The 55,816-nt window shown below is 64.2% G+C and carries 54 protein-coding genes, 3 tRNA genes, 1 pseudogene and 1 riboswitch (1 of these 59 cut by a window edge); of the genes and pseudogenes, 38 read left to right on the top strand and 20 right to left on the bottom strand.

Annotation, left to right across the window (positions count from 1 at the left end):
• The 9 genes from NDI56_RS19340 to NDI56_RS19300 form a co-directional block, all read left to right on the top strand.
• Positions 1-175: the 3' portion of a Fic family protein gene (locus NDI56_RS19340; protein ID WP_310921409.1), read on the top strand. It extends 1,091 nt beyond the left edge of the window; 175 of the gene's 1,266 nt are visible here — the last part of the coding sequence; its start codon lies off the left edge, out of view; the stop codon is at positions 173-175.
• Positions 176-629: 454 nt separating this feature from the next.
• On the top strand, positions 630-1,823 hold the full coding sequence (locus tag NDI56_RS19335) for a metal ABC transporter substrate-binding protein (protein WP_310921408.1): 1,194 nt from the start codon (positions 630-632) through the stop codon (positions 1,821-1,823).
• Complete coding sequence (locus NDI56_RS19330) at positions 1,820-2,557, top strand: metal ABC transporter ATP-binding protein (RefSeq protein WP_310921407.1); 738 nt, start codon at positions 1,820-1,822, stop codon at positions 2,555-2,557. The genes NDI56_RS19335 and NDI56_RS19330 overlap by 4 nt, the downstream gene beginning before the upstream one ends.
• Before the next feature lie 2 nt (positions 2,558-2,559).
• A complete protein-coding gene (locus NDI56_RS19325) occupies positions 2,560-3,480 on the top strand; it encodes a metal ABC transporter permease (protein ID WP_310921406.1) in 921 nt (306 codons plus the stop codon).
• A 171-nt stretch (positions 3,481-3,651) separates the two neighbouring features.
• Positions 3,652-4,722, top strand: coding sequence for a substrate-binding domain-containing protein (locus NDI56_RS19320; protein WP_310921405.1), 1,071 nt, complete (start codon positions 3,652-3,654; stop codon positions 4,720-4,722).
• Between the two features lie 48 nt (positions 4,723-4,770).
• A complete protein-coding gene (gene pstC, locus NDI56_RS19315; RefSeq protein ID WP_310921403.1) occupies positions 4,771-5,892 on the top strand; it encodes a phosphate ABC transporter permease subunit PstC in 1,122 nt (373 codons plus the stop codon).
• Positions 5,889-8,588: a phosphate ABC transporter permease PstA gene (gene pstA, locus NDI56_RS19310; RefSeq protein WP_310921401.1), complete on the top strand. Its 2,700-nt coding sequence runs from the start codon at positions 5,889-5,891 to the stop codon at positions 8,586-8,588. The genes pstC and pstA overlap by 4 nt, the downstream gene beginning before the upstream one ends.
• The gene (gene pstB / locus NDI56_RS19305) at positions 8,581-9,513 is read left to right on the top strand and encodes a phosphate ABC transporter ATP-binding protein PstB (RefSeq protein ID WP_310921399.1); all 933 of its coding nucleotides are present in this window, start codon (positions 8,581-8,583) and stop codon (positions 9,511-9,513) included. Before pstA ends, pstB begins: the two co-directional genes overlap by 8 nt.
• A complete protein-coding gene (locus tag NDI56_RS19300; RefSeq protein WP_310921397.1) occupies positions 9,510-10,544 on the top strand; it encodes an AbrB/MazE/SpoVT family DNA-binding domain-containing protein in 1,035 nt (344 codons plus the stop codon). Before pstB ends, NDI56_RS19300 begins: the two co-directional genes overlap by 4 nt.
• Before the next feature lie 38 nt (positions 10,545-10,582).
• On the opposite strand, the gene otsB is transcribed toward NDI56_RS19300, so the two are convergent.
• Together otsB and NDI56_RS19290 are read right to left on the bottom strand one after the other, a co-directional pair.
• Entirely contained in the window at positions 10,583-11,377 is a 795-nt protein-coding gene (gene otsB / locus NDI56_RS19295; protein WP_310921395.1) for a trehalose-phosphatase, read from the bottom strand.
• Entirely contained in the window at positions 11,374-12,918 is a 1,545-nt protein-coding gene (locus NDI56_RS19290; RefSeq protein ID WP_310921393.1) for an alpha,alpha-trehalose-phosphate synthase (UDP-forming), read from the bottom strand. The genes otsB and NDI56_RS19290 overlap by 4 nt, the downstream gene beginning before the upstream one ends.
• Before the next feature lie 186 nt (positions 12,919-13,104).
• On the opposite strand from NDI56_RS19290, the gene NDI56_RS19285 reads away from it, so the two are divergent.
• The gene (locus NDI56_RS19285; RefSeq protein WP_310921392.1) at positions 13,105-13,851 is read left to right on the top strand and encodes an MBL fold metallo-hydrolase; all 747 of its coding nucleotides are present in this window, start codon (positions 13,105-13,107) and stop codon (positions 13,849-13,851) included.
• 40 nt (positions 13,852-13,891) lie between these two features.
• The gene (locus NDI56_RS19280; RefSeq protein ID WP_310921390.1) at positions 13,892-14,521 is read left to right on the top strand and encodes a cyclase family protein; all 630 of its coding nucleotides are present in this window, start codon (positions 13,892-13,894) and stop codon (positions 14,519-14,521) included.
• A 70-nt stretch (positions 14,522-14,591) separates the two neighbouring features.
• Here NDI56_RS19280 and NDI56_RS19275 read toward each other — a convergent pair whose 3' ends face one another.
• Together NDI56_RS19275 and NDI56_RS19270 are read right to left on the bottom strand one after the other, a co-directional pair.
• Positions 14,592-15,881, bottom strand: coding sequence for an eIF2B alpha/beta/delta subunit family protein (locus tag NDI56_RS19275; protein ID WP_310921388.1), 1,290 nt, complete (start codon positions 15,879-15,881; stop codon positions 14,592-14,594).
• 30 nt (positions 15,882-15,911) lie between these two features.
• Positions 15,912-17,021, bottom strand: coding sequence for an aminotransferase class V-fold PLP-dependent enzyme (locus tag NDI56_RS19270; RefSeq protein WP_310921386.1), 1,110 nt, complete (start codon positions 17,019-17,021; stop codon positions 15,912-15,914).
• Positions 17,022-17,157: 136 nt separating this feature from the next.
• Here NDI56_RS19270 and NDI56_RS19265 point away from each other — a divergent pair, with 136 nt between their 5' ends.
• From NDI56_RS19265 to NDI56_RS19240, 6 genes are all read left to right on the top strand, one after another.
• Positions 17,158-18,207 (top strand): metal ABC transporter substrate-binding protein, encoded by a 1,050-nt coding sequence (locus NDI56_RS19265; protein WP_310921385.1) that lies wholly within the window; start codon positions 17,158-17,160, stop codon positions 18,205-18,207.
• Positions 18,204-18,956 (top strand): metal ABC transporter ATP-binding protein, encoded by a 753-nt coding sequence (locus NDI56_RS19260; protein ID WP_310921384.1) that lies wholly within the window; start codon positions 18,204-18,206, stop codon positions 18,954-18,956. Before NDI56_RS19265 ends, NDI56_RS19260 begins: the two co-directional genes overlap by 4 nt.
• The gene (locus NDI56_RS19255; protein WP_310921382.1) at positions 18,953-19,948 is read left to right on the top strand and encodes a metal ABC transporter permease; all 996 of its coding nucleotides are present in this window, start codon (positions 18,953-18,955) and stop codon (positions 19,946-19,948) included. Before NDI56_RS19260 ends, NDI56_RS19255 begins: the two co-directional genes overlap by 4 nt.
• A gap of 50 nt (positions 19,949-19,998) precedes the next feature.
• A riboswitch (Fluoride riboswitch) is annotated at positions 19,999-20,083 on the top strand.
• A gap of 4 nt (positions 20,084-20,087) precedes the next feature.
• Complete coding sequence (locus NDI56_RS19250; RefSeq protein WP_310921381.1) at positions 20,088-20,477, top strand: CrcB family protein; 390 nt, start codon at positions 20,088-20,090, stop codon at positions 20,475-20,477.
• A complete protein-coding gene (gene crcB, locus NDI56_RS19245) occupies positions 20,471-20,839 on the top strand; it encodes a fluoride efflux transporter CrcB (RefSeq protein WP_310921380.1) in 369 nt (122 codons plus the stop codon). Before NDI56_RS19250 ends, crcB begins: the two co-directional genes overlap by 7 nt.
• Before the next feature lie 110 nt (positions 20,840-20,949).
• On the top strand, positions 20,950-21,396 hold the full coding sequence (locus NDI56_RS19240; RefSeq protein WP_310921379.1) for a DUF7382 domain-containing protein: 447 nt from the start codon (positions 20,950-20,952) through the stop codon (positions 21,394-21,396).
• A 22-nt stretch (positions 21,397-21,418) separates the two neighbouring features.
• On the opposite strand, the gene NDI56_RS19235 is transcribed toward NDI56_RS19240, so the two are convergent.
• The 3 genes from NDI56_RS19235 to NDI56_RS19225 all read right to left on the bottom strand — a co-directional run bounded on the left by NDI56_RS19235 (position 21,419) and on the right by NDI56_RS19225 (position 23,816).
• On the bottom strand, positions 21,419-22,147 hold the full coding sequence (locus tag NDI56_RS19235) for a protein-L-isoaspartate O-methyltransferase family protein (RefSeq protein WP_310921378.1): 729 nt from the start codon (positions 22,145-22,147) through the stop codon (positions 21,419-21,421).
• A 67-nt stretch (positions 22,148-22,214) separates the two neighbouring features.
• Positions 22,215-22,868, bottom strand: a complete 654-nt coding sequence (locus NDI56_RS19230; RefSeq protein ID WP_310921377.1) for an HVO_0476 family zinc finger protein — start codon at positions 22,866-22,868, stop codon at positions 22,215-22,217.
• Between the two features lie 78 nt (positions 22,869-22,946).
• Entirely contained in the window at positions 22,947-23,816 is an 870-nt protein-coding gene (locus tag NDI56_RS19225) for a hypothetical protein (RefSeq protein ID WP_310921376.1), read from the bottom strand.
• A 508-nt stretch (positions 23,817-24,324) separates the two neighbouring features.
• On the opposite strand from NDI56_RS19225, the gene NDI56_RS19220 reads away from it, so the two are divergent.
• Complete coding sequence (locus NDI56_RS19220) at positions 24,325-24,738, top strand: DUF1648 domain-containing protein (RefSeq protein ID WP_310921375.1); 414 nt, start codon at positions 24,325-24,327, stop codon at positions 24,736-24,738.
• 88 nt (positions 24,739-24,826) lie between these two features.
• Here the strand turns inward: NDI56_RS19220 and NDI56_RS19215 are convergent, their stop codons facing one another.
• Complete coding sequence (locus NDI56_RS19215) at positions 24,827-25,780, bottom strand: aminopeptidase (protein ID WP_310921373.1); 954 nt, start codon at positions 25,778-25,780, stop codon at positions 24,827-24,829.
• A 156-nt stretch (positions 25,781-25,936) separates the two neighbouring features.
• Between NDI56_RS19215 and NDI56_RS19210 the strand changes: the two genes are divergently transcribed.
• Positions 25,937-27,007: a type II glyceraldehyde-3-phosphate dehydrogenase gene (locus tag NDI56_RS19210; protein ID WP_310921371.1), complete on the top strand. Its 1,071-nt coding sequence runs from the start codon at positions 25,937-25,939 to the stop codon at positions 27,005-27,007.
• Between the two features lie 158 nt (positions 27,008-27,165).
• Here the strand turns inward: NDI56_RS19210 and NDI56_RS19205 are convergent, their stop codons facing one another.
• Positions 27,166-27,777, bottom strand: a complete 612-nt coding sequence (locus NDI56_RS19205) for a DUF309 domain-containing protein (RefSeq protein ID WP_310921370.1) — start codon at positions 27,775-27,777, stop codon at positions 27,166-27,168.
• Positions 27,778-27,939: 162 nt separating this feature from the next.
• Entirely contained in the window at positions 27,940-29,478 is a 1,539-nt protein-coding gene (locus tag NDI56_RS19200; RefSeq protein WP_310921369.1) for an alkaline phosphatase family protein, read from the bottom strand.
• 96 nt (positions 29,479-29,574) lie between these two features.
• Here NDI56_RS19200 and NDI56_RS19195 point away from each other — a divergent pair, with 96 nt between their 5' ends.
• From NDI56_RS19195 to NDI56_RS19170, 6 genes are read left to right on the top strand one after another with little or no spacing between them, the layout of a single operon-like run.
• Positions 29,575-30,249: a glycosyltransferase family 2 protein gene (locus NDI56_RS19195; RefSeq protein WP_310921368.1), complete on the top strand. Its 675-nt coding sequence runs from the start codon at positions 29,575-29,577 to the stop codon at positions 30,247-30,249.
• A 2-nt stretch (positions 30,250-30,251) separates the two neighbouring features.
• Positions 30,252-30,608 carry a DUF2304 domain-containing protein gene (locus NDI56_RS19190; RefSeq protein WP_310921366.1) on the top strand — a complete coding sequence of 119 codons (357 nt, stop codon included), beginning with the start codon at positions 30,252-30,254 and terminating at the stop codon, positions 30,606-30,608.
• Positions 30,601-31,479 carry a polysaccharide deacetylase family protein gene (locus NDI56_RS19185; protein WP_310921364.1) on the top strand — a complete coding sequence of 293 codons (879 nt, stop codon included), beginning with the start codon at positions 30,601-30,603 and terminating at the stop codon, positions 31,477-31,479. The genes NDI56_RS19190 and NDI56_RS19185 overlap by 8 nt, the downstream gene beginning before the upstream one ends.
• 1 nt (position 31,480) lies before the next feature.
• Positions 31,481-32,494, top strand: coding sequence for a lysylphosphatidylglycerol synthase transmembrane domain-containing protein (locus NDI56_RS19180; RefSeq protein ID WP_310921362.1), 1,014 nt, complete (start codon positions 31,481-31,483; stop codon positions 32,492-32,494).
• Positions 32,495-32,537: 43 nt separating this feature from the next.
• Positions 32,538-32,747 carry a hypothetical protein gene (locus tag NDI56_RS19175; protein WP_310921360.1) on the top strand — a complete coding sequence of 70 codons (210 nt, stop codon included), beginning with the start codon at positions 32,538-32,540 and terminating at the stop codon, positions 32,745-32,747.
• Positions 32,748-32,799: 52 nt separating this feature from the next.
• Positions 32,800-33,183, top strand: coding sequence for an SHOCT domain-containing protein (locus NDI56_RS19170; RefSeq protein WP_310921358.1), 384 nt, complete (start codon positions 32,800-32,802; stop codon positions 33,181-33,183).
• Here the strand turns inward: NDI56_RS19170 and NDI56_RS19165 are convergent.
• Both NDI56_RS19165 and NDI56_RS19160 read right to left on the bottom strand, forming a co-directional pair.
• Positions 33,180-34,961, bottom strand: coding sequence for an ArnT family glycosyltransferase (locus NDI56_RS19165; protein WP_310921357.1), 1,782 nt, complete (start codon positions 34,959-34,961; stop codon positions 33,180-33,182). The two genes, NDI56_RS19170 and NDI56_RS19165, sit on opposite strands and share 4 nt — an antisense overlap.
• Positions 34,962-35,288: 327 nt before the next feature.
• Positions 35,289-35,361, bottom strand: a tRNA-Arg gene (locus tag NDI56_RS19160).
• Positions 35,362-35,496: 135 nt separating this feature from the next.
• Between NDI56_RS19160 and NDI56_RS19155 the strand changes: the two genes are divergently transcribed.
• The 4 genes from NDI56_RS19155 to NDI56_RS19140 all read left to right on the top strand — a co-directional run bounded on the left by NDI56_RS19155 (position 35,497) and on the right by NDI56_RS19140 (position 39,064).
• Positions 35,497-35,988 (top strand): hypothetical protein, encoded by a 492-nt coding sequence (locus tag NDI56_RS19155; protein WP_310921356.1) that lies wholly within the window; start codon positions 35,497-35,499, stop codon positions 35,986-35,988.
• A 133-nt stretch (positions 35,989-36,121) separates the two neighbouring features.
• Positions 36,122-37,564 (top strand): single-stranded DNA binding protein, encoded by a 1,443-nt coding sequence (locus NDI56_RS19150; RefSeq protein WP_310921355.1) that lies wholly within the window; start codon positions 36,122-36,124, stop codon positions 37,562-37,564.
• Positions 37,565-37,618: 54 nt separating this feature from the next.
• Positions 37,619-38,056, top strand: a complete 438-nt coding sequence (locus tag NDI56_RS19145; RefSeq protein ID WP_310921354.1) for a histone — start codon at positions 37,619-37,621, stop codon at positions 38,054-38,056.
• Entirely contained in the window at positions 38,057-39,064 is a 1,008-nt protein-coding gene (locus tag NDI56_RS19140; protein ID WP_310921353.1) for a histone deacetylase family protein, read from the top strand.
• On the opposite strand, the gene cca is transcribed toward NDI56_RS19140, so the two are convergent.
• Positions 39,043-40,449, bottom strand: a complete 1,407-nt coding sequence (cca, locus tag NDI56_RS19135) for a CCA tRNA nucleotidyltransferase (RefSeq protein WP_310921352.1) — start codon at positions 40,447-40,449, stop codon at positions 39,043-39,045. The genes NDI56_RS19140 and cca overlap by 22 nt on opposite strands.
• Before the next feature lie 93 nt (positions 40,450-40,542).
• Here cca and NDI56_RS19130 point away from each other — a divergent pair.
• From NDI56_RS19130 to NDI56_RS19120, 3 genes are all read left to right on the top strand, one after another.
• Positions 40,543-40,615 (top strand) — tRNA-Asn (locus NDI56_RS19130).
• Between the two features lie 150 nt (positions 40,616-40,765).
• Positions 40,766-40,871: transfer RNA gene (locus tag NDI56_RS19125), tRNA-Ile, on the top strand.
• 265 nt (positions 40,872-41,136) lie between these two features.
• Positions 41,137-42,981 (top strand): DUF262 domain-containing protein, encoded by a 1,845-nt coding sequence (locus NDI56_RS19120; RefSeq protein WP_310921351.1) that lies wholly within the window; start codon positions 41,137-41,139, stop codon positions 42,979-42,981.
• A gap of 672 nt (positions 42,982-43,653) precedes the next feature.
• Here the strand turns inward: NDI56_RS19120 and NDI56_RS19115 are convergent.
• The 4 genes from NDI56_RS19115 to NDI56_RS19100 all read right to left on the bottom strand — a co-directional run bounded on the left by NDI56_RS19115 (position 43,654) and on the right by NDI56_RS19100 (position 48,102).
• Positions 43,654-44,322, bottom strand: coding sequence for a tyrosine-type recombinase/integrase (locus NDI56_RS19115; RefSeq protein WP_310921350.1), 669 nt, complete (start codon positions 44,320-44,322; stop codon positions 43,654-43,656).
• A 689-nt stretch (positions 44,323-45,011) separates the two neighbouring features.
• Positions 45,012-46,169 carry a BREX system ATP-binding domain-containing protein gene (locus NDI56_RS19110; protein WP_310921349.1) on the bottom strand — a complete coding sequence of 386 codons (1,158 nt, stop codon included), beginning with the start codon at positions 46,167-46,169 and terminating at the stop codon, positions 45,012-45,014.
• Complete coding sequence (locus tag NDI56_RS19105; protein ID WP_310921348.1) at positions 46,166-47,071, bottom strand: hypothetical protein; 906 nt, start codon at positions 47,069-47,071, stop codon at positions 46,166-46,168. The genes NDI56_RS19110 and NDI56_RS19105 overlap by 4 nt, the downstream gene beginning before the upstream one ends.
• A complete protein-coding gene (locus NDI56_RS19100; protein ID WP_310921347.1) occupies positions 47,068-48,102 on the bottom strand; it encodes a tRNA-guanine transglycosylase in 1,035 nt (344 codons plus the stop codon). The genes NDI56_RS19105 and NDI56_RS19100 overlap by 4 nt, the downstream gene beginning before the upstream one ends.
• 107 nt (positions 48,103-48,209) lie before the next feature.
• On the opposite strand from NDI56_RS19100, the gene NDI56_RS19095 reads away from it, so the two are divergent.
• On the top strand, positions 48,210-48,485 hold the full coding sequence (locus NDI56_RS19095; RefSeq protein ID WP_310921346.1) for a winged helix-turn-helix transcriptional regulator: 276 nt from the start codon (positions 48,210-48,212) through the stop codon (positions 48,483-48,485).
• 9 nt (positions 48,486-48,494) lie between these two features.
• Here NDI56_RS19095 and NDI56_RS19090 read toward each other — a convergent pair whose 3' ends face one another.
• A complete protein-coding gene (locus NDI56_RS19090; RefSeq protein ID WP_310921345.1) occupies positions 48,495-51,404 on the bottom strand; it encodes a queuine tRNA-ribosyltransferase tRNA-guanine transglycosylase in 2,910 nt (969 codons plus the stop codon).
• A 143-nt stretch (positions 51,405-51,547) separates the two neighbouring features.
• Here NDI56_RS19090 and NDI56_RS19085 point away from each other — a divergent pair, with 143 nt between their 5' ends.
• The 5 genes from NDI56_RS19085 (at position 51,548) to NDI56_RS19065 (ending at position 54,821) form a co-directional block, all read left to right on the top strand.
• Complete coding sequence (locus NDI56_RS19085; protein WP_310921344.1) at positions 51,548-52,009, top strand: 6-pyruvoyl trahydropterin synthase family protein; 462 nt, start codon at positions 51,548-51,550, stop codon at positions 52,007-52,009.
• Between the two features lie 3 nt (positions 52,010-52,012).
• The gene (locus tag NDI56_RS19080; RefSeq protein ID WP_310921343.1) at positions 52,013-52,780 is read left to right on the top strand and encodes a 7-carboxy-7-deazaguanine synthase QueE; all 768 of its coding nucleotides are present in this window, start codon (positions 52,013-52,015) and stop codon (positions 52,778-52,780) included.
• A gap of 2 nt (positions 52,781-52,782) precedes the next feature.
• A complete protein-coding gene (gene folE, locus NDI56_RS19075) occupies positions 52,783-53,391 on the top strand; it encodes a GTP cyclohydrolase I (RefSeq protein WP_310921342.1) in 609 nt (202 codons plus the stop codon).
• A 1-nt stretch (position 53,392) separates the two neighbouring features.
• Positions 53,393-54,088, top strand: a complete 696-nt coding sequence (gene queC, locus NDI56_RS19070; protein WP_310921341.1) for a 7-cyano-7-deazaguanine synthase QueC — start codon at positions 53,393-53,395, stop codon at positions 54,086-54,088.
• Positions 54,089-54,230: 142 nt separating this feature from the next.
• Positions 54,231-54,821: a hypothetical protein gene (locus NDI56_RS19065; RefSeq protein ID WP_310921340.1), complete on the top strand. Its 591-nt coding sequence runs from the start codon at positions 54,231-54,233 to the stop codon at positions 54,819-54,821.
• A 70-nt stretch (positions 54,822-54,891) separates the two neighbouring features.
• On the opposite strand, the gene NDI56_RS19060 is transcribed toward NDI56_RS19065, so the two are convergent.
• Together NDI56_RS19060 and NDI56_RS19055 are read right to left on the bottom strand one after the other, a co-directional pair.
• Positions 54,892-55,098, bottom strand: coding sequence for a hypothetical protein (locus NDI56_RS19060; protein WP_310921338.1), 207 nt, complete (start codon positions 55,096-55,098; stop codon positions 54,892-54,894).
• Between the two features lie 623 nt (positions 55,099-55,721).
• Positions 55,722-55,816 (bottom strand): annotated as a pseudogene (locus NDI56_RS19055) (IS5/IS1182 family transposase); the annotation flags it as partial.

The raw sequence follows: 55,816 nt of genomic DNA, 5'->3' as shown, positions 1-55,816 counted from the left end.
CGCTATCGAAACACTCGAAACAGACGGTGTTGTGGAAGAAATAACCGGAAACGATCAGAACCGCGTCTTCAGAGCTGCTGAAATCATGGATATCGTCGAACGGCCTGCGAACCAACTTCCCGAGTCCGGCGTACTTGTCGATGTCGAGCAAGCGTGGAAGCTACCCGAGCGATAAGAGCATCTATTAATAGAAACTGGGTCTCAGCGGGGGAGCCACGGTTTCTGCTACTAGATGTCTCTGGTCGTCTGTGAGAGTGGTGGCTCAGTTTACGTTATCTTCACAAGGGGCTCTGCGGGGGTAACATTTCGTCATTGCCACCACGCCGGTGTAGACGACTCTCGGTGAAAAACTCGTTTATTGCCGGACGGGCGAGGAGACCGGATAGCTATCCCGGCGAGCGGCCCGGACGGTCGCCAGCTGCCAACGCCACAGTCTGATTTATACGTCGTTGCGTATACTCGGACAGTGTCCGAGCTGACGAGACGGCACACGGCGGCCCGACGGCCCGTCCATTCAGTCGGTTGCTCGGGAGACTGCCTGTATGCGGGGCCTGCGCGCCCGCTCAGAAATTAATAAAGAAGAGAGTAGAATAAGAGGATTTAATAGAAATAGATTTAGAGTTAATAATATGGAGTACACCAGACGCCGAATGCTGGCCGCCACCGCAGGTCTCGCCGGTCTCGGAGCCGTCGCTGGCTGTTCCGGCGGCTCCGGGCAATCGAACGCCGCCGCCGTCCAGTCCTCGTTTTTCGTCTTCGGCGACATCGCCGACAACGTCGCCGGGGACAGCGCGACCACCGACCTGCTCGTGCCTCTCGGACAGCACGGCCACGGCTGGGAGCCCGGGCCGCGCGTCCGCGAGAACATCTACGACGCGTCGCTGTTCGTCCACGGGATGGCGGGGTTCCAGCCGTGGGCCGACGATATCCTCGCCGACCTGTCGGCCGACGGGGCCGAGGTGACGCCCGTCGACGCGAGCGCCGACGTCTCGCTGCTCGAATTCGGGGCGGGCGGCCACGACGAGCACGAGGGGGAACACCACGACGAGCACGGGACCGACAGCCACGACGACCACGGGACCGACAGCCACGACGAGCACGGGACCGACAGCCACGACGACCACGGGACCGACAGCCACGACGACCACGGGACCGACAGCCACGACGACCACGGGACCGACAGCCACGACGACCACGGGACCGACAGCCACGACGACCACGGGACCGAGACACACGATGGCCACGAAGAGACTCACGAAGGCGAGGACGGCGATCACGACCACGGGTCGATGGACCCCCACTTCTGGATGGACCCGCGCCGCGTCGCGACCGCCGTCGGCACCGTCGAACAGGCGATGGCGGACCTCGACGGCGACAACGCGGACAGCTACGCCGCCAACGCCGAGGCGTTTCGGAACCGGCTGACCGACCTCGACGAGCGCATCGAGTCGCGTCTCGCCGACGCGTCGAAGGACGTCCTCCTGGTCGCCGGCCACGACGCCTTCGGCTATCTCGCCGAGCGCTACGGCGTCCGCGTCGAGGCGCTGACCGACGCCTCGCCCGACGACCGGCCGACCCCGAGCGACATCGAACGGGCCCAGATGGCCATCGACGAGCACGGGCTCTCCTACATCTGTGCCGACCCGCTGGAGTCCCAGACGGCGGCCGACCAGCTCGTCGCGGAGACCGACGCCGAGGCCGTGCTCCCGCTGACGGCGATGCCCGGGCTGCGGGAGTCGTGGGCCGAGTCGGACTGGGGGTACGTCGACGTGATGGAGCAGGTGAACCTGCCGACGTTGACGGAGGCACTCGGGGCCCGATGACCGTCGCCGAACTCGACGCGGTCACGTTCGCCTACGGCGACCGGCCCGTCGTCGAGGACGTCTCGATGAGCGTTCCCGCGGGTGCCTTCCTCGGCCTCGTCGGGCCGAACGGCTCGGGAAAGACGACGCTGCTGGAGCTGCTGGTCGGGCTCCGGCGGCCGGACAGCGGTTCGGTGACGCTGTTTGGCGAGCCGGCCCACCGCTTTGCGGACGGCGAGCGCCTCGGTTACGTCGCACAGGACGCGACGGCGGCGGCCGGCGACATGCCCGTCACGGTGCGAGAAGCGGTGCGGATGGGCCGGTATCCGCGTCGGGCGTTCCGCCCCTTCCGCGACGAGGACCGGGACGCGATAGCGGCCGCGCTCGACCGCGTGGACATCCGGGACCTCGCCGACCGCCGGGTCGGGCGGCTCTCGGGCGGCCAGCGCCAGCGGGTGTTCATCGCCCGCGCGCTGGCGGCCGAGGCGGACCTGCTCGCGCTCGACGAACCGACCGTCGGCGTCGACGCCGACTCCCGCGAGGCGTTCTACGACCTGCTCCACGAGCTCAACGACGAGGGGCTCACCGTCGTCCTCATCGAGCACGACATCGGTGTCGTCACCACGCACGCGACCGAAATCGCCTGTCTCAACCGGGAGCTGTTCTTCCACGGCGACCCCGAGACGTTCGTCGAGACCGACGCGCTGGCCGACGCCTACGGCCCCGACCAGGGCGTCCTCCACCACGGGCACTGACGATGGCGGCACTCACGCTCCTGTGGTTGTTCGCCCCGCTCGACTGGGTTCTGGACGACGTGTGGGGTACCCTGCTGGACGCGCTGGCCGGCGCGACCGGCGTCCGGATGCTCGGCTACCCGTTCATGCAGCGGGCCTACCTGGCGGCCGTCTGCATCGCCATCATCGGCCCGCTCGTGGGAAGCTTCCTCGTCCACCGTGAGATGGCGATGATCGGCGACACGCTGGCCCACGCGGCCTTCGCCGGCGTCGCCGTCGGCCTGTTCGCCAACGCGACGCTGTCGCTGTCGGTGCCCCCGCTGGCGACGGCGCTGGTCGTCGCCGTCCTCGCGGCGCTGCTCGTTCAGGCGCTCGTCGACTACGCCGGCGCGTACACGGACACGTCGCTGGCCATCGTGCTGACGGGCGGGTTCGCCCTCGGGAGCGTGCTCGTCACCGCCACAGACGGGGGCATCGCCGTGGGTATCGGCGCCTATCTGTTCGGCTCGCTGGCGACGGTTTCGCGGGCGAGCACCGGTCTCCTGCTGGCGATGACGCTGCTGGTCGCCGCGGTGGTGACGGTCGCCTACCGCCCGCTGGCCTATGTCACCTTCGACGAGGTCGGCGCTCGCGCCGCCGGCCTCGCCGTCGGACGGTACAACCGACTGCTCGTCGTCCTCACGGCCGTCGTCGTCGTCGGGTCGATGCAGATAATGGGCGTCATCTTGGTCGCCGCGATGCTCGTGGTTCCGGTGGCCGCGGCGACCGCCGTGGGTGGGTTCAAACGCTCCGTCGTGGCGGCCGTCGCGGCAGGGCAGGCCGCGACGCTCACCGGGACCACGCTGTCGTACAGCTACGATATCGCCGCCGGCGGCGCCATCGCCCTCGTCGCTATCGGGCTCTTTGCCGCCGTTCGACTCGGGGTCACGCTCCGGTCCGGGTGACCGGCCGCCGGCTGCTCGGTCTGTGTATCCCGCGCCGACATTCGGGACCGTTCTATAGCTCTCCGTATCTGACTATAGCGGTATTTCCCCTCTCTATCTAGCATGACCGCTCATAGCCGGATATACCCCTATTATAAACGAGTTTAATACTCCTTGTGCCTGTTTCTGGTGATGACGCAGGACCCACAGCGGCTCTCAGACAGCATTTCACGGCGAAAGTTCATCGCGGCAACCGGTGTCGCCGGCGCAGGTGCGGTCGCCGGCTGTTCGACCGGGCAGAGCTCCGAGGGCACACCGTCGGACCAGACCGATACCCTGCAGTCCGGGGGCTCCTCGACGGTGTACCCCATCATGAACACCGCGGCGTCGTACTGGAGCGGTAACCGACCCGCCAGCGACACCGAGTACTGGCCGACGAGCGAGTACAACATCGACACGGACAAGAACCTCGCCGACTACTGGGCGGGCCTGTACGGCTTCGAGGCCGGCGAGAACGGTAACCCGCCGTTCCAGTTCACCGTCGGCCTGTCGCACTCGGGCACCGGCGTCGAGAAAGTCGAGAACGGGCAGTACGACATCGGGAACTCCAGCGGGAACGTAGAGGACGAGCTCCCGGACCGGGACTCCTACGACAAGTTCGTCGACCACGTCGTCGGCGTCGACGGCCAGCCGCTCGTGGTCTCCCAAGAAATCGCCGACGCTGGCGTCTCGAAGATCACCGGCCAGCAGCTGAAAGACATCTACAAAGACCGAATCAACAACTGGAGCGAACTCGGCGGGCCGGACAGGGAGATTCAGACGCTCGCCCGCGTCAAGGGGTCCGGTACCCGGACCTCCTTCGTCTCGAACGTCTTCGACAACCCCGAGGAGGACACCACCGTCGACAACCGCTACGGCCAGAACCAGCGCCTCGCGGATGCCATCGCGGGAGCCGACAACGCCATCAGCTACCTCGCGCTGGCGTTTATCAACACCGACGGGCTCGCCCCCATCGCCCTGGAGTGGGAGGGGACGACCTACTCCTACGAGGACGACCAGAACGGGCTGGACTCCGCGGACTACCCGCTCTCGCGTGACCTGCACTGCTACACCTGGGACGGCACCTCGAAGCAGGAGGCCGCCGTCATCAACATGGTCCTCTCGGACTTCGGGCAGGACACCTTCGTCGGCCCGAACAACTACTTCAAACTGGGCTCGCGCCGACAGCAGGAACAGCAGGACAAGCTGCCGGCACAGTCCTGACGTCGCGAGCACCGGTCGGCCGCTGTCACCTGATTTTCATACAACTACATGATCCAAGACGTACAGAAAAACGTTCGAGAGACACTGCTGGGACGGGACCGTGCGGACGGGTCGGCGGTCGCCGTCGGGGCGTCGGCGGCGCTGCTCGTCGCGACCGTCGCCGCCTTTCTCGTCCGGCCGGTCTTCGCGCTCCCGATGGTGGGGGCGTTCTGCTTCGTGACCGCGCTGGGCTGGCTCCGGTTCCAGGCGGAGATCGCCCGCTTCCTGACGCTCGTCGCCACGCTGCTGACGGTGCTGACGGTCGCGCTTATCACCGTCTTCCTGTTCGCGAGCGCGCTGCCGGCCGTCCGCGAGCACGGGCTCGGCCTGGTGTTGATACCCATCCAGGACGGACAGGTCCGGTGGTTCTTCTGGCTGGAGCGGGTGTTGCCGACCGGCACCACCTACTGGAACCCCCTCTCCGGTGCGTACTCGCTGATACCGATGATATGGGCGACGGTCGTCGTCACCGTCATCGCCGGCGCCGTCGCCGGCCCGCTCGGCATCTTCGGCGCGCTGTTCATCGCCGAAGTCGCCAGCGACGGGATGCGGGAGCTCATCAAACCCGGCGTCGAGGTGCTCGCGGGCATCCCCTCTATCGTCTACGGCTTTATCGGCTTCCAGTTGTTGAACAGCTTCATCCAGACCGCGTTCCTCGACGACGGAGCGAGCTTCCTCATCGCCGGCGTGGTCGTCGGCGTGATGGCCCTCCCGACGGTGGTGTCGGTCGGCGAGGACGCCCTCTCCAGTGTCCCCGACGACATGGGCGACGGCTCCATCGCGATGGGCGCCACGCAGTGGCAGACGATGCAGAGCATCTCCATCCCGGCGGCCTTCTCGGGTATCTCGGCGGGCATCATCCTCGGGCTGGGTCGGGCCATCGGCGAGACGATGGCCGTCGCCGCCATCATGGCGTCGGGGACCCAGTTCGCGAACCCCCTGTTCGACATCTTCGACGCCAACGCGACGCTGACGAGCCTCATCGCCACGCAGTACGGTAGCGCCTCCGAGAGCACGAAGGCGGTGCTATTCGTCGCCGGCGTCATGCTGTTCGTCATCGTCGCCGGGATGAGCGTCGTCTCGCTGTTCATCGAGCGCCGCATGAAAGCCAAGCTCCGGGGGCAGACATGAGCGAGGCCTACGCCACCGAGAACAGTCTGGTCACCGCCGATTCGAGCGGCTACGACCGCGCGCTCGACGGCACCATCGCGCTCGGCATCGTCGGGTTCGGGCTGGCGCTCCTGGCGCTCATCGAACTCGTCGCCCTCGACAGTCGCGGCGCGGCGCTGGCCGAGACGCTCGCGACGCTGCTTTTCGTCGTCGCCGGCGGTATCGGCGCAGTCGGCCTGTCGTCGTGGGCGAACGTCACCCCCGTCGACTCACAGCGTGTCAGGGGCATCGCCGGCGGGCTGCTCGTCTGCCTGCTGGGGCTGACGGTGGCCGCGTACGTCGTCCCGGTCAATCTGGCGACGCTGCTGGGCGGCCTGCTGCTCGTCGAGGCCGTCGCGGTGGCCGCGGCGGGCGTCGCCTCGAAGCTGGGCCTCGTCGACACCGAGCCCGACGCCAGCGCGGGCCTGCTGGCCGGGGCCGTCTTCGGCTTTTTCGGACTCTCGCTCGGCGCCGTGCTGGGCGGGACGCTCGCGGGCTTCGACAGCTCGGTCTGGCTCGGCCTCACCCTGAGCGGGACGCGGCTCGGCGTTGCTGTGCCGCTGTGGATCGCCCCATCACTACTCGCCGGCGTCGGCCTGTTCGCGCTGAGCGTGGGTCCCCGGGAGGACCTCGGCTCGACGCTGCCGGCCACGCTCGTCGTCGGCGCGCTCGGTGCGACTATCGCCACGGCGACCATCGGCGTCGGCTGGCAGTGGGACCCGTCGTCGGTCTCTGGCGGGTTCACCGGCGGGGCCGTCATCCCCATCTTCCTCCTCTTCGGAACGCTGGTCGCCTCGTGGTCGGCCGCGAAGTGCCGGGCCGGCTTCGGCGCCCGCGGGCGCGAGTACGGCGCCTTCCTCGTCATCAACCTCAACGCCGTCCTGATGGTGGCTATCATGGCGACCATCGTCGTGTTCGTCACGGTCAAGGGCGTCGGCTTCGCCTTCCACGGCGCGACCGTCGGCTGGCTGTCGGCGCTCGTCTTGCTCTCGCCGGCCCTCGTGCTGGCCCTGCGGACGGCCCGGACGCCAGCCGGGAGCGAGGACTGGCACCGCGGCGCCCGACAGCTGTTCCGGCTGCTCCCGCTCACGGCGGTCGGCTCCGTCGCGGCGCTGCTCGCGTCGGTGCCCGTCACGGGCGAGGCGCTGGACTACGCCTACACCTACACGGTGGCACAGAACCGGGAGTCGGTCGTCCTCGACACGCAGGTCGCCGTCACGTCCGAGACGACCGTCGGCTCGCTGGTCCTCGTGTTCCCGGCGCTGTTCCTCTTTGCCTACTTCTACCGACAGTACGGCAGCCTCCGTGACGTGGGCTCCGAGCTCGACCGCGCCGAGGCGGTCCGCCGCCGGCTCCCGCTGGTCGTCGCCGCCGTCCTCGCGCTGACCGGCGCGCTCGCCTTCACCGGGTCGTCGCCGTTCGGCCTCCCGGTGGGGCTGGCTGTCGGTCTCGCCGTCGTCGGCGCCGGCTCTGTCGCCGTCGTCGGGCTCGCCGCGCTGCCGCTGGCCGGACTGCTCGTCGGTTCGGGCCCGCTCTCAGAGCGGGCCCTCGACCGGGCGCCGCTGTTTACCCTCGGCGTCTTCGGCGGGCTCGCACTGCTCACCACGGTCACCGTGTTACAGGGCCCGGCGATGGTCGCCCCCGCAGTGGTCGGGCGCGGTCTCGTCGCGCTCGCGGCGCTATTCGGCGCCGTCGCCTCCGTGGCGACCGCGGTGTTGCTCGCGTCCGCCAAGCGCGACACCGACGAGACGCTCACTCGCCGCCTGCTCGGCGAGGAACTGTCGCTGACTCTCGCGGCGGCGGCCGGCTACGTCGCCCTGCTCGGCGGCCACGTCGCGCTGACGAAACAGGACTTCGCGCTCGGCGTGACGGTCGCCAACGCCGGCTCGCTGTCGGTCCCGACGGCGATGCAGCCCTACATCCCGCTGGGGCCCGAACCCGGCGGCATCTTCCCGGCCATCGTCGGGACCGTCTGGCTGGTCGTGGGCGCGACGCTGTTTGCGGTGCCACTCGGCGTCGGCGCGGCCGTCTTCCTCACCGAGTACGCCGAGCAGGGCCGCCTGACGGCGGTCGTCGAGGTCGCGACCAACGCGCTCTGGTCGACGCCGTCTATCGTGTTCGGCCTGTTCGGAGCGACCTTCCTGATTCCCCGTATCGGCGGCGACGAGTCGCTCACGGCCGGGATGCTCGTGCTCGGCTTCATGCTGCTCCCGCTGGTGCTCATCACCTCCCGGGAGGCCATCAAGTCCGTCCCCGACGACTACCGCGACGCCAGCGCCGCGCTGGGCGTCAGCCAGTGGGAGACCATCCGCAGCGTCGTCCTGCCGGCGGCGATGCCCGGCGTCATCACCGGCGTCATCCTCGGCGTCGGCCGCATCGCCGGCGAGACGGCACCGCTGATTCTGGTGCTTGGCTCGTCGCCGAACTCGACGGCCGCCGTCGAGGTGCTCAAGGGGTTCCGGTTCACCACCGCACCGCCGTTCGTCGCCAACGAGGCGCTGCTGTCGTCCTCGGCGTCGCTGCCCACGCAGGTGTGGGCGGTCATCGCCGCCGGCGTCAGCGGCTCCCCGGCGAAAGGGTGGGCGACGGCGTTTATTCTGCTCGTCGTCGTCCTGACGTTCTACGCTGTCGGCATCACCGCGCGAACCTACTTCCGGAGAAAGCTGAACTATGAGTAACGCAATCAACGAGGACGACCAGAAGGCACAGACCGCCGCGGGCGGCGTCGACATCGACGCCGGTGGCGTCACGACCAGCGGCGAGAGCGAGGAGCGAATCCGCGAGGAGTGGACGGACTACGACTTCGCCGGCGAGGCGAAACTCAGCGTCTCCGACCTCGACGTCTGGTACGGCGACGACCACGCCCTGCAGGGCGTCTCGATGGACATCCCGGAGAACAGCGTGACCGCGCTCATCGGCCCGTCGGGCTGTGGCAAGTCCACGTTCCTGCGCTGTCTGAACCGCATGAACGACCGCATCAAGGCGGCCCGAATCGACGGCTCCGTCGAGCTGGAGGGCACCGAGATATACGACGCGAACGCGAACCTCGTCGAACTGCGCAAGCGCGTCGGCATGGTGTTCCAGTCCCCCAACCCGTTCCCGAAATCCATCCGGGAGAACATCTCGTACGGGCCGCGGAAACACGGCGACATCGAGAAGGGGCTGCTCGCCCGGCTGTTCGGCCGGGACGACACCGAGGCGGAGGCCGAACTCGTCGAGCGCTCGCTGCAGCAGGCGGCGCTGTGGGACGAGGTGAGCGACCGGCTGGACGACAACGCGCTCGGCCTGTCGGGCGGCCAGCAACAGCGGCTCTGTATCGCCCGCTGTCTGGCCGTCGACCCCGAGGTCATCCTGATGGACGAGCCCGCCTCGGCGCTCGACCCCATCGCCACCTCGAAGATAGAGGACCTGGTCGAGACTCTCTCCGAGGAGTACACGGTCGTCATCGTCACCCACAACATGCAGCAGGCGGCCCGCATCTCCGACCAGACGGCCGTCTTCCTCACCGGCGGGGAGCTGGTGGAGTTCGACGACACCGATAAGATCTTCGAGAACCCCGAGAGCCAGCGCGTCGAGGACTACATCACCGGGAAGTTCGGATGAGCGCGATGGAGACACGCAAGATACAGCAGGTCGGCGGCGGCACCTACACCGTCTCGCTCCCAAAGGAGTGGGCCACCGCGGCCGACATCGAACCGGGTGCCGTCGTCGCCCTCCACAGCCACATCGACGGCACGCTCGTCGTCCAGACCGGCGTCGACGAGGCCGACGCGACCGACCCGCTGGCGCTTTCGGTCGACGACGCCGACCCGGCGTGTCTCGAACGCACGTTGCGGGCGGCCTACGCGGCCGGCATCGACACGGTCGAACTCGACGCCCCCGACGGCATCGCCGACGAGACCCACCGGCTCGTTGAGGCGGTCACCAGAGAGCTGACCGGCGTCACCGTCACCGAATCGAACGAGCGGACGATACGGGTCCGGTCGCTGCTCGACGCCGAGGAGGTGTCGATAACGCAGTCGGTCCGACAGCTCCAGTTCGCCGCGCTGTCCACCCACCGGGACGCGACAGCCGCGCTCGCGTCGCCGACGACGGACGGGACGGCGGGACGTGACGGCCAGACCGAACGCATCGCCGCGATGGTCGACCACTACTTCGAGCGCGGTCTCGACTCCCTCTCCGTGATGGACGCGCTGGGACTCACGCGTCCGGAGCTGTTCGTCCGCTGGGTCACCGCCCGCGAACTCGAGCGGGTCGCCGATCACGCCGAGCGCATCGCGACCGTCGCCGGCCGCCTCGACGCGCCCGTCGAACGCGAGCTCGCCGCCGAGTTCGGCGAGCTAGCCGACCGGAGCCGGGGGCTGGTCCGGGACGCGGTCGCCGTCGTCCTCGACGCCGCCGACGCGGCCGCCGCCCGCCGGCTCCTCGGGGACGCCGACGAACTGTGTACCGACATCCGGGCGCTCGACCGCCGGCTCTTCGAGACCGAGGGCGTCGACTACCGGCTCACGCACGCGGTCGACGGACTCAGGCGGACGGCCGAGAGCGGCGGCGCTATCGCCGAAGTCGGCCTGCGGTCGCTGCTCCGGGAGCGGCGCTCGTCGGCGCCGCTGCACGTCGGGTCCGCCCAGTAATCCTCCGACGCGGCGCCGGCCGTCCCGGCCCAGCCGCTCTAGGGCGCTTCGTTCTCCAGCACCCCGACGAACCAGTTCAGGAGTCGGGACACCTCACACTGGGCCGGCACGCGGTAGTCGGCCGCGGTCGAGCGCTCCCCGACCAGCACGCCGAAATCCCCCGGACCGAGCACCCGGAACGCGTCCTCGTCGGTGGTGTCGTCGCCGACGTACACCGTCCGCCACGTCGCGGGCACCTCGTCGCGGAGCCACTCGACGATGGCCCCCTTGTGCCAGTCGACGGTCGGCTTGACCTCGACTATCATCTTGCCGCTGCCGGTCTTGAGCCCCTCGATGGGGTCGACGACGTCTTCGACGACGGCCGTCACGTCTTCGGCCGACGCGTCTTCTGCCCGCCGGTAGTGGACCGTCAGCGTCACCCCCTTGTCCTCCACCTCGACGCCCGGCATGTCCGACAGCCGGCGTTCGAGCTCGTCGCGCACGGCTTCGACGTCGTCCATCTTCGCCTCGGCCTCCGGATGGACCTCCCGCTCCCCGTCGACCGTGTATTCGAGGCCGTGGTTGCCGACGTAGCGGACTCCCTCCACGCCGACCCGGGGCCGGAGGTCGGCGAGCTGGCGGCCGCTGACGACGGCCACCATCGTGTCGGGGTGGGCGACGAGCTCCTCGACCGCCCGCCGGTTCGCCCGTGTTATCTCCGGCGCGTCCGGGTCGTCCTCGATGGGTGCGAGCGTCCCGTCGAAGTCGAGGGCGACCAGCAGGCCCGCCGCGTCCCCGAGCTGTCGGTCGATGCGGTAGACGTTCGCGACCGGGGTGTGTTGCTGGGCCGTCACGGTTGGCCCTCCATGGACAGGGTCGCTCCGGAGCCGGACGCGTCCCGGAGCGCCATCGCTGCCTTGAGATTCAGCGCCGTCCACGCGGCGAGGTCGTTCTCCGTGACCTGCCGGCGGAGGTGGCGCATCCGCGCGCGCCGCTCGGCCTCTGGCATGGTCAGTGCCTCTTCGATAGCGTCCGTGAACGCGCAGGTGTCCTGTGGTTTCACCATCACCGCGGCGTCGAGCAGACTGCCCGCGCCCGCCTGGTCGCTGAGGACGAGGACGCCGTCGTCGTCGACCTGGGCCGCGACGTACTCCTGTGCGACGAGGTTCATCCCGTCCCGAATGGGGCTAATGAGCGCGAGGTCGCTGTTGCGGTAGAGACCCGCCAGCGCCTCCTTCGAGATGTAGTCCCGGAAGGAGACGACCGGTGTCCAGTCGTCGGTGCCAAAGCGGTCGTTGACGCGCTCGACGCCCTCCTCGATACGCGCCTGGATGTCCTGATAGGCCCGTATCTGGGACCGGCTCTCGCTGCCGTTCTCGACGTACGTGAGTTCGCCGCGCCACTCCGGGTTCCGCTCCCAGAACTGCTCTAACGCCCGGAGGCGCTCGGGGATGCCCTTGCTGTAGTCCAGGCGGTCGACGCCGACGGCGACGGTGTCGGCGAGGTCGTACTCCGCCCGGAACTCGTCCCAGAACGCCGCCGCCTCCTCCGAGGCCGCCCGCTCGGCGATCTCGTCGGCCTGCACGCCCATCGGGAACTCGGTGACCTGTGTCGTCCGGCCGTCGTAGCTCACCGTCCCGGTCTCGTGGTCGACCACTGCGTCGTCGACGGCCGCCTCGACGCAGGCGAGGAAGTTCTCCCGGTATCTGGCGACGTGGAAGGCGAGCAGGTCGTTGCCCAGCAACCCTTCCAGAATCGCTTCGCCGTGTGGACAGCCCCGGAACGTGTCCCAGGCCGGCCACGGGATGTGCCAGAACTGCATCAGCAGGGTCTCGTCGTCCACCCGCTCGCGCGCGATAGCGGGAGCGAGCGCGAAGTGGTAGTCCTGGAACCAGACGATATCACCGGCCTCGGCGTGGTCCTCGACGGCCTCGACGAACCGCTCGTTGACCGTCCGGTAGCGCTCCCAGTAGGACTGCCACTCGTTGACCCTCGTCAGCGCCGAGTGACAGATGGGCCACAGCACCTGGTTGCTGAAGCCGTAGTAGTAGTCGTCGACCTCCTCGTCGGAGAGCCATATCCGCCGGAGCGTGTAACCGGGGTCTTCCGGGGGCGCCGCCACGCAGTCGTTCTCGTCGACCACTTCGCGGTCGGCGTCGCCGTCGCCCCAGGCGATCCACGTCCCGCCGACCGCCTGCATCACCGGGTCGAGCCCGGCTGTCAGTCCGCCAGCGTGTACCTCGACGGCGATGTCGTCCCCGTCGTAAGTATGGCTGTACGGCTGACGGTTCGAGACGACGACGAGCCCGCCGTCACCGATTGCCTCCGCCCAGTCGGTCGAGGACTCTCCCCCCCGGTCAGCGTCGTCTCCCGCACCGGTCGTGTTGTTGCTCATCTGACGTAAGATGTCGAGCCGAGCTGACATATACGAACGGCTTGCAGTCGCCACCTATGCGACAGAATCGACAGTACAGCTCTCGAAACGCCGGATATCTGGAGGCGGGCGGACAGCCCTTTCGATACAGTTTCGCGACGAGCGAAAACCACCGGTTTATCCCGGTGGTCGCTCAAATAGCCGCCAATGACCGTCCGCCACGAGGGACTGACTATCGACTGGCTCGGGTACGCCACGATACGCATCGCCGGCGAGGACCGCGTGGTGTACACCGACCCGGGCCGGTACGGCGTCCTCACGGGGGAGTGGGAGCCACACAGCGACGGCATCGGCCACCCGCCGGCGACGGACTACCGCGCCGAGGACGCGGACATCGTCTGTGTCACGCACGTCCACCACTACGACCCGGACGGTATCGAACGGGTCGCCAACGAGGACACCACAGTCGTCGCCTTCGAGGGAATCGACGGCCGCGACGTGGAGCGGGACCTCCCGTCCATCGTGGACCTCCCCTACGAGGTCCGGGAGGTCGACGCGAAGTCGAAAATCGACGTCGACGGGGTCCCCATCTGGACCTCGCCGGCGCACAACGAGCCCGACGGCGCCCACACGCTGCCCGACGGGACGCCCTACCACCCGGAGGGCTTTGGCTGTGGGTTCATGGTCGCGGTCGACGGCACCCGCGTCTACTACCCGGGCGACAGCGACGTGTTGCCGGGCCACCGCACCCTCGAAACGTCGGTGTTCTGTCCGCCCATCGGTCCGCGGGCGACGATGGACCGCCACGAGGCCGCCTCGCTCGCGGCCACCATCGAGCCGCGGCTCGTCATGCCGGTCCACTACAACACCTTCTCCAACCTCGAAGCGGACTCGCGGGCGTTCGCCGCCGACGTGGCCGAAGCGGGGATTCCCGTGGTCTTGGACGAGCGCTGACCACCGGCAGGGCTAATCGGCCGGCCCGTCCACTCCCGGTATGCCAATTGCCGACCTGACCCGGCCGATCGACTCCGGGATGCCGGTCTTTCCCGGCGACCCGCCCGTCTCCGTGGATGCCCACGCTACGATGGCGGCCGACGGCTACCGCGTCTCGGCGCTCTCCTGTGGCAGCCACACCGGCACCCACGTCGACGCGCCGAGCCACACCGAGGCCGACGGCCGGACGCTCGACGAGTTTCCGGTCTCGCGGTTCGTCCGCGAGGCCGTCCGCGTGGACCTGCGGGGCTGCGGGCCCCGCGAACCGATTCGGCCGGCCGACCTGCCGACGGTCGACGCCGGCGCGGTGGTCCTCCGGACCGGCTGGGACAGCCACTGGGGCGAGCCCCGCTATCTCGACCATCCCTATCTGACGCCGGCCGCGGCCCGTCACTGCGTCGACCACGGCTACGACGTGGCTACCGACGCGCTCAACGTCGACCCGACACCGACCGACGACCACCCGGCGGCGGGCGTCCCCGCACACGGCGAACTGCTCGGGAACGACCGGCTCATCGCGGAGAACCTGACGAACCTCGACGGGCTCCCCGAGCGGTTCGAGCTCTCGGTCCTGCCGATGCGGCTCGACGGCGACGGCGCACCGGTCCGCGCGGTCGCTCGCTGGGACTGAGCCTCGCCGTGTCGCCGTCCTCGCGCTCCCAGCGAACGCGTCGGCGACCGCTGACGGACCGTCGCCGGCCCTAGCCGTCCCACGCCGCCCACTCCCGGTGTGCGGCCGCGACGGCCGCGACCTCCGCCGTCGAGAGCCGGCCCTGTTCGGTGACCACGGCGGTGACGGCGTCGGCCGGCGTCACGTCGAAGGTCGGGTTCGCCACCCCGAGCTCGGCGTCGCCGTCGTACAGCTCGCCGGGGTCGCGGGGTTCGAGGTCGTAGGCGTCGGTCGCGGCGACCTTGTCGCTGGCCGCGACGACGAGACAGTCGATACCCGCCTCGGCCGCCGCCAGCGCCGCCCCGCAGGTGCCGACTTTGTTGACGACGCGCCCGTCCGGTAGCACGCGGTCGGCGCCGACGACCACCGCCCCGGCGTCCCACTCGTCCAGCTCGAAGGGCAGGGCCGCGTCGGTGGTCAGCGCCGCGTCGGTCACCGCCGACAGCGACTCGGCGACGCCGACGCCCTCGCCGCCGGGCCGTGATTCGGCCACCAGCACCGCCTCGGGGTCGGCGGTCCGAAGCGCCCGTTCGACGGTCCCCGACCGAGAGAGCGTCGCCACCCGGTCGGGCAGCGACTCGGCGGCCAGCCGCGCGGCCTCGCGGTCGGCGCCCACGGACTGTTCGATGGCCCCGCGGGCGGCCCGTTCGACAGCGCCGGCGGTCCCGTCGTCGCTCGCGGCCAGCAGCACGCGGTTGATGCGGTTCTCGACGACGGCCATCGAGGGTCGGGCGTCCCGGAGCCGGCGGGCCAGCGCCGCCAGCGACGGCCAGGTGTCGCCGTCCCGCTCGCCCGCTTCACGGCCGTCAGTTCGCCCCTCGACGGCCAGCGCGGCCTCGTCGCGCAGCGTTTCGAGCGCACGCAGGGAGAGCCACGCCGAGCCGTGCGCGCGGTCGTCCCGGAGCGTCGCGATTCGGGGTCGGACCCGGTCGTAGCTGGTCCACAGGCGAGGGACCGTCGCCCGGCGCAGTATCTCGGGCGGGTGGACCCACTCATGGTCGGCGGTCTCCTCGTTCGGCTCGACGGTCCGCGACTCGCAGTCGAAGAGGAACGGGTGGACCAGCCAGCGGCGCTCGCCGTCCTCGACCGGGAACGGTTCGCCTGACCGGACGGAGGAGACGGCCTCGGCCAGCCCGGTTTCCTCGGCGATTTCGGCCCGTGCGGCCGTCTCGACTCCCCGCTCACGACCGTCGTCGGTTCGCACGTGGCCGGCGACGCCGCCCCACCGTCCCCGATAGCTCCCGACGGCGTCGCTGCGTCGGAGCAGCAGTATCTCGCCGTCGTTGCGCAGGAAGCAGGTGACGACAGCGCGTTCGTCCATACCGTAGCGAGTGCCGGGGCGCCAATCAAGCTACGGGGCGAGGGCCCCCAGCAGCCGGTCGATCTCGTCGGCGGTGTTGAACGCGTGGACGGACGCCCTGACGGCCTCGGGGTGGGGGAGCGACCGGACGACGATACCCCGGTCGGCGAGGCGTGAGACGGTCGCTTCGGGGTCGTCGGCGGCGAACGTGACCAGTCCCGACTCGTATCCCTCGGGCGAGAGCAGCCGGTCGCCGAGCCCGTCTTTCAGCCGGTCCGTGAGGTGTTCGACGCGCGCCTCGACGGTCGCGAGCCCCACCGCCTCCATCGTCTCGATGGCCTCGGCCAGCGCGACGTAGGGCGCGGGCGAGGTGGTCCCGACCTCGAACCGGCGGGCGCCAGCGTGGTAGGCGTACTCCTCGGCGCCCATGTCCTCGACGCTCCGGTAGCCGATGCGAGTCTGGCGAAGCCGGGCGAGCGCGTCGGGGTCGGCGTACAGCATCCCGCCGCCCCACACGCCCAGCAGCCACTTGTGGCCCGCCGTCGCCACGAAGTCCGCGCCCCACTCGCGCACGTCGACGGGGTGTTGTCCGACCGACTGGACCGCGTCGACGAGCACCTGCGCCCCGCTGTCGTGGGCGATATCGACGACCTCGCCGACCGGCAGCTGTGTGCCGTGGCTCCACGTCAGCGAGCTCAACAGGACGAGCCGGGCCCCGTCGACGGCCGCTTTCACGTCGTCCATGTCGAGCCGCCCGGCCTCGGTTTCTATGACTCGGACCTCGATGTCGTGGGTGTCGACGAGTCGGTCCCACGGGAGCGTCCCGGCGGGGTGTTCGAGGTCGGTTCGGACGACCACGTCGCCGGGCTGCCAGTCGATGGACTGTGCGACGAGGTTGATGCCGTCGGCGGTGCTCCGGGTGAAAGCCACGTCCGGGGGTTGGGCGCCCAGATGCGACGCGACTACCTCGCGAGCGGCTTCGAGGGCGTCGAACGCGACGGTGTAGGGTCCGTCCGCCGCGGGGGCCTCGAAGGCGTGGTGTTCCAGGAAATCCGTCGCCGCCCTGACGACGTTGCGCGGGCTCGGCCCGCTTGCACCCGTGTTACAGTACGTACAGCGGTCCAGCGCGGGTATCGACGCGCGGAGCTCGGCAGGGTCCATATCCGTTTCAGGCGCACTGGGCCCTTCAGCCCTCTGCTGGAGCGGCCGGACTGACCGCCGCCCGCAGAGAATTAGATAGCTCTAATCTAATACTTTGATGAAAACTATTAATTAGTTCGGGTAGACTATACCACGCATGACGAACGACACGCGACAGTCGACGGACGGGCGGGGGCTCTCCCGCCGGCAGGCACTCGCCGCCGGCGGTGGGCTGCTCGCCGGCGGTCTCGCGGGCTGTCTCGGCGGGAGTGCGACGTCGAGCGGCCCGGTGGCAGTGGCCTCCTTCTTCAGTTTCTACGACTTCGGCCGCGAGATAGCCAGTGAGACGCCCCTGACCGTGGAGAACCTCGTCCCGACGGGGCTACACGGACACGGGTGGGAACCGAACGCCAGCGTCACGCGGGACATCATCGAGGCCGACGCGTTCGTTCACGTCGGCCCCGGGTTCCAGCCGTGGGCGGACCGCGCCATCCAGACTCTGCGGGACGACGACGTCGAGACGGCTCTCATCAACGTCCGCGAGGGCGTCGAACTGGTCGACCTGGCGGCGTCGCTCGACCCCGACGAGGAGGGGGTCGGCGACCAGCGGGGGAAGGACCCGCACTTCTGGCTCGACCCGCAGCGGGCCGAACAGTCGGTCGACAACATCACCGAGGGGTTCGTCGAACTGCTGCCCGACCACGAGGGCCGGTTCCGCGAGAACGCCAAGCGCTACAAGACGGACGTGCTCCAGCGTATCGACGACGACTACCGCGCTATCTTCGACGCCGCCGAGCGGGACGTGGTCCAGCTGGCCGCCCACAACGCCTTCCAGTACATCGGCGTCAGATACGGCGTGCAGATGCGCCCGATAGTGACGAATCTGGCCGCCAGCGGCGAGGTGACACCCGCCGACAGGCGGGAGGCCCAGGCGTTCATCCGCGAGAACGATATCCGCTACATCGCCAACGGCGTCTTCGAGTCCCGCCGGCCCGCGAAGGAACTGGTCGCCGCGACCCAGGTCGAGGCGTACTTCCCGGTGACCCCCTACGCCGGTGTCCGCGAGGACTGGGTCGCCCAGAACTGGGGGTACGAGGAGATAGCCGACAACATCAACATGCCCACGTTCGAGGTCGTCCTCGGCAACAAAGCGCCCGAAGACGCCGGACCCGACGGCTGGGCGGAGGAGTGGCGGAACTTCGAATGACGGGGACGAACACGGACCCCGTGGTCGCCCTCGACGGCGTCACCTTCGGCTACACGGCCACACCGGTCGTCGAGGACATCACGCTGGCAATCGAGACGGGCGAGTACGTGGCCATCGTCGGCCCGAACGGCTCCGGGAAGTCGACGCTGTTGCAGCTCATCCTCGGCCTGCGCCGGCCCGACACGGGGACGGCCCGGCTGTTCGGCGAGCCGGCCGTCGACTTCGACGACGGCGCCCGGCTGGGCTACGTCGCCCAGCACGCCAGCGCCGCGAAGTCGATGCCCATCACCGTCCGGGAAGTCGTCAAGATGGGGCGGTTCCCACACGTCGGCTTCGGCTGGCTCTCGCCGTCTGACTGGGCGGTCGTCGACGACGCTATCGACACCGTGGGCATGACCGCGTTCCGGGACCGCCGGGTGACACAGCTCTCGGGCGGCCAGCGCCAGCGGGCCTTCATCGCCCGCGCGCTGGCCAGCGAAGCCGACCTGCTGGTGCTCGACGAGCCGACCGTCGGGGTCGACGTCGAGTCCGTCGCCGGCTTCTACGACCTGCTCTCGTCGCTGCACGCGGAGGGTATCACTGTCCTGCTCATCGAGCACGACCTCGGTGCCGTCACCGAACACGCCGAGCGGGTCGTCTGTCTCAACCGCGAGGTATACTTCGACGGCTCGACCGACGAGTTCGTCGAGAGCGACGCGCTGGGCCGTGCCTTCGGAACCGCGGCGAGCCTCCTTGGAGGCGACAGATGAGCGCGCCCGTGTTGCAGACCGGGCCGCTCGACCTCCTCTTTGCGCCCTTCTACTGGCTGCTCGGGCTCTGGTCCCTGTTCATGTCGTGGCTCGCCGGCGTGACCGGACTCGAACTGCTCCGGTACGGCTTCATGCACCGGGCGATTCTCGTCGGCGTCTGCATCGGCGTGATGGCCCCCCTCATCGGGACCTTCCTCGTCCACCGCCAGCTCGCGCTCATCGGCGACGCGCTCGCACACACCGCCTTCGCCGGCGTCGCGGTCGGGCTCTTTCTCAACGCCGTCCTCGACCTCGGCGTCTCGCCGTATCTGACGGCGGTCGTCGTCGCGATGGTCGCGGCGCTGTGTATCGAGCTCATCACCGAGGCGACCGACGCCGACAACGACGTCTCGATGGCCATCGTCCTCTCGACCGGGTTCGCGCTCGGGACGACGCTCATCAGCCTCAACGCGGGCGGGCTGGCCGTCGGCGTCAACCAGTTCCTCTTTGGCAACCTCTCTACGGTCTCGGCCGAGAACGCGGCCATCCTGCTCGCGCTGTTTACGGTCATCGTCGGCGTCGTCGCCCTGACGCGCAACCAGCTCCTCTATGTCACCTTCGACGAGACGGCCGCCGCCGTCTCCGGGCTCCCGGTGCGCTGGTACAACCGGGTGACGGTGATGCTGACGGCGATGGTCGTCGTCGGCGCGATGCAGATCATGGGCGTCATCCTCGTCGCCGCCATGCTCGTCGTCCCCGTCGCCGGCGCGACGCAGGTCTCCCGGAGCTTCGGCGAGTCCATCATCGTCTCCGTCGTGCTGGCCGAACTGGCGGTGCTGCTGGGCATCGGCGTCGCGTACTACGCCGAAGCGACCGCGGGGGGCGTCATCGTCCTCGTGGCCGTCGCCATCTACGTCACCGCCGTCGGTGTCGGGAAGCTCCAGCACAGCGCCGCGGAGTCGACGGCCGCTGTCGCGGGCGCCCACGGCGCCGAGGACGCCGACGGGGACTGACAGCAGCGAGCGCTTTCGCAACGGCTTTGGCCGGACTCCCGAAATGCCGAGCCGACACGGGCGATGGAGTCCGCCCGCCCCAACTGCCGGGTCCCTCCTCACGGACGGGATTCGGCTGATGACTCCTGTCCCACCTGCCATGACCGAGTCACATCCACTACTGACGGTCGAAACAGTCGTGTTGATAGGTATCGGCGGGTTCGCCGGCTCGAACCTCCGGTACTTCGCCGGGTCGCTGGTCCCCGGCCTCCAGGGGACGCTTCTGGTCAACGCGCTGGGAAGCTTCGCGCTCGGTTTTCTGCTGTACGAGGCGATGCATCTGGGCGTGCTGGCGGACGAGACCAAGGTCGCGGCGACCACCGGCTTTCTCTCCTCGTTTACCACCTACAGCACGTTCGCCGTCGAGACGGTGCTGACGCCGGAGTGGGCGGTCGCGAACGTCGCCGCGAGTTACGCGCTGGGCTTTGGCGGGGTGCTCGCCGCGCGCCAGGCGGTCGCCGTCTTTGAACGGAGGGACCACCGATGGTGAGCGTCGAACCGGCCCACCTCGTCGGGACCGGCGGCGCTATCGGCGCTCTCTGTCGGCACTATCTCGGTTCGGCGGTCGATATCGAGGGGTTCCCGCTGGGGACACTCAGCGTCAACGTCGTCGGGAGCTTCGTCCTCGGTCTGGTCACCTTCGCCGGCCTCGACAGCGAACTCGTGTTGTTCGTCGGCACCGGGGCCTGCGGCTCCTTTACGACGTTCTCGTCCTTTTCGTTCGACACTGTCCACCTCTGGGAGTCGGGCGCTCGGGCCAGAGCGAGCGTCAACGCCGTCGTGAATCTGCTCGGTGCCCTGCTCGCCATCGCTCTCGCGTGGGGTGTCGTGGCCTTCGTCCCCGGCCTCTAGGCCCGCTGTCGACGCGGTAGCCGCCGTTGCAGGACCCCTCGTCTGGTCCCGCCTTCGGCTTTGGACCTTCGCACGACCCTTCAAGTACCAGTCCGCGACCAGCCCGGCCCATGAGTCACACACTCTGGCGTGACGAACGGGCGATAGAGGGGCTCCCTATCAGGCTGGTCATCGCGCTGGTCGTCGGTGTTGCCTGTCTCGGGGTGATGATGAGCACGATTTCGGGGATCGAGACGCTCAACGTGACCGAGGTGGATGTCGAACCCGACCCCGAGGTGACGGGGACCGGCGACGGCGAGGTGACCGTCACGGTCGTCGATCCGAAGGGGGCGAAAATAGCCGGGGCGACGGTGGTTGCAACGAGCGGGACGGCGACGCTCGACAGTGTCACGACGGCTTCGACCGGGGACGACGGCGAGGCGGAGCTGTCGCTGTCGCCGTCCCTGGGGCCGAACCAGAACGAGGGGACGGTGACGTTCTCGGTGAAACCGCACGCTGCGGGTAACTATCGGGACGACCAGTCCAACACGGAGCTACTGGTGGTGAAAAACAGGTAGCGTCTCAGTCCCAACGGCGACGCTAGTCCCAGTCGATCCAGTCCTGTTCCCAGCCGGTCCGGGACTGGGCCGACCGCTGGGCGTGTTCGCGGTCCTCGCGACGGGTGCGGTTGCGCTCGACCGTGTCCGCCTGTTCGCCCTCGACGAGCATCGGCTGGAAGGCGACGCTGCCCAGCCGCTCGCTCTCGCCGTCGGCGTCGACGATAGCCAGCGTCTGCTCGCTGGCGCCCAGTGGCATCACGAGCCGGCCGTCCTCGGCCAGCTGTCTCACCAGTGCACGCGGCGGTTCGATAGCGGCCGCCTCCAGCAGGACGCGGTCGTAGGGCGCGTACTCGGGGAGACCGTCGGCGCCGTCGCGCCGGTCGACGAGGACGGCCTCGTAGCCGGCCTCGGCGAGGTTCGAGCGGGCCTCCAGGACGAGTCGGCGCGTGATATCGATAGCCTGCACGTTCGCGGCCCCGACGCGCTCGGCCAGCACGGCGGCGGTGTAGCCGATACCGGCTCCGACGACCAGCACCTCGTCGCCCTCCTCGGGGGCGAGCGCTTCCAGCAGCCGTGCGGCGGTACTGGGCGAGAGCACGCGGGTCCCCAGCCGCTCGAAGGGCCGGTCGGAGTACGCCTGTTGCTCGCCGACAAAGGCCTCGCGCGGAACCGCCCGCATCGCTGCTGACAGCCACGCGCTCTGGACGACGCCTTTGCTCTCGTGTTGGAGGCTGTCGACCATATCGTCCCGAAGGACCGCTGGGTCCATAGTCGAGGTTCCCACCGGAGCTATAAGAATGGCCCGCCCGGCGGTGCGTCGGCACGCCGTCGGCCGATTACCAGGCCGACCAGGCGGTCGAAGACTCGTCGCGGACGTAGAGGCGGTTGATGTCCTTCGCGAACACCATGTCGCCGTCGAAATCCAGCTTCTCGTGTTCGTAGCCGTGGGCGTCGTCGCGGACGTGGATGCCCTCCACCGTGAACTCCTCGTCGCCGAACTGCTCGGTCACGCCGACGGTGAACTCGTAGTCGCCGGGGACCTGCAGCTTGAAGCTCTCGGTCTCGTCGTGGCGCCCGTCCTTCGGGTGCATCGTGACGTTGACCGCGACGTTGCCGACCGCGCGGGACCAGATGGTCTCGACGACCTCGGCGGGTGCGTCCTCCGTGCGCCCGTCGGCGGTCTCCAGACTTGTGATGCGGGCCGTGACGACGGCCTCCTCGGTCTCCAGCAGGAACTCCTCGCCGACGGACAGCTCCTCCTCCTCGGGCACGTCGACCTGAGCTTTGAACGATTCGCCGTCCTGGGAGACGACGACGTCGCGCTGCACGGTCGAGTCCTCGGGCAGTTGCTCCTTGTGGACGTGGTCACACTCCGTACAGCGAACCGTAACGTGGCCGCCGGGCTTCAGTACCTCGTGGACGGTCTCGATGTCCGGCGAACAGGCCGGACAGGGGAGCCCGATTCGCTCCCCGGGTGTCGCGTCGCTCATACCCGCCGTTGACGGGCCGGGCCTAAATGGTCGTCGCACCGGGGCTGCTCGTGGTTTCCAGTCACATGGCCCACCCGCTCAGGACTGCCAGACCCGAACTGTCTCGTCGGTCGCCGCGCCGACTGCCACCCCGCCGCCGGTGAGTGGCACGCCCGTCACGTTGCTGGCGAGCGTGCCGTCGAGGGGCTGTCGCCAGCCGACAGTGGTGCCGCCCGGTTCACGTCGGACCGCCGCGAGCTCGTCGCGCGTGGCCGTCGGGACCAGCAGCTCGGCCCCGCCGTCGTCGGCGAACTGGCCGGCGACGGCCCCGCTGAGAACGCGCGAGCCGTAGGTGTGCGAGGAGAACCCGTCGGCGGTGGCGACGACGTCCAGAGAGCCGCCCCGGAGCCGGTAGAACTCGACGACGCGGTCGACGTGGGGCTTGCGTACGGTTGCGAGTTCGGGGCCGCCGTCCGGACCGAACGGCGCGACGGTCAGCTGGTGTCGCCAGCCGGGGCCGTAGATGGGACCGGTCGCCAGCCGACGCCCGTCAGGGGCGAAGACGGCGATGCGCGCCCCGTCGCGCTCGTCGGCGACGGTCGTGACGATCTCCGGCGTGCCGTCGTCGTCGAGGTCAGCGACGAGGGGTTGCAGTCCCTCGAAGACGGCCGGCGCGTCGAGCGCGGCCTGTGCGGTGATTTCGGCGGTCTCGGCGTCGACGACGTACAGCGTCTCACCCTCTTTGCTGTCCCCGAGCGCTCCGTGGCGGTAGCGGCTCGTCCGGTCGCCAAAGAGCGCGTAGCGGTCGTCCCCGACCGCGGCCAGCCGCCCGTCGGGGATGGCGTCGATGGAGAGCCGGGCCGTCTCCGCTCCGGCCACGACCAGGTCCCCGTTGTCGGCGACGTACAGCAGTCTCGACGGCGAGCCGTCGGTCCGGGGCGTGACGACCGGCGACGCGTGTGTCCCCATGTCACTGGGCGGGTCGAGTACGCGCCGGTGCCGGACGGCCCGCGTCTGACCACCGGCTGTGTTTCGGACGGGAGCCGGGCGAAGTCGGTCACCTTCGTCGCGTTCCCGTCGGCGACGTGCCAGTCAGTCACCCGACCGTCGTCGGTCGCGACGGTCCAGTGACTGCCAGTCTCGCCGGGCCGTGCCACGAGCCACTGTGGCCGCCCCTCCGGTGCGAACCCGACCGGCGCTGCGTTCCGGAGGTCGCCGGTCCCGGAGAGCGTCCGGTTCCCGGTCGGCTGTGGATGCGTGTACCAGACCGACTCGGTGGCCGGCGGGGGTCTGGGTGTACCGGTGTCCCCTCGGTCACCCAGTCCACAGCCGGCGAGTCCGGCAGTGAGTCCCGCGAGTACCGTTCGACGTGTCGGCATCTGGTCGTGGGTCGTCCTGCCGACCCATAGCCGTTTGGCTACTGTCGGGGTCGGAGTTGGCGGAAAACATTTATCGAAACACTGTCGACTACACGACGATGCCCCGCTCGCGTGCCACCCGGCTCTCGACCGCTCTCGTCGCCCTGTCAGTTCTGGGGAGTCTCGCGCTCTGGCCGCGGCTGCCGGCCGAGATGGCGATTCACTTCTCGGCGTCGGGGACTCCGGACAACTTCGTCCCGCGGGTCGTTGGCGCGTTCCTGCTCCCGGCCGTAATGGTGCTGACGCTCCTCGTCGTGCGCTGGGCGATGCGCTCCGACCCACCTGCGGACCCCCGCCTCGGTCGGCTGGTGACCGTCGCCACGGTCGGGTTCCTGAGTGCGCTCCACGGCCTCGTTCTCGGCTGGAACCTCGGGTATCCCGTCCCGTTCGACCTCGTCCTCGTCGTCGCGCTCGTCCTGGGTGTGGCGCTCTGTGGCTACGTCATCCGGCGTGAGAGCGTCTCGCCGGGGTAACCTCTGCAGCGATTCTCGGCAGGCACTCGAAGCCCTCGCCCTTCGTCCGCCCGAGAGGGTGCCGTGACGGTCGGAGTGACGCGGCGGTTCACTCCCCGCGCGGTAGCTCTATCTCGTTCCCGTCGGCGTAGACGGTCGGCTCCGTCAGGATGCCGTCGAGGTGGATGGGCGCGTGGGTGTCGCCGCCGATGGCGTGGTCGTCGCCGACGGCGATGTGGACGGTGCCGCCGGCCTTCTCGTCCAGCAGCACGGAGCCCACGAGCTCGCTGACGGCGACGTTCGTCCCGATGCCCAGTTCGGCGAGGTTGTAGGCGTCCCGACCGACTTCCTCGGCGGCCGTCTCGACCTGCTCGCGGATGTCCGGGTCCGAAATGTCGGTGACGTAGCCGTCCTCGACCTCGAAGGAGAGCAGTTTCCCGTCGAGTTTCCCGTGGGGGCGCATCGTCCCGTCGACGACGAAGGTGCCGTCGGCAGTCTCGGGCGCGATGAACACTTCGCCCGCGGGGAGGTTCGACATCTCGCCGGCCTCGTGGACGATGCCGGTGTCGAGATACCACTCACGGGAGCCGACGGTGAACGTGATGTCGGTGCCCTGTGGCGTGGTGACCCGGATCTCGTCGGCGTCCCCGACCTGTGCGAGCACGTCCTCGCAGTGGCCCTCGATGGCCGCGTAGTCGGCGTCGAGCCCCATCAGAAAGACGCCCTCGGTGATGCCAGGCAGAGTCGCGACGCGGGCGCCCGCCGCGTTGGCCTCGCTGCGGGCCTCGGTGTGGGTCAGGCTCTTGGTCGTCGGAGCCAGCACCACGTCGGCGGTCTCCATCGCGCCGGCGACGGAGGCGGGCGGCTCCTCGCCGTGCTGGTTCCCCGGCGGGTAGCGAACGAAGACGGTGTCTCCGGTTATCTCGGCGGCGACGCGGTACAGCGCCTCGCCGATGGCCCGGCGCTTGTCGTCGGTGACGATCGCACACGACTCGTCCGGCTGGAGGTCCATGCACTGCTCGATGGCCGTCTCGGCGGGGCGGCGAAGCGAGGAGTTGTCCATACCCGCCTCTGGGACTCGGTCGGATTAACTCTTGGTGGGGTGCTGTGCCGTCTCCCGGTTTGCGCCGTGGTACCGTCGGACAAGTACAACTATCCGAGTGAGTATTTATAATTATTAATCACAAAGAATATACTGTCCGCCCATCAACGGCTGCGTATGCTCCATGTGGGCATCAACGGCTTCGGCACGATCGGCAAGCGGGTCGCCGACGCGGTGCGTGTCCAGCCGGATATGACGGTCGCTGGCGTCGCCAAACGCTCGCCGAACTTCGAGGCAACCATCGCCGTAGACCGCGATTACGGGCTCTACGCCGCCGGGGAGGACGGAGCCGACCCCTTCGCGTCGGCGGGGCTCGACACGGCGGGGACGGTGCGGGACCTCGTCGAGGCGAGCGACGTCGTCGTCGACGCGACGCCCGGCGGCGTGGGCGAGACCAACGCCGCGCTCTACGCTGACTACGACACGCCGGCCATCTTCCAGGGCGGCGAATCTGCAGACGTGGCCGATGTCAGCTTCAACGCGCGGGCCAACTACGACACGGCCGTCGGTGCCGACACCGCCCGCGTCGTTTCCTGTAACACGACGGGCCTTTCCCGGCTCTTTGCGCCGCTACAGGACGCCTACGGCATCGAGAAGGCCCGGGTGACGCTCGTCCGCCGGGGTGGCGACCCCGGCCAGACGGGCCGCGGCCCCATCAACGACACCTTGCCCGACCCGGTTGAGATACCGTCCCACCACGGCCCGGACGTCCAGACGGTGTTCCCCGACCTCGCCATCGACACGATGGGGATGAAGGTGCCCACGACGCAGATGCACACCCACTCGGTCAACGTGACACTGGAATCGGAGCCCACGGCCGCGGCCGTCAGGGACCTGCTCTCCGCCGAGTCCCGGCTGTTCCTCATCCCCGAGACGCTCGGCATCGACGGCGCCGGCAAACTGAAGGAGTACACGCGGGACGCCGGCCGTCCGCGCGGGGACGTCTGGGAGAACTGCATCTGGGCCGAATCTGTGACAGCGGAGGACCGGGACCTCTATCTGTTCCAGGCCATCCACCAGGAGGCCGACGTGGTCCCCGAGAACATCGACGCCGTGCGCGCGCTCTCGGAGCGGACGGCGAGCGCCGAACAGAGCATCCGACGGACCGACGCGGCACTCGGCGTGGGACGCGGACTGGTCCAGCACGAATCCGAGCCGGCCCGGGCCGAGGGCACTGCGGACGATTGAGAGGCCGACGCAGGATATAGAGCCGGACACTTTCTGATGGGTGTCCATCCGGCTTTGAACGACCAGAAAGTCCCGCCCGTAGCCGGTTGCTCGAACAGTGCCGGGTGGGACTGAAAGGGGCGTTGTCGGCGGGCCTCGTTGCAACACCACTGTGGTTCCTAGTCGAACAGCCCGGCCACGTCGTCGTCCTTCTGGCGCTCGCGCTCGACGTGGTTCGACAGATGCGCGTAGACGAACGGGCGGTTCTCTGCCTCCTGGACGAACGCGAAGAGCTGGCCGACGAAGCGTCCCTCCCCGCGGTCGTCGAGTTCCCGGCGGGCGTAGTCGAGGGCGTCTTCGACCACTGCCTCGTCGTAGCCGTCGGCTTCCGAGAGGACCTCCGCAGCGACGGCCGTCGCCTCGAAGTCGAGGTCCGCGTAACTCACGGTGGTCCCCTCGTGCGTGAGCTTCGGCGGGTTGTCCCAGTCGACAGCGTCCAGGTCCTCGGCTACGTGCTCCAGAAACGGTCGCACGTCGTCGAGATTCACGCCGCGGTAGTCGGCGGGCAGGTCAGCGAGGTACTCCCCGGCGCTCTCGGCGAGGCCCTGCGCGCCCGACCAGTTCTCCTCGCTGGCGTGGTGAACCACGGCCGTGAACTGGATGAGGCCGTGGAGGAACCGCTCGTCGTCGCCGTCGTCGAGGTCGAGCCAGCGGTCCTCCCAGGCGTCGTGGGCGGCGTGGAACCGGCCGGCGTTGTAGACGGCGATGCCGGCCCGGAGGTGGGCGTCCATGCTCGTCGGTTCGGGACGGTCGCTGAAAAACTGTCCCAGTTTGTCGCCCGCGACGGCTGCCGGTCATCTCGCGCTCCCTCCACGAGTGACTCCTCGCTGCTGGATTCCGATGGTAGGTGCGACGAGCGCGTCGATGGACTCTCGGTCGAACTCTCCTGACAGCTACTCCATATACCCGAGCTGTTGCAACCTATCGGCGACCTCGTCGCTGGTCCCCTCGCCTCGCGTCCCGATGTCGATGGGGTCGCGCTCGCCGACGTCGGGTTCCTCGGCGTGGATGGGCAGCACCTCGCCGACCATGTCGGTGGGGATGTCGACGCCGTGGGCGGCCAGAATCGTCGGGGCCATGTCCGTGATACTGATCTGGTCGATCTCGCCCACGTTCGCGAAGTCCGGCCCGCTCGCGAGGAAGATACCGTTGCGGGTGTTCTCGGCGGCCCAGCGGTCCGGCGCGGTCTGTATCTGTCCGCCGCCGATGCCGTCGTTGACGTGGACCCCGTCGCGCATGTCGACGACGACTTCGGGGCCCTCGTCGACGTACGCGCCGCTGTACACTTCCTCGCCCCGGTAGACGCCGTCGAACACCGCCCCTTCGCTGTCCTCGACGGCCCGCAAATCCTCGATGAGCCGGTCACGCACCGATTCGGGCGTGCCGGGCATCAGGTAGATGGGTCCCTGGCCGCTGGCGACGGCCCGGGTCTCCGTGAGGTCGATGGCCTCCAGTTTCCGGGCGCGCTTGGCCCCCGCGCTCTGGGGCACCAGCTGCTGGATGGATTCGGGGACGGTCTTTGCGAGCAGGTCGACGACGCCGGCCTTCTTCGCGACTCCAAGCACGTTCTCCCGAGTCAGACCGAGCGGGCGGAAGAAGTCCTCGACGGTCCGCTCGTGGGTCTGGTAGCCGTTCTCGGCGAGCCACTCGTTGATGTAGAACTCCGTCGTGGTCGGGCCGCTCCCGTGGTCCGACATCAACACGAGGTTGAGGTCGTCCATCTCGGCCAGCTCGCCGAGCCAGTCGTCGACCAGCTCCCAGGCGCGTCTGGTCGGCTCCTCGTCCCAGAAGAAGTGCTGGAGGACGTTCAGGTAAAACAGTGTCACGTGGACGAAATCCAGCTCCTCTTCCTCCAGCAGGTGGAGCGCCACCTCGAAGCGGCTGTCCATCACGTCGAGGATGGCGTCGACCTCGGCGCCGCGCTCGTCGTTGCCCGACAGGAGCGGGTCCGGATGCACGCGGTAGTCGAACAGCTCGTCTAGCTCGGCTTCGAGACCGTCCGGAGCGGCGTATCCGCTGTCGATGGAACGGTACTCCCCCTGGACGGCGTCGGGGCCGCCGGCGACGACCGGGCCACCGATGTCCCGTGGCGGGTACATCGTCGGCATGTTGACCACGCCCGGGGTCTGGCCGTCGTCGTCGAGGTAGTCCCACAGCTCTGCGGTCTTGAAGTCGCCGCCCTTCGCGACGTCGATGCGTTCGTTCGCGAGGTCGATATGCTCGAACCAGAACACGCCCAGGCCGCCGGGGTCTTTCCCGGCGGAGTAGCACTTCCAGTTCGGGAAGGTCACGGGCGGCAGACAGCTCTCGGTCTCGGCCCACGTGTGCTCGGCCCGTAGCTCGGCCAGATTCGGGAGCACACCGGCCTCGATCCACGGGGAAAGCAGTCGCCAGCTCGCGCCGTCGAGCCCGACGACGAACGTCCGCGTCATACCTGAAGTCCCCGCGAGCGCGCCAATAGGTCTTTCCGTCTCGTCGCGGCTCCGTGACAAAACGCCTATATACGGCTGCTGAATACCGAGCCAACAGTGCGTTCCGTTGCCGTCATTCCCGCGTACAACGAAGCCAGCACCATCGGCCCGGTCATCGACGACACCGGCGAGTACGTCGACCGGGTCGTCGTCGTCGACGACGGCTCCAGCGACGACACCGCCGACATCGCTCGCGCCCACGGGGCGACCGTCGTCGAGCACGTGTTCAACACGGGTGTGGGCGGGGCGGTGCGGACCGGCTACCAGTACGCGATCAAACACGACTACGACTGGGTCGTCCAGGTCGACGCGGACGGGCAACACGACCCGTCGAAGATCCCCGAACTCCTCGACGTGGCCGGCGATTACGACATGGTCATCGCCAGCCGCTACCTGAACGAGAGCTACCAGGACTACTCCGCGACGCGCAACGCGGGCATCCAGTTTTTCACCCGGCTGGTCAACGCGCTCGGCGACATCGAGATAACCGACGTGACCAGCGGCTTTCGCGTCTACCGGGTGTCGATGCTCGCCGAGATTCTCCACCGGTCGGACAAGCACTGGGCCATCGAACAGACGCTGGAAGCCGCCAAGGGCGGCTACCGAATCACCGAGGTGTCGACGAAGATGCCGACCCGGGACGAGGGCGAGTCGCAGTTCACCATCGACACGTTCGCGCTCTACCCGATTCGGATGACCGACACCATCCTCCGCGTCCTGCTCTTTCGTTAACTATGGTCGAGTACACCCTCGTCAACCTCATCGCGCTGGTCGTCGGTATCGCCTTCCTCGTCAACGGGTACATACTGGTCAAGCAGGGCCGGGAGGCCATCGCGCTCTTCGTCGTCTCGCTGGCTATCGGGAGCGGACTCATCTTCGTCGCCGTCTTCCCCAACGTCTTCCAGGTCGTGGCGACGGTTCTGGGGCTGGAGCTGAAGGCGCGGGCCATCCTCGTCATCTCGAACCTGACACTGTTTATTATCGCCACCTACCTGTTCAACCGCATCGGAAAGCTGTACGACCGCCTCTCGCGGCTCAACGAGGAGGTCAGCCTGTTGCGCAGCGAGGTCGAGGAACTCCGAGATGAGTGACACAGTCGGCCGGGCCGTCCTCTCTATCGACGTGGAACTGTTCGACCAGACGCCGGCCTACCGGTCGGCCTCGGGCACCACGGACCAGCGCGGTATCGGCCTCGGCGGGCTGGAGTTCTTCCGCGAGGCGCTTCGGGACCGCGGCGCGACGACCACCTGTTTCGTCGTCTCCTCGCTGGTCGAGCGTTACCCCGCCGACGTCGAGGCGCTGGCCGACGCGGGCTTCGAGATCGCCTCCCACACCCACTCACACCAGCTGCTCTCGGAGCTGTCCGCGGACGACCGCCGCGAGGAACTGGCCGCGTCCCGGGACCGGCTCGCATCGCTGACGGGGCAGTCGGTCACCGGGTTTCGGGCCCCCGCCTTCGACATCACCGACGACCACTTCGACCTGCTCGCCGACGCCGGCTACGGCTACGACTCCAGTATCGTCGCCAGCCGGACGATTCCGGGCTGGTACGGCGGCGAGTACGATCTCGACCGGCCCGCGCCGGCGACGGCCGTCGACCCGGACGCCCCCGCCGACTTGGCCGAGCTTCCGGCGAGCGTGATGCCCGGCCTCAGACTGCCGCTGACGGGGACGTGGCTCCGCTTTTTCGGGCCGCGCTACACCGCGCTCGGGATGCGACTGCTCGCACGCCGAGGCATCGTGCCCGTCCTCTACGTCCACCCGTGGGAGCTCGTCGGCCTGCCCGAGGTCGAGGGCGTACCGGCCCGGGTCTACTACCGGACCGGCGAGTGGATGCGCGACGCCGTCGAGTACGTGCTCGACCAGCCCTTCGACTTCGTCACCGCCCGGACGGCGCTCGAAGCTGGAGTCCCCGGCTGGACCGAACCGGACCGACGGGCGGGCGGACCACAGGAGGGGTAACGTGGCGGCGAGTCGCCGCGACATCGCGATTTCGGTGCTGCAGTACGGCGTCGGTCTCGCCGCGCTGGCCTTCCTGCTCTCGCAGGTCGACGTCGAGACGGTCGCCACCCGGCTCCGGGCGACCGAGTCCGCCGTGCTGGTCGCGCTCGCGCTCGTCACCGTCGGCGGCGTCGTCGCCCGCTTCGACACCTGGCGAGCGGTCGCCGCGCCCTTTACCCGCGTCGGGCTGGTCCCCGCCGGCCGCGTCGACCTGTCGGTGAACTTCGTCAACCAGCTCCTGCCGTCCCGGCTCTCCGGCCGGCTCGCCGCGCCGTTCATCCTGCGGGCGGAGACCGGAATGGAGTACGGCGACGCGACCGCCGCCGCGGGCGCTCACACCGGCATCTACGCCGTCTGCTACGGCCTCACGTCGGCCGTCGGCCTCCTCGCTATCGCCGGTCGCGTCTCGACCGGCCTGTTGCTCCTGCTCGCCCTCTCGACGGCGCTGTATCTCGTCGCGGGCGTGGTCGTCCTGCTGGCCGGGATGAACCTCACCGCGCTGGACCGACTCGTGGGGTTCCTCGCCTCGCTGGCCGCCCGCGTCCCCCGTGTCGGGCCGGCGCTTGCCGACCGCGTCCGCTCAGTCCCCGACATAACCGAGGCCTCCGCGGACGCCTTCGGCCGGCTCTCGACGGACCCGCGGGTCTGGCTGCGCTACGCGGTCGGCTGGGCCGGTGCGCTGGTCGTCGCCCCCGGCATCCGCGTCTGGCTGCTGTTCGCGAGCTTCGGCGCGACACTCGACCCGGTGTGGCTGCTCCCCCTCTATCTGGTGACGGCCTACAGCATCACCCTGCTCCCGCTCACGCCCGGCGGTATCGGCGTCACGGAAGCCACGGCGGTCGCCGTGTTCACCGGCCTCGGCGTGCCCGAATCGGTCGTCATTCCCGTCATCTTCCTCGACCGGTTCCTCGGCGTCTACCTGCCGGCGCTCGTCGGCTGGTATCCGACGCTCGACATGGACCTGTCGGTGCTGTAGCACTTTCCCCGGAGTTATGTGGCTACACTCCGAACCGGGGAGTGTGTTCCGGGCCTACCGCCGGTTCGAGGAGTGGGCCAGCAACCTCTCACGCGGCGTCTACGCCGCCTTGAGCGGTGCTCTGACGGGGGGCTGTACGTTCGCTATCGGCGCACTGTTTCGCTACGAACCGCTCCTCGCGCAGGCGCCGCTGCTGGCGGTGACGATGTTCGCCGTCTCCTACGTCTTCGATATCCGTCGCTTCGAGGCGTAGGGGCCGTTAGGCTCGTCACAACATCTATCCGCGCTCGCTCTCTCGGTCCAGTATGGTCGATGCGGAACGACCCGACGAGGACGACTCCCTGACCGCCGTCGTCGCCGGCGCGGTGACGACGCTGACACTGGTCGTCGCCTTCGGGCTGCTGTTCGCCGGCGTCCCGTGGTTCTGGGTGGCGTTCCCCGTGGGGTTCGGCGGCGTGCTACCGATGGCTCTCGGTGCGACGCGGCGCTACGAGCGCCGACGGGCCGACGACCGCCGCCCAGTGAGCGACGAGGACGACGCGCTGGCGACGCTGCGGGACCGGTACGCCCGCGGGGAACTCACCGACGAGGAGTTCGAGCGGCAGGTCGAGACGCTGTTGGAGACGGAGGACGCAGCGACGGCTCGCGAGCGTCCAGCGGACGACCCCGAGCGCGAGTTCGAGCGCTAGAATCCGCTCTCGTGGCGGCTGGTACACCGCTCGGTGCGTTCGAGGATAGCGGTGTACTGGTTGGCCGCGAGCTCCTGCTCGTCGGCGAACTGGTCGGTCTGTGGGACGACGCCGTAGCGCAGCAGGTCGGTGTAGTCCCCGGGCGTCGCCCGCTCCGGGACGAAGTTCGGCGGTCGCTCGCCGAACTCGGCGACGAGCTCGTAGTCGTACTCTCCCTCCAGCAGCCCCCGGATATACCGCTTCTGGGTCTCGCCGTTGCGGTAGTAGGTCCCCTCTTTCAGATACAGGAGGTCACGGTAGCCGAGCTGGATGTATTCGGGACAGGGGTCGACCGACGCGCGGTCCTGGAACCGGTGGTTGACCTTCATGCCGTGTGGGACCGCGATATCCTGGATGTTCACGCGGTACACCTCGACCGTCTCGTTCTCGTCGGCGTTCTCGGCCAGCCACGCCTCGGCCTGGTCCCGTGGCATCGAGGCGAAGCCGGCGGTACCGAGCCCGGCGTACACCGCCGTCGTCACCAGCAACACCGCCATCACCGGACGCGCGACCGCGGGGTTCCACTCACGCAACGCCGACAGCGAGTTCGCGAGCAACAGCGCGAACAGCGGCAGCGTCGGGAGCAGATGGTGGACGCGGAAGTCGTGCCACTGGGAGAACATCGCGACGTAGACGGCGAGCATCGCGAGCACCAGCGCGACGCCGTACCGGCCCTCGCGGCGCTTTCGAAGCCCGACGGCGCTTCCGACGACCCCGGCGACCGACGCGAAAAACAGCGGCAGCCCCATCCCGCTGAAGTAACCCCGGAGGAACCACCACGTAATCGGGGCGTCCGGGCCGGTCGGGTGGCTCATTCTCGACATCGAGCCGCCGAAGATGCGTGCGCTTATCTGCTCGAACCCGCCGACGAGGAAGGTCGGGAAGCCGAGCAGTATGGTCACCAGCCCCAGCGCCGCGCCGGTGACGAGCAAGCGCGGGGCGAGCAGGGTCGCGACGGTGTCGTCCTCGGTCCTGAGCGCCCGGAGCAGGTGGGCGATGCCGACGCCGAGGATGACCGGCGCGGCAGTCAGTTTAAACGCGATAGCGGCCCCGCCGAAGACGGCGCCCGCGAAGAAGGGTGTCCGCTCGCCGCTGCGGACGTAGACGTAGAGGAGATTCAGCGAGAGGAGCGCACAGAACAGCGCCGGCATGTCCTCGCCGCCCTCGTGGGCGATGGTGAGAAAACCGAAGGTCAGCGTGAGGATGACGGCGGCCAGCCGGCCGGTCAGCCGGTCGACGATGGCGGTGCCCAGCCGGTAGGTCAGGTAGACCGAGCCGACGGCGAAGGCGACGTTGAACAGCCGCACGAAAACGAGGCTCCAGGTCCACACCCACCGCGGCGTGGCGGCCCACAGGTCGTAGTACCCAAACGCCGGGTTCGGGAAGCCGACCGAGGTGAAGATATCCGCGCGGCCGGTCAGGACGGCGACGACGACGACCGGGAGCATGGCCAGCGCGAACAGGTACAGCGTCGCGCCGAAGGGGACGCGGCTCCACGTGACGCCGTTTCGCAGCGACTCGAAACTCGGGTCGGCGAGCACTCGGCCGTAGGGCACCATCGCGTCTATCAGGCGGTCTTTCTCGTCCCGCGTCGCGAAGTTCGGGACTCGGTGCCAGAACCAGAAACTCGCGAGGAGGGTCGCCAAGACGATGATGTACGGGAGGAACGGGTCGGCGCGAAGGTCCTCCCGGACCTGCGCTCGCGCCCGGCCCAGCAGCTCCCGTCCGGGACCGAACATACCTGCACAAACCCCGAGGGACGACAAAAGTCGTCTGGTCTTCGGCCGTGACCCCGCAGACGCCGCCGTCCGGACGGAGTTCTACGCGAGCGTCAGTGAGCGTAGAGCTCGCCGGTCGTGAACGAAATGAACGCCGGACGGAGTTCTACGCGAGCGTCAGTGAGCGTAGAGCTCGCCGGTCGTAAACGAAGTGCACGTCCGGACGGGGATTTGAACTCGCCGAGAAATGCTCGCTTCGCTGCGCCTTCCTCGTCTGCTCAAATCTCCGCGCGGAGTTTCGCCGACGCAGTGGCCTCGCTGTCGCTCGGCGGTTTGCGTCGGCAGAAACGTCCGGACGGAGATTTGAACTCCGGTCCCTGGCTCCGCAAGCCAAGAGGATAGTCCACTACCCTACCCGGACTCATGTTGACGGAAGGTGGTCGGTATGAAAAGGGTGACGGTTCGACCCCCGCCACGCGAGGGGGAGACACACCACGCTCAAAGCCGCCTTTGACTCACCGCAACCTCCTTTATTTCGGTCACCGAACACTTGCATATGAAGCGACGCACCCTCCTCGGAACTGCCAGTTCGGTCGGTATCATCGCGCTCACGGGCTGTCTCGGCGGCGGCGAGGGCGACGGGACGCCCACCGACACCGAAACTGCTACCGAGACGGACACCGACACGCCGTCGCCGACGTTGACCGATTCCGGTTTCACCGTCGTGAACAACGAGAACGGGGTACAGACCGACAACGCACGGGTCTCGGTCGACGGCTCGAAGGTCGTCGTCGAGGGGACAATCTGGGGACGCGACGGCTGTCGGACAGCGACGCTCGGCAGCACCAACTACAACACCGAGTCGGACGAGCTGACCGTCGACGTCGCGACGACCCGGACGGAGGACGCCGGCGACATGTGTACGCAGGCTATCGTCGAAATCACGTACCGGGCGACGATATCCTTCGAGAACGGGCTGCCCGGTAGCGTCGTCGTCACGCACAGCCGAGGGGACACGAGCGAGGAAGTCACGACCACCTCGCTGTAGACCGGAGGTTTATATCCGGTGGCGGGACCAGCCCGGCGTATGGTGACTCCGAAGACGGAACCGACAGACGGCAGCGGGTCGCTGGGGCAACGACAACGCTTAAGCGCGCCCCTACCCTGCGTCCGATAAATAGATGGGCTCGATAGCAGATATCTACGCGGACCTCGAGACCGACGTCTCCGAAGAGGAGTTCCGCGAGGCCGTCGAGGAGAAGGTCGAACAGATGGGGGGCCTCGCCGACGAGGAGACCGCGGCGATGTTGCTGGCCCACGAACTCAACGAGGGGGAAGTCGAGACCATCGCGGACATCGAACCGGGGATGGACGAGGTGAAGTTCCTCGCGAAGGTGATGGCCATCGGCGACCTGAAGACGTTCGAGCGAGAGGGCGAGGACGAGGACGGCCGCGTCATCAACGTCGAGGCCGCCGACGAGACCGCCAGTGTCCGACTCGCTTTCTGGGATGGACAGGCCGTGGACATCGACGACGGGATGCTCTCTGTCGGCGACGTGTTGCGGGTGAAGGGCCGCCCGAAAGACGGGTACAACGGACTGGAGGTGTCCGTCGACAAGGCAGAACAGGACGACGACGCCACCATCGACGTCGAACCCGGTGACGGGTCGACCGTCGAGGCGCTGACCATGGGCCAGTCCGACGTGAGTCTGCGCGGCCTCGTCCTCGATACGGACAGCGTCCGCACGTTCGACCGTGACGACGGCAGCGAGGGGAAGGTGTCGAACCTGACGCTGGGCGACGAGACCGGCCGCGTGCGCGTGACGATGTGGGACGACCGGGCCGACCGCGCGACCGAGATATCGGCCGGCACCGCCGTCGAGGTGGTCGACGGCTACGTCCGCGAACGGGACGGCTCGCTGGAACTGCACGTCGGGGACGACGGCGCCGTCGACGAGATAGACGAGGCCGTCGACTTCCAGCCCGACGCCGACCCGATCGACAGCGTCGAGATGGACCAGACGGTTGACATCGCCGGTGTCGTCCGCTCTACGGACCCGGTACGCACGTTCGACCGCGACGACGGCAGCGAGGGGCAGGTCCGGAACATCCGTATCCAGGACGCGACCGGCGACATCCGCGTGGCGCTGTGGGGCGACAAGGCGGACAAGGACATCGCGCCGGGCGACGAGGTACTGGCCGCCGACGTGGAGATACAGGACGGCTGGCAGGACGACCTCGAAGCGTCGGCCAGCTGGAACGCCTCTATCGTCGTGCTCGACGACGGGACGGGAGTCGCACCGACGCCCGAGGAAGCCGAGGACGACCAGCACGCGGGGCTGTCCTCCTTCGGCGGGGACGACGGGTCGAGTGGCGGGGGACGCGACGATTCGGCCGCCGACGCCGGGAGCGACGGCGCTGCTGCCGGCACCGACGGCGGCACACAGGCCGCCGAGCAGGTAGAGTTTACCGGCACCGTCGTCCAGACCGGGGACCCCGTCGTGCTGGACGACGGCGAGCAGACGATGAGCGTCGAGACGGGCGAACGCGTCCAGCTCGGTCAGGAACTGACCGTACGCGGTGTCGTCGAGGACGGGCAACTCGACGCCGACGACGTATTTTAACTGGCAAACCTCGCTACGGAAACCCTTAAGACCGCAACACTCCCGATTGTGGGTATGAGCGTCGAGCTTCCGTTCGCGCCGGTGGACGCGGTTATCCGTCGGAACGCGGACGGGTTGCGGGTGAGCGCCGGCGCGGCAGAGGAACTGGCACGCCGAATCCAGCAGCGCGGGGCCTCGCTCGCTACCACGGCCGCCGAGGAGGCGACGCGGGACGGCCGAAAGACGCTGATGCCGTCGGATTTCGGTATCGAGCACGTCCCGGACAAGGACGGCCTCGAGCTGCCGGTCGCCCCGGTCGACCGCATCGCCCGTCTCGACATCGACGACGACTACCGCGTCGCGATGGACGCCCGCGTCGCGCTCGCGGACCTCCTCGAATCGTTCGCAGACGACGTCGCTGCCGCCGCCGCCGACCTCGCCCGCCACGCCGACCGGCGGACAGTCAAGGCAGCAGACGTCGAGACGTACTTCGAACTCGCCCAGTACTACTGAATGAACTTCGGCTACCGCGAGGTCTGTCTTGACCACGACACCGGCGAACGCCACCCGGAGAGTCCCGACCGACTCCGGGCGGTGCGACGCGCCCTCAAAGAGTGCCACGGCGTCGAGTACGTCGACGCCCCCGACGCGGACCTCGACGTGGTCCGGGCGGTCCACGACGCCGACTACATCGAGGAGTTCCGCGACTACTGCGCCGACGGCGGCGGCCACTGGGACGCCGACACGGTCGCCGTCGAGGCAACGTGGGACGCCGCGCTCGCCTCGGCCGGACTGGCCGTCTGGGCGGCCGAAAGCGCCGGTCCCGACGTCACGGCCCGCCGGACGCCGTTCGCGCTCGGGCGGCCGCCGGGCCACCACGCCGTCGGCGACGACGCGATGGGCTTCTGTTTCATCAACAACGCGGGCGTGGCCGCACAGGCAGCCCTCGACGGGGGCGCCGACAGCGTCGCCATCTTCGACTGGGACGTCCACCACGGCAACGGGACACAGGACATCTTCTACGACCGCGGCGACGTGTTCTACGCCTCTATCCACGAAGACGGCCTCTTCCCCGGGACCGGAGAAATCGACGAGACGGGCGCCGGCGAGGGCGACGGCGCGAACGTCAACGTCGTCTACCAGCCGGGTGCCGACACGGCCGACTACCTGGCGGCTATCGACGAGGTCATCGCGCCCGAAATCGCCGACTTCGACCCCGACCTCCTACTGGTGAGCGCCGGTTTCGACGCCCACGAGCACGACCCCATCTCACGGATGCAGGTCAGTACCGAGGGGTACGGCGTGATGACCGAACGGATGGTCGACCTCGCCGACGACTGTGACGCCGGGCTGGGCTTCGTCCTCGAAGGCGGCTACGGGCTCGACACGCTCTCTGACTCTATCAAGATGGTCCACGAGGTGTTCGACGGCTACCAGCCCGTCGAACCGGACGACGACGTGAGCGAGGCGGCCCGCGAGACACTCGACGCGGTCGCCAGTCAGGGCCTCGGCTCGAAGTAGTCGGCCAGTTCGACGCCGAAGTGCTCCGCGAGTGCTGCGATGTCCCTCCCCACGAGCACCTCGTAGCCCGCTTCGAGCGCCGATTCGACGTGGGGGCCGAGCCGCACGCCCAGGAGTTCTTCGCTGTCGAGAAAGTCGCTGGCCGTCCGGAACTCGCGGGGCCGCTCGACCACGTAGCGGTCGCCGTCGATGTACGGGCCGGCCACGTCGGGGTCGTCGGCGTAGGTCCCGTAGAATCCGGCGGCGTGCTCGCGCACGTGGACCGGCGGCCCCTCGTGGCGCTCGACGGCCGGGCGTTCGGCGACACTCAGCTCGATCAGGAGCGCGGCTTCGTCGACGCTCGACCCGTCGACCGCCCGCGGGCCGGTGCCTCCGCCCGACCCGTCGGTCGCCAGCGCGACCGACCGGAACACGTCGAACCCGCGACGGTCGAGTTCGTCGGTGAGCCCGCCCAGCGACTTCCGGAGCTGTGGCCAGAGCTGGTCCTCGACGACGTCTGGAGCCGCGAATCGGACCGCGACCGGTGTCGTCCCGCGTCGGTCGACGGCAGCGGCGACGGCCGACGCGTCGTAGGCCGGCGGCTCGCTCGCCTCGAACAGCGCCGCTCGCGGCTCGGCCAGCAGTTCGCGGGCGTAGTGCTGGAGGCGGGCGACGTTCTCCGCCGAGCAGACCGCCGCGACGTTGCGCTCGGGGTCCGTCGGGTCCACCACGACGAGGGGGTCGTCGAACGCGACGGTGCCGTGGTCTTCCGGGTCGAATCGCACCGGCGGCTGCCAGTCGGCCGCCGCCTCGACGAACTCGCGGAACCCGCCGTACTCGACGACCAGTAACTCGGTCAGGTAGCCCGAAAAGCCCCGCGTCCGCAGGTCGCTCCCGTAGACGCCGATACCCTTCAGGAACTGCTTGGTGACCCGGACCTCGCTCGCCAGCGCGTCGTCGAGCCGGGCCGCCAGATACCGGGTGTGAAACGGCGTCCGGTCGACCGCCGACTGGATCGCCGTCGCGTCCTCGACGGCGTAGCACGGGACCAGGTCGACGGCGTACCCGTCCACTTCGCCGACCACGTAGGGGTGCTCGGCGAACTCTTCGTGACCCTCTGGCAGGACGGCGTGTCCCACCTCCAGTCCGTAGCGCTCCAGCTTCTCGCGGTCCAGTGACGGCGGGAAGGCCACGAACACGTCCACGTCGCGGTCGCCCGCCGTCCACGTCCCCCTCGCTGTAGAGCCGACCTGCAACACCTCGGCTTCGACCGGGAGCTCGGCTACCGCTTCGCCGGCCCGCTCCATCACCGTCGCCGCCGCCCGCTGTAACTGCGTGCGCTCCTCGTCGTCGGGCGAGGCCCGCTCGCGGACCTGCGAAACGACGGCGTCGAACTCGTCACTCATTGCGCGTGGCTTCTCACAGAGTGCGTGAAAGCGTGTCGATGGCGGTCGGAAACGAAAGCCCTAATTACCAACTCGGGTTACACACGGATGCGAGCCGCCGTAGCTCAGTTGGTAGAGCACCTGGTTGTTACCCAGGTTGTCCCAGGTTCGAGCCCTGGCGGTGGCGTCCTTCTGTCACGAACGAAACGGTGAGCGAAGCGAACCGTCTGTGACCAACGAAGACGCGATTCAAACGGGCTCGGACACGCGAGTCACAGCCCGCACGGCGACAGCAACCCGACAGGCTAAAGATGCGGACCCAAGAATTGGGCAATGAGGGCCCTTAGCTTAGTCTGGTTAAAGCGATCGGCTCATATCGTCTACGGCTCCCACCGTCGGCGTGGGACACCGATTGAGCGCTGGTTCAAATCCGGCAGGGCCCATTCAGTTTCTGCCCGTTCCGTGGCCGACGTGTTTGGTGTAGAGAGTGTCTGTGTCGGCTAATTTCTGATTTCGGTGGCTGATTGGAATTTTGGCCCGCGCGTGACCCAACCAGCGGTTAGTTGGGGACTGTTACTGTCTCGCGTTCTGGAATAGCTTTGGCCGTGAGATCGCCGCTATACTGATTTAACCTCGGAAATTTGAGATATAATATCTGAAAATTCAGTTATATTCTAATGTTATATGCTTCCGGATACATTTGGGGACATGGCAAGTACGGACTCGGAGGATTTCAGTGGATTCGTTACTGGTGATAAATATTTCGAGGTCCCGCCATATCAGCGGAACTACTCATGGGAAAAGGAACACGTGAATGATCTCTGGTCAGACTTGGTCGAAGCGGTAGAGATGGATCGGGATCATTACATCGGGACATTCCTGCTTATGGATGCTGAGGAGAACGAGGGCGCAAGTCACAAAATTATTGATGGTCAGCAAAGGCTCACGACGCTCACGATTCTACTCTTTGAGATACAAGAGGTGCTTGATGAGTACGGAGAAGAAAACACTGCGCGACAAATTCGCGGGGACTATATCGCACGTTTTGGAGAGCAGAAATTGACTCTGGCCGGCGACGATGAACGGTTCTTCCGTCGAACAATACTCGAGAATGTGTTGAACGCCAGCCGGAAGGGACAACGAGAAGATGAACTTTCCGACACTGACACAGATAGTCCTTCTCAGGGACGTCTTCTCAAGGCTAAGAAGACTCTGAGAGAGAATCTTTCTAAGAACGAACTTGAGAAAATCTCTGTAGATGACCCTCTTGAATTCTATAAAGCGTTGTATCAAAAGATTCGATCACTTCCATTGCTCGAGTACACCGTCGGTTCACGTAGCGAAGCCGCTCGCATCTTCCAAACAGTCAACGACCGGGGTAAGGATCTTACAGACCTCGAAATCACGAAGAGCTACTTGATGCACCGCGTGTCACTCTTGGAAGACGAACAGCAGGCTGACTCATCTATTCAGACGATCCAGGAGTCCTTCGATGAAATTTATGATTCAGTGGACAACATCTCTTCGGGCCCCAGTGAGGACCAGATTCAGAGATATCACTTCATTATGTGGAACGCGGACTGGGGCACTGGCTACGATAGCAGGTATTACCAGAATCACCTCGAACATCTCAAGGACTATTTCCGCAAGGTAGGAGATACTGGGGAAATTATCACCTACGTTCAAGAACTAGAGAGGATATTCCAACTGCTTGATGAGTTGTATAATCACGAAACGAACGACAGCATTGACAGTAAAAGGCTTGAAGACTGTCTCCGAGATCTGTTCGTCGCTGGTCGCCTCGGGAACTTCTATCCACTACTGATGGCTGCCTACGACCAGTACAAACAGGAATCGATCACCGAAGAGGAATTCTGCACTCTTCTTAGGAAGATCGAGACATTCATCGTACGGACGTATGTGATTGAGCAAAAGAGCGCCGACACAGGACGGACTCGAGTATATCCTCGCGCTCGTGAATTATACTATAATAACAAAGACGAGGTCCTGGATTCAATTATTCCCTGTGATGTGAATGACGTGATCAGTCGTCTAGAACAGTACATTCACGATTACTGTAGTGATGCCAAGCTTGATACAACGCTTGGTGATTCAAATGTGTTTAAGTACTATGGGAACAGGAAGAGTGAACTCCGTCTCCTCCTATACGCCTACGAGTGGACGCTCGAACGTAAAAAGGAGGGATATCAATTTGATGTGAAAGAGGTCGTTGGCAACAAGGATGGTAACTACTCTATCGAGCATGTCTGGCCTCAGACCCCGAAGGAAGGGTTCGATGATTCAACGAAGGAGCTTGTCAACGAACACAAGCATCGTTTGGGGAATCTCGCGCTCATGACGCCAGAGGACAATGCAGTCCAGGGAAACAGTCCATTCAGAGATAAGAAAGCAGAATTCAGTGGATCGAAAATCCGGATGCTGGAAGAGATATTCTCCGAACCCGAATGGGGAGTAGAGCAAATCAGCAATCGTGAAGAACGGATGCTCAGCGCTATCAGGGAACGGTGGCCGGATGAATACGCTGACGCATGATACACCTCTTCACTAATGCGGGACTCCGACGCCCGTAGAAAATAACTGATCATTTTCTCTTCTCTCCGCTCAGAAGTACATGTTTTAATCCTTGATTTCAACATCTTTGCCATCAACTTAGACAGTAAGAAACACCGGCCTCATCTTCAGAGCGTCCCGCGCCTCATACCGATATTTTCTGCCCGTAGGTATTTAAGAAGAAACCGTAGTCCGGATCAATCGCCCATAGATACTGAGGTAGACCCGATCAGATGCCATTGGGATTTGCTCTCTCTCTTTTAGCTCTCCACTGGCGCCTGATTCGGTCTTTCGGCCACTTTCATGTCGTTCGATTACAGAGAATCACTGTGCTCGGTGAGCTTCATCGACGGTCGAGTGATATCAGGATCTGGCGAAATAGCCCCTATATTCGGAATTTCAGGGTCTTACACTTCGAAGGTGGTGTGTGGGTGGGCGATCACATTGTTTCTTACTCCCCTGCGCGTCCGTACTTTCTCCCCTTGGTCGCCGGTGAACAGACCTCATGTGCGGCGAGTCGTCTCCCGACTCATGTAACACCCGTGCGACGCGCGGATGGTTCCAGAGGAGTATCCGTCCACAATCGGGGCATCGCGGACACCCGCCCGACAGTGAGGAGTGAGCTGTAACTTGACTGTCGTCACAGATTGGAAGTCAGTTAGGTAAATATCGCCGACGTTGCTCAACTTTCTCTCGCTCGGTCCGCTGGTCGTAGTGCCGATCCAGCACGTCCATCCCGACATCCATTCGATCGTTCACGACACGCTCGGGCGTATCGGACTGTAGATGATATGTAATCGATCCGTGACGAATCGGATGGGGACTCAGTGCTGACGGACAGCCGTAGGCGTACTCCGTCGGCCGTGACTCACAGGTCTCGATATCGCGGTTGTGTGGGCACGAATCACTGTACACGCACGGCCGCGTGTACTGGTAAGCGATCGACCGTGCTCGATTCCGACTGAGACGTCCACGGCTGGTCGCAAAGAGCGGATGCCGACCGAATTCGTCCAGCTTCCCAGGGTGCTTGACGGATAGCCAGTCGTCCAGCAACTCACAGATCGATTCACTCAGCGCGACGAATCGCTCACTTTCCGTTCCGTTCTTCAACGCTGTGTCCTCGGCGGGACGATGCACCAGCTCGAGATGCTGCTCGTCTGAGTCGTAATCTCGAATATCGAGGCCGACTGCCGCCCCAACTCGAAGCCCGGTGTGCCACATGACTGCTAAGAGCACGTGGTCGAGCGTCGCGTATTCGAACTGTTCGAGATGGTCGAGTACCTTTTTCGGCTCGGTCGGCTGGGAGAAGTTCGTCACGAGCATCTTTCGCTGTCGTCGTGGGCAAGATAATCTTCTCGTCGAGTCCGGCTTCGACCGCGTCAATGCTCGCACAGAAACGGAGGAAGAGTCGGAGTGTCGCCAGGTCGTCCTCGTTACGGCGTTTGACACGGAACCGATGGATGTCTCGTCCGGAGATATCGTTCATGTTGTCGATACCGTCATTAGTGCACCATTGGACGAACTGCCGCAGTCGGTACTCGTGGGACTGGAGTGTCGCATCTGCGACTTCGTGACGGCGTTCGTCCAGGTACATCCCCTTTGCTGTCGATGGGTCAAGTGGATCGAGATCTGTGGTCATTATCTAAATTAGGTATGTCGGTGGCTCTGATCTCCCTGGATCGTCTCCTGGCCGGTGGAGACAGAGCCTTGACGCATGAATCTCCGGTTCAAATACTTCTTCCATTAGACATAATCAATCGCCTGTTGAGTAGTCTTAATCGTCCACGAAGCCGGGTATTCAGACTTTGAGGTCGATGAAGAGTTTCTGTAGGCGTATAACGCTCTCCGTTCCGTGCTAGCTACGCTGCGCACCCAGCCACAATTTGGCTCAATAGAGAGTTTCCCACCTCAGGTAATAGCTCTAAAGGCACATAGAAATGGGCACAACACTGTACACTCTCTGATGACGGTTGTGTTTAGTTTAGAGCATTGTATCAGTGATCAATAGAGCCTTATTCTAGGATTGTTTGAACGAGCTCCGGTGTCACTGTCTGCTGGCCTTGATCAAGACCTTGATCAAGGGCTTTCCCGCATATAGAGAGCACCTGGCGAATATTCCCCTGCGACCGCTGATGAATGAGTTCGAGCGTCTCGGATTCGAACGGTTCAATCTTCTGAGATTCATTCGTACGTGCGGTCTGGAGATAGCTGCTAATTAGATCTTCTAGGTGGTCGTCGGTCAGGGGCCGTAACGCCACTTCATTGCCGATGCGTTCGGAAAAGGCGTGATACTCGCTCATTACATCCTGCCAGACTTCTGGTGCGCACGCGAAGAGTATCGACATCCCAGAGCCGTTCTGATCGATGAGATGACGAATACTGTTCAGCGTGGCCTGTTTATCTTTATTACCTAACCTAGAGATAGCCTCAAACTCGTCGATGAAGACAAAAACGCCCGTGTAACCCAGTTCCAGAAGTAGGCTTTTGAACGAGGTAAACGCTCGGACACCCATTGTATCATCGTCCAGAGCACTATGGATCTCCATCTCTTTCCGCTGTTCGTACCGAATACCCTCGGCAGTCAACCACTGCCAGGCGTACAGATTTGTGTCCTCATAGACCATATGGATGATTGCGCGAGCGAAGTCAGCAAACTTCGTGATGTCACTAAGTCGCTGGATAGCGGTCGGAACTATCTCCGAAAGGAGCACTTCGCCTTCCTCGATGAGTGATTCCATCGCATCCGCATTAGCGGGGTTCGTATCCGTCACGTCCCGCGCAGTCGACGCTAAAAACTCGTAGGCAATCTCCTGCACCCGGTCGAACCCAATGTCGTATATGAACTCGTGGTAAATATCGAGGAATCCCTCACCAGGTTGAGCCACGTACCCGACGAGGACATCTTCACGGTCTCGGACCAGAGACCGTGCGTATTTCAGAGTGTGTGATTTGCCGTTCCCATACTTCCCAGTGATTACGAGATGTTTTGATTTGCCTGTGCCCAGCAGTGTCGAAACCGTATCGCCGACTGCCTCTGCCACATGATCCTGTCCACAGTACACTGCCGGATCTTCATCCGGTACGGGGCTGTAGGGGAAGGGGTTTTCTTCGAGGCTGTACATCGAATAGTCGCGTTCGTCATCAGTGATGTTGAATGCGCTGTCGCTCATGCGTTGGTCTCCTGTGTGTAGGTAAGGTCGTCGTCGTGAACCGCGAGATAGTAGTACTGTTTTCCGTACTGTTCAACACCGCTCATGACACGGTCCGTAGATTGGTCCGTTGAGACTAATCCTTGCGAGTCCGCTAAGGCGATTTGCTTGATACCCAGGCGAGCGTCTTTTGCACCTGTGTCCATCGGCGCGCCTGACAACTCGAGTTTGCCGACGTTCTGATTTACAAGCGAGAGCAACGCTTTATCGAACGCAGACCGAGTACAACCGAATCGCTCACAAGTATGCTCACGCACCTCTGGGACCGATATGTAGCGCTGACTGAGGTTTACCCCCGCTGTTTCTTCCAGGTCATCGAACACCGAGAGCAGAACATACGGGAAATTCAGTGGCACCTCGGTCTCAGTCGCTCGATAGTACGACCCCGTGAAGGCATTACGCTGAATCGCGCCTAATCGCTCTCCCCAGTCGCCAATCACGTCGATACTCGTTTTGTTAAAGGCGTACGGCGAATGTTCATGATCAGTTTCAAGTTTCGTCAAGATGGCCGTAGGTTCAGCGGGTTCCAATTCTTCGACAGTCGTTAGAAATGCTCCGTAGTGGGGACTGCGCGACTCGAGAATATCGCTTACCTTCCCCCAACCTTCGTCCCGAACAGCGTCGAGGAAATGCTCTCCGACCGTTGTCGTCTGATATTCGGGGGCCTCCTCTTGGTTGGTATCTTCTTCAGACAACAAACTGAGACGGACTGCTTCAAGAATCGTCTCTCGAGCTCGTCGATGGCTAATATCTAAGGCCGTTTCCAGCTCTTCCGTTGTCTGTGCCTGGGTGCCACAAGCGTTGGTCAACTCAACGAGGCGGGCAAGTGTCACGGGCCGGACCGTCGGTCGTTCGTCGCTCATGAGAGCCTCCTGACCTGTTGCTTCGCCATTTTATACGCTCGCTGGGTAACCTCGTTGCCCTGGAAGCGGAGGTCAAGGTACGCTTCCAAGTCCTCACCAGCAGCGTGCATGTATCTGAACCGTCGCAATTCGAGAGCTAACGCCCACAAATTGTGCTGGACAAGCAAATCCCTGTCATTACGGATCCTGTCGTAGCTTCGCGTGCTGCAAACCGGGCACGCACAGGGAAGGTGAGTCAATCCCTCTACGTTTTTCAGCGGTTCTCCACCGAACCCTGGCATGAGATAGTTCCGGTTCCCCGCGCTGCGGATGAACGCTGAGGAGTCGAAACTATCAACACCGAGGTAGAGAAGCAGTGGCTGGTATGTCACCCCACCTAACCCATAGACATGGAGATGTTTGTCAGTGGCACGTCGGGCCGCAAGAATTATTTTTGTCACTTTTTTGTAATCTGTTCGAATCGGAACAAGGCTCCCGACAGCGTATCCATCGAATTTTCCCTCTTTCTCAAGATGTCTAATCGAGTTTCGGACTGTCTGAGGATCGTACCCGTGGACACTTGCTAGTAGAGTCTCATCACCATCGTGTGCGTCGCTCGCTTCTAATGCGAGTTCTATACTGCGATTGATTCGCCGCTGATTCTTCGCCTGGCGATTATCTCTGGACAAAGGGGTATCAACAGTGCCAAAGATATCAGCGCCCAATTCACGTTGCGTTTCGAGTGTTTTCGTTGGTGTAGTGTCGACTTCCTCCTCGTGAAAGTCGAAGCCACCGCTATCAGCGAAAATGACTGTGTCGTCTGCCACATCCATCTCCTCACGGAGAGTCGCACCGTTCTGTAGTCGGTCCCACTGTGCCTCTCGATTCCGTATCGCTCGGGCGTTGACCATTGCGGTCGACAAATCCGGGATACTGTCCGTGTATTCTGGTGTATTATCACTCGACCGTTTCCCGATGTTACTCACCGGAAAGAGCACAGGGGTCTGCAGTTCCCCGTGGGGTGTGTCGAGTTTTCGTTGTCTGTACAACATATCCGACGCGCTGTGCTAAGCTCGGCTGTGTGATAAAGCTTTGCTCCAGCAAAGCTATGTACGACAAATCAAAGTGGCTTTGTCGATTCCGCTGAAAGAGACCGCAGATGGTTTCAGACGATGTGCGTGAACTCATCGGTCGAAAACGCACAATAGAAATTCTCGAACTCTTGATTGCGTCTGATAGCTTGAATTATTCTGAAATCGAGAGCGAAATTGCCTCTTCAAGCGACACTATCACTGATGCACTCGAGCTACTGTGTGAACATGAATTAGTGGAACGTGTTGAAGAGGGCCCAAAGAATGTTAAATACCATGCGACGGAGACTGGCCAAGATTTTCACCGGGCGATTGAAGCAATCGAAGATATGCTAAGAGAATAGTGTCTTCTCTCAGAACTTCTCGATAGCTGCCTGAGTGGAGTCTTCCTCAACATATCGGCATAAGATACTAATTGAATCTGGATCTAATTCTCTCACATCACTCACATTCCGTGCGAAGTTCTCCATATACACTCCTTTGAGGCCGATTACGATTGTCTCGTGACGTTTCGCATCTTCTGTTCGAGCTGGCACTGAAACAATATTCTCATACTGTTCGTCAACCAACTCCCTATTGAAGACGACACCAATCCGGTCTGGTTGAATTCGTTGGACAGTGGTGTCAATATCGATACTTTTGTAGTAATCTTTCCCAAGCGGGAAGAACACTATGTCAAACTCTCTCTGGTCCAGAATACGCCATAAATCTTCTTTGATACCAAGTTTAGCTGACCGTTCTCGGATTTCAGAGACACTCATACCACTGAAGGTAACCTCGTATGGCGGAAGTGCCTCCTCTTCTCCAACCAGTCCAAATCCAGCACTAATAAAATATCTTTCAACATTATGCCCATTCGACCGAAGGTGACGAACGGCAGTCGATATTGATTCTTGTTGGCGACCAGTATATAATTTATTAGCAGGCACCCCATTGGTGTTCGGCCTGCTGAGAATCTCCTGTTTAGAAGAGGCGTCAATTTCCTCTGGTCCGAACATCAGGTCACTGTCTGAGACGTATTTAGATCCAGAACACTGGTCGATAATGAGTATATCTAGGCCATCATCGACACTCAGGACTGGTTTGTGTGGGGCGAAATCAGCTCCGACTGCATAATTACGGCCAAGATCGCTCAGGAGTGTCTCTCGTAGCTCTTGTGGGTCATCGAAGTCTTGAATGTCACAATCCACATCTACTGTCGAACCACCGAGCGTCTGGTCGGTGTCTTCCCCAGGATTGAACAGATAGAGTTCTTCATACCGTCCAAGATACTCTTCGAGTGTTTCGGCCGTTTTGGTGGACGCAAAAGAGACTGTACGAGGCGTCTCCGCCCACCATTCGTGCACACCATTTGCGTCAAAGGCGCCAATCTCTGCAACCGGGAGATCGTGAACTTCACTCCAGAACTGCGCTTGCTCGCTCGCTAAGTAATCCTCAGTGGTCTCGTAGTTGCTAAACGAAGCTGACCCCTTGGTCAGAATAAGCGTCTTTGGGAGCGCCTCAGAGAACTCCTCGTAGAACTTCGCCGTGTTGTGGAACCCCCTACGGCGATTGCGGTCGTTACCGCGGAAGATGCAGACCTCGATACCGTGCTCGGTACAGATAGGACAGCCACAGTCTTCCCATGGCCTGTTTGAGAGGAGTTCTTGATACGCTTCGAGGAGATCTTCGTTCCCGATCCAGATAGCGTAGTCCTGAAGTATGAACCAGAGCCGTTCGAAGGCGTCCATACCATCCGCCCTGGCTTCCTCGCGTTCGAGAATTTCGACCATTCTCGGGAAGCGATTCAGTTCGGTGCGTGCTGCAGCGAGCAACTCAATATACTCTGCGAATGGTTCGGGGTTCTCCTTGCTGTCTCCACGGAGCAGTTTGATAAGTCGGCTCCGAAGATCATCGCTGAAATAGGCTTGCAGTTTACTGGCGTAGTCGAAATCCTCTCTCAGTGCTGCTTCCACGTCACGGAGACGACTGGCGTTGAATCGCCCATCGTGGCGGTGGTTCCGCATGTATGTGATCGTTTCTGTGAGCGTCTTGCTGGCTTCCGCCTCCCATTCCCGAAGTGCTTCCACAATAGAGCGATCCTCTGCGAACGCACGTAGTGCTATCAGCGTCTCACGCCCTCGCAACGCAGTCTCGATTGCATCGGAGATGTCGGCGCCATGAGCGGGATACTGGACACGGATAGCATCGTATCGCTCGTCACCGTCGACGCGGTAGTTCTGTCCACCCGTCCACGCGGATCGAAGCATGCTCGCGCTATCGAAACTCGACATACCGGACCGGCCGATGGTCTCGAACGCGTCTGATTTGGCGAAGCCGAAAACGTGGGTATCGATGCGAGTCTGATTCGTCCGCTCGTAGTCCTTGACCGTTTTTCCAACTGACTTTACGATTTTCCGGACTTCGTGGACCGGACTCCCGGCGACGCCACCAATGCCGAGGTAATCGTAACCCATGTTCAGAACGTCCTCAGCTGCTGCAGCATAGGATTCGACCGTCCATCCCTGGATGGCGACCATCAACCGGAACGGGTAGTCGCCGGCCTGGTACAGGTCCCACATCTCCGCCGCGTTGTCCAGAGTGAGGTCGTAACGGAACTGCTTGTCGTCCTGGCGATACACCGCCCGTGGGTCGTCCTCAAGCCTCTCTAAGACGGCGTCGACATCGCCCTCGAAGTCGGTAGCAGTGAACTGTCGGGGCTCTTCCTGTGACCGAAGCGATGGTTCGTACTCCTCAACGTACTCAGGCCACTCATCGGGCCATTCGTCAATCATTAAGTCGACTGCATCGGTGACCGCTGACGGGATATCCGATTTCCGAATGTTGTGACCAAGAGCGCGCTCGTCTAGATAGAGGCGCCCTTTCTCTTTACCCGAGCCCAGTACGAGATGGTCGATCGTTACGCCGACCGAGACATCCAGTGTCTCGTAGAACTCGAGCATGTCTTGGTTGCCGTACGGCGGGAAGGGGAGCGATTTGTAGCCCCATGCGCCACAGTCGCTGATTGTCGGGAGCCACTCCGGGATATCGAGAATCGGATCGTCATAGACGCCGTGTTCACAAATCCGATCGGCTTTCTTCGTGGTCGATTCGACCTGCTCTCGAGAGATGAGCACGCCATCGATTGGCGTCGAGTCTTTCTCGAAGATGTCCCAGATATAGTTCAGTTCGCGTTCTTGCCGGTGGGGATCCGACCGTTCATCATGCTCAAAATCATAGTCCGCATCCACGGCGTCATCCCACTCGGGCACGTAGAACCGCACGATTAGATAGTCACCTGCATCGGTGTATCACAGTCCGACTTATAGAAGTCTCTATTGCGACACGGAAAATTGTAAGTCGAATAACTACGATCCACTTCCGCTCAGAGGAGTACCTATAAGTGCCACTGTGATATTCTCTGGATATGGCCAGTAGATTATCTGAAGACAAACCAACAGATATCCCTCTTGTTGATGCTGGTGAAAGAGAACTGCGGGTCGGTGAAGACCGTCCAATCCGGATCAGTTCTGGACACCGGATTCTCCATCACAATGGCAAATGTAGCAGACCACACGGCCACAACTACGAAATCACCGTTTCGGTGACCGGCGAACTGACTTCCGAGGGCTGGGTCGTCGACAAGGGAGATATTACTGAAGTAATATCCGAATGGGACCACCGGTTCCTCGTCGAGCAGGGTGATCCGCTGATCGAGGCGTTTGAACAGAGCGGCGACGAGGACGCATTGGTTGTCCTCGATCACCCTCCTACGGCAGAGGTAATGGCGGTCCTCTTAGAGGAGAAACTGAGCGACACGCTCCCTGATACCGTCTCAGAAGTCGCTGTGTCAGTCCGAGAGACCAGCGAACTGTGTGCGGCCCCATAACTCATGCCGGTCAACGCTGACGCGACCGACGTTGCGTCTGAGAGTGAGGGCGATCTCCCGATAAATGAGCTATTCTACTCGCTACAGGGAGAAGGCGTCTTAGCCGGCGTACCGACCGTATTCATCCGAACGAGTGGATGTAATCTCCGGTGCTGGTTCTGTGATTCCTATCACACCTCGTGGGAGCCCACTCATGCGTGGATGGATGTCGACGAGATTCTTGCAGAGGTCGAGTCACACGAACAGTGTGAGCACGTCGTTGTCACCGGCGGCGAGCCGATGATGCATACTGAGGTCGTTGAGCTACTGAACCAACTCTCAGCAAACGGCTACCACACCACCGTGGAAACGAACGGGACGATTCACAGAGACGCCGCAATCGACCTGGCCAGCATCAGCCCGAAGCTCGCAAGCAGTACGCCCACGCCGGCGAAGGACCCGAAAGGCGAGGGAGAGTGGGAAGACAAGCACGAAGAGCGACGCGTGGACATGGACGCCCTCTCGTCCCTCGTCGAGCAGTACGAATTCCAACTAAAGTTCGTCGTGACTGGTGACCAGGATATGCCGGAGATTGAATCGTTGCTCCAGCGGTTGCGCCAGTCGACAACACGACGAATCGGAAATGACGATGTGCTGTTGATGCCGGAAGGAGCAACCAGAGAGCGGTTAGAAGAGACTCGTGAGGCGACGGCTGAACTTGCGATGGAGTACGGCTATCGATACACGCCGCGCTTGCATGTGGACTTGTGGAACGATGCGCCGGGGACCTAACGATGACTGACGATGTCCAAACTGAGCCCATAGAAAGCGTAGAGAGTATTGACGACGGAGAGACTGCAATCGACTGGTCGAAAGCTCAGGAAGGCGTTCGACTCCTGTTAGAAGCGGTCGGGGAGGATCCCGAAAGCGAAGAACTTCAGGAGACGTGGCAACGTCGTGTTCCGAGCGCGTTCGAGACGCTGACTGAAGGGTCTCGCTTGGAGGAGAAACCGGAGCTTCGGACGTTCGAAGCGAGCGGTAACAACTTCGTTGTCAAGACGGGGATACCGGTCTACAGTCTCTGTGAGCACCATCTCCTACCCTACTTCGGGACGGCGACCGTTGCGTACCGGCCGGCTGAAGAGGTTGTCGGGCTGTCGAAATTGTCCCGGTATGTTCGTTGGCAGTCACGCCAACTCACCATGCAGGAACAACTGACACAGGACATCGCGCACGGCCTCAGTGACGAACTTGGTGCAGAGGCTGTCCTCGTCGAGCTTTCCGCCACACATCTCTGTGAAGCGATGCGCGGTGTCGAAACGCAGACTGAAACCGTAACGAGAGCGGTGGCCGGTGAACCGACTGACAATGAACGGCGGCGATTCAATGAGGCGAGCAACTAGTATGTCACAAGAATCACGAGCGGTTGTACTTGCATCGGGTGGAATGGATAGCGCTACTGCTGCAGCAGTAGCGAAGGAGGCTGGCAAGGACCTGTACATGCTGCACACGTCCTACGGCCAGCGGACGGAAGCGAAAGAGCTGGAGTGTGCCAAAGCGCAGGCTGACTATTTTGAGGCGGCAGACTTTCTGCACCTCACTACGGACCACCTCTCAAAAATCGGTGATTCGAGTCTGACCGACGATGATGTTGAAGTGGAAGACGCTGACTTGGAAAGCGAGGAGGTGCCGAGTTCGTACGTCCCCTTCCGGAATTCGAATTTGCTCTCGATGGCAGTCTCATACGCTGAAGCGAACGAATGTGGCTCAGTGTATATTGGAGCGCATTCAGAGGACTTCTCGGGCTACCCCGACTGCCGGCCGGAGTTCTTCGAGGCGTTCCAGCAAGTAGTTGATGTGGGGACGAAAGATGAGACTGACATATCGATTGAAGCGCCATTCACCGAGTGGTCGAAAACAGACATCGCGGAGCGGGGGCTTGAACTCGGTGTCCCGTACGAGCACTCGTGGAGTTGTTATCGGGACGAAGCACCAGCGTGTGGCACCTGCGATGCGTGTGCGTTCCGACTGCAATCGTTCCAGCGTCTTGGAGAGCACGACCCCATTGCATATGCCGAGCGACCGGACTATCTCGACTGAATTGTTAATTCTAGTTAATTTCCTGTCATTTTTGCAATCGTCTACTAAAGGCCAAGGTTGCACTCGTGCGTAGCTTGCGCGATACGCGGTATGTGTCAGCAAGGCCGCTGCAATCTATCAGCGTCTGTGGGTTTTAGAGGGCATGGCTATTCCGTATCCTCAATCTGCGTTGATTATTTACCTCTGTCTGATAATCATCGTTTCAATGATCCAAGAATCTCCGCTATTCGTGTTTCTTCAGAGTCTTGCCGAGGACCCTCTTGGAGACCGTTCAGAGGTTCGTACTCACCTCCCTAAATTAATCACTAGCTTAGGCTTTGACGACTACTCTCTTGATTCAGATGCAGCAGGGAGTATTGCTGAAGCAATGGCTTTGCCCCATATTGAGGATGCACCAGTATTAGCCTTCGAGTTCGGTTACGACCCAGAGGTTGACAGCAGAGGCCCATACCTTCCTCATCGACCATCACATGTTGACTACCCTACTCAGGATCAGATTCTTAGCGAAACTTCTGCTGACTACGTTATCTCACTATCTAACGATTCATTGGCTGTTAGAGGAGAATCGTACGCGAAAACGATTGTATTCCAAGAGGCAGACCAGTCATTAGAAAAGATTCCAACTTACACCTGCCTCACCGAGGAAGCCGCAGAGGATATTATACTCGAGCTCCATCCAGGAAGAACACGAAATCCAACCCACACGGAGCAATCGTCTTTCTCTGACTTCTAAAAATCACAACCCCTCTCCTACATGGATTTACAAAGGCCTGACCGAGTGGGCGAACCTACCAACGACAGAATCACACGAGCAGGTCGTCGATATCAAGGGATGACTGTCGGTTCGCTTTGGCCGTCGTGACATCACTGGCAACATCGCCGGCCTCTCGCTCGCCCAGCCACTGAACTACCTCGTACCGGTCGTGGCGATTGCCGATTACAGACTCCTCGGTAGTGACAAACTCGCCGACAGCATCGCCGAGGAATACGGCTTCGGGGCCAGTAGACAAGCTCGACGGAGTGCTCAATTTTTGGGGCTACTCAGAGCGGGCACACGCTATGTGTTGACCGACCCAGGTAAACTAGATGCGACGGTCTTGCACGGCTAGCGGGACGGATCCAATCACCTCCACAGAGCGCTCCGGTTGCGTCAAAAAGACGTAGATGCTTAGAGATTTAATAAGAGATACCTATGTAATTTTATCGTTATGCTGACGAACATTATTAGTAAAGCCATCACCACTTGCCGCAACTAAAACAACCTTATTTCCCAAGCCTACGTTACTGTGTATCGTGTACCCTGCGCTTGGTAGTCATTATCTTAGTAGTCCACGAGTGGTAGTATGATTCCCGTTGACGAATTCTACAGTAAACTTGCTACCGAACAACAACGACTCGTAGACAACGATCAAGTCGTTGTCGAAGGAAAAATTGCGAATACTGTCCCGTCCCCCGACCAGAATTCCCAAGTCTACGTTTTTGATGAACCTGTCACCAATATCTTCCTAAAGAAACTAAAGGGCGCTCGATACACAGCCAAGGATCTGGAACCCGAGTTCCCAATCGATAGAGAAGAACTAGACGACCTGTTCTACTGGTTGGGCTCTGTAGTTTCGGTACACTGCGCTGGATTTCACGGATATCGGACGCTCCGGCGAAGGTTGTAGACGGTGGCTTTGAGGATGATTTCACGGAATTCGAGCCACCAGCTTCGCGCACGCACGGCAC

Source organism: Halomicroarcula saliterrae (assembly GCF_031624395.1).
GTDB lineage: Archaea > Halobacteriota > Halobacteria > Halobacteriales > Haloarculaceae > Haloarcula > Haloarcula saliterrae.
This window is presented reverse-complemented; position numbering and strand designations above follow the sequence as displayed.

Excerpts from the sequence above, each read along its gene's own strand:
- NDI56_RS19335 (WP_310921408.1), top strand. The coding sequence starts at position 630 with ATGGAGTACACCAGACGCCGAATGCTGGCCGCCACCGCAGGTCTCGCC.
- NDI56_RS19330 (WP_310921407.1), top strand. The coding sequence starts at position 1,820 with ATGACCGTCGCCGAACTCGACGCGGTCACGTTCGCCTACGGCGACCGG.
- NDI56_RS19325 (WP_310921406.1), top strand. The coding sequence starts at position 2,560 with ATGGCGGCACTCACGCTCCTGTGGTTGTTCGCCCCGCTCGACTGGGTT.
- NDI56_RS19320 (WP_310921405.1), top strand. The coding sequence starts at position 3,652 with ATGACGCAGGACCCACAGCGGCTCTCAGACAGCATTTCACGGCGAAAG.
- pstC (WP_310921403.1), top strand. The coding sequence starts at position 4,771 with ATGATCCAAGACGTACAGAAAAACGTTCGAGAGACACTGCTGGGACGG.
- pstA (WP_310921401.1), top strand. The coding sequence starts at position 5,889 with ATGAGCGAGGCCTACGCCACCGAGAACAGTCTGGTCACCGCCGATTCG.
- pstB (WP_310921399.1), top strand. The coding sequence starts at position 8,581 with ATGAGTAACGCAATCAACGAGGACGACCAGAAGGCACAGACCGCCGCG.
- NDI56_RS19300 (WP_310921397.1), top strand. The coding sequence starts at position 9,510 with ATGAGCGCGATGGAGACACGCAAGATACAGCAGGTCGGCGGCGGCACC.
- NDI56_RS19290 (WP_310921393.1), bottom strand. The coding sequence starts at position 12,918 with ATGAGCAACAACACGACCGGTGCGGGAGACGACGCTGACCGGGGGGGA.
- NDI56_RS19285 (WP_310921392.1), top strand. The coding sequence starts at position 13,105 with ATGACCGTCCGCCACGAGGGACTGACTATCGACTGGCTCGGGTACGCC.
- NDI56_RS19280 (WP_310921390.1), top strand. The coding sequence starts at position 13,892 with ATGCCAATTGCCGACCTGACCCGGCCGATCGACTCCGGGATGCCGGTC.
- NDI56_RS19275 (WP_310921388.1), bottom strand. The coding sequence starts at position 15,881 with ATGGACGAACGCGCTGTCGTCACCTGCTTCCTGCGCAACGACGGCGAG.
- NDI56_RS19270 (WP_310921386.1), bottom strand. The coding sequence starts at position 17,021 with ATGGACCCTGCCGAGCTCCGCGCGTCGATACCCGCGCTGGACCGCTGT.
- NDI56_RS19265 (WP_310921385.1), top strand. The coding sequence starts at position 17,158 with ATGACGAACGACACGCGACAGTCGACGGACGGGCGGGGGCTCTCCCGC.
- NDI56_RS19260 (WP_310921384.1), top strand. The coding sequence starts at position 18,204 with ATGACGGGGACGAACACGGACCCCGTGGTCGCCCTCGACGGCGTCACC.
- NDI56_RS19255 (WP_310921382.1), top strand. The coding sequence starts at position 18,953 with ATGAGCGCGCCCGTGTTGCAGACCGGGCCGCTCGACCTCCTCTTTGCG.
- NDI56_RS19250 (WP_310921381.1), top strand. The coding sequence starts at position 20,088 with ATGACCGAGTCACATCCACTACTGACGGTCGAAACAGTCGTGTTGATA.
- crcB (WP_310921380.1), top strand. The coding sequence starts at position 20,471 with ATGGTGAGCGTCGAACCGGCCCACCTCGTCGGGACCGGCGGCGCTATC.
- NDI56_RS19240 (WP_310921379.1), top strand. The coding sequence starts at position 20,950 with ATGAGTCACACACTCTGGCGTGACGAACGGGCGATAGAGGGGCTCCCT.
- NDI56_RS19235 (WP_310921378.1), bottom strand. The coding sequence starts at position 22,147 with ATGGACCCAGCGGTCCTTCGGGACGATATGGTCGACAGCCTCCAACAC.
- NDI56_RS19230 (WP_310921377.1), bottom strand. The coding sequence starts at position 22,868 with ATGAGCGACGCGACACCCGGGGAGCGAATCGGGCTCCCCTGTCCGGCC.
- NDI56_RS19225 (WP_310921376.1), bottom strand. The coding sequence starts at position 23,816 with ATGGGGACACACGCGTCGCCGGTCGTCACGCCCCGGACCGACGGCTCG.
- NDI56_RS19220 (WP_310921375.1), top strand. The coding sequence starts at position 24,325 with ATGCCCCGCTCGCGTGCCACCCGGCTCTCGACCGCTCTCGTCGCCCTG.
- NDI56_RS19215 (WP_310921373.1), bottom strand. The coding sequence starts at position 25,780 with ATGGACAACTCCTCGCTTCGCCGCCCCGCCGAGACGGCCATCGAGCAG.
- NDI56_RS19210 (WP_310921371.1), top strand. The coding sequence starts at position 25,937 with ATGCTCCATGTGGGCATCAACGGCTTCGGCACGATCGGCAAGCGGGTC.
- NDI56_RS19205 (WP_310921370.1), bottom strand. The coding sequence starts at position 27,777 with ATGGACGCCCACCTCCGGGCCGGCATCGCCGTCTACAACGCCGGCCGG.
- NDI56_RS19200 (WP_310921369.1), bottom strand. The coding sequence starts at position 29,478 with ATGACGCGGACGTTCGTCGTCGGGCTCGACGGCGCGAGCTGGCGACTG.
- NDI56_RS19190 (WP_310921366.1), top strand. The coding sequence starts at position 30,252 with ATGGTCGAGTACACCCTCGTCAACCTCATCGCGCTGGTCGTCGGTATC.
- NDI56_RS19185 (WP_310921364.1), top strand. The coding sequence starts at position 30,601 with ATGAGTGACACAGTCGGCCGGGCCGTCCTCTCTATCGACGTGGAACTG.
- NDI56_RS19170 (WP_310921358.1), top strand. The coding sequence starts at position 32,800 with ATGGTCGATGCGGAACGACCCGACGAGGACGACTCCCTGACCGCCGTC.
- NDI56_RS19165 (WP_310921357.1), bottom strand. The coding sequence starts at position 34,961 with ATGTTCGGTCCCGGACGGGAGCTGCTGGGCCGGGCGCGAGCGCAGGTC.
- NDI56_RS19155 (WP_310921356.1), top strand. The coding sequence starts at position 35,497 with ATGAAGCGACGCACCCTCCTCGGAACTGCCAGTTCGGTCGGTATCATC.
- NDI56_RS19150 (WP_310921355.1), top strand. The coding sequence starts at position 36,122 with ATGGGCTCGATAGCAGATATCTACGCGGACCTCGAGACCGACGTCTCC.
- NDI56_RS19145 (WP_310921354.1), top strand. The coding sequence starts at position 37,619 with ATGAGCGTCGAGCTTCCGTTCGCGCCGGTGGACGCGGTTATCCGTCGG.
- NDI56_RS19140 (WP_310921353.1), top strand. The coding sequence starts at position 38,057 with ATGAACTTCGGCTACCGCGAGGTCTGTCTTGACCACGACACCGGCGAA.
- cca (WP_310921352.1), bottom strand. The coding sequence starts at position 40,449 with ATGAGTGACGAGTTCGACGCCGTCGTTTCGCAGGTCCGCGAGCGGGCC.
- NDI56_RS19120 (WP_310921351.1), top strand. The coding sequence starts at position 41,137 with ATGGCAAGTACGGACTCGGAGGATTTCAGTGGATTCGTTACTGGTGAT.
- NDI56_RS19115 (WP_310921350.1), bottom strand. The coding sequence starts at position 44,322 with ATGCTCGTGACGAACTTCTCCCAGCCGACCGAGCCGAAAAAGGTACTC.
- NDI56_RS19110 (WP_310921349.1), bottom strand. The coding sequence starts at position 46,169 with ATGAGCGACAGCGCATTCAACATCACTGATGACGAACGCGACTATTCG.
- NDI56_RS19105 (WP_310921348.1), bottom strand. The coding sequence starts at position 47,071 with ATGAGCGACGAACGACCGACGGTCCGGCCCGTGACACTTGCCCGCCTC.
- NDI56_RS19100 (WP_310921347.1), bottom strand. The coding sequence starts at position 48,102 with ATGTTGTACAGACAACGAAAACTCGACACACCCCACGGGGAACTGCAG.
- NDI56_RS19095 (WP_310921346.1), top strand. The coding sequence starts at position 48,210 with ATGGTTTCAGACGATGTGCGTGAACTCATCGGTCGAAAACGCACAATA.
- NDI56_RS19085 (WP_310921344.1), top strand. The coding sequence starts at position 51,548 with ATGGCCAGTAGATTATCTGAAGACAAACCAACAGATATCCCTCTTGTT.
- NDI56_RS19080 (WP_310921343.1), top strand. The coding sequence starts at position 52,013 with ATGCCGGTCAACGCTGACGCGACCGACGTTGCGTCTGAGAGTGAGGGC.
- folE (WP_310921342.1), top strand. The coding sequence starts at position 52,783 with ATGACTGACGATGTCCAAACTGAGCCCATAGAAAGCGTAGAGAGTATT.
- queC (WP_310921341.1), top strand. The coding sequence starts at position 53,393 with ATGTCACAAGAATCACGAGCGGTTGTACTTGCATCGGGTGGAATGGAT.
- NDI56_RS19065 (WP_310921340.1), top strand. The coding sequence starts at position 54,231 with ATGGCTATTCCGTATCCTCAATCTGCGTTGATTATTTACCTCTGTCTG.